Source organism: Pseudomonas sp. NFXW11 (genome assembly GCF_049887815.1).
In the GTDB taxonomy this organism is placed as follows: Bacteria; Pseudomonadota; Gammaproteobacteria; order Pseudomonadales; family Pseudomonadaceae; genus Aquipseudomonas.
Window position 1 is genome coordinate 1 of record NZ_JAGEKI010000008.1, and the last position, 56,236, is coordinate 56,236.

General features: G+C 61.1%; 53 protein-coding genes, 4 tRNA genes, 2 pseudogenes and 1 riboswitch (1 of these 60 cut by a window edge). Of the genes and pseudogenes, 21 read left to right on the forward strand and 38 right to left on the reverse strand.

The window, feature by feature from the left end; all coding sequences use genetic code 11:
- From J4P02_RS13865 to J4P02_RS13890, 6 genes are all read right to left on the reverse strand, one after another.
- Positions 1–184: flagellar basal body protein (locus tag J4P02_RS13865; RefSeq protein WP_426191106.1), on the reverse strand; the 184-nt coding region annotated here is incomplete at its 3' end.
- A gap of 29 nt (positions 185–213) precedes the next feature.
- Positions 214–942 (reverse strand): flagellar hook assembly protein FlgD, encoded by a 729-nt coding sequence (gene flgD, locus J4P02_RS13870; RefSeq protein WP_426191108.1) that lies wholly within the window; start codon positions 940–942, stop codon positions 214–216.
- 15 nt (positions 943–957) lie between these two features.
- On the reverse strand, positions 958–1,401 hold the full coding sequence (gene flgC / locus J4P02_RS13875) for a flagellar basal body rod protein FlgC (protein WP_426191110.1): 444 nt from the start codon (positions 1,399–1,401) through the stop codon (positions 958–960).
- Between the two features lie 3 nt (positions 1,402–1,404).
- Entirely contained in the window at positions 1,405–1,812 is a 408-nt protein-coding gene (flgB, locus tag J4P02_RS13880; protein WP_426191112.1) for a flagellar basal body rod protein FlgB, read from the reverse strand.
- A 252-nt stretch (positions 1,813–2,064) separates the two neighbouring features.
- Positions 2,065–2,892, reverse strand: coding sequence for a protein-glutamate O-methyltransferase CheR (cheR, locus tag J4P02_RS13885; protein WP_426191114.1), 828 nt, complete (start codon positions 2,890–2,892; stop codon positions 2,065–2,067).
- 44 nt (positions 2,893–2,936) lie between these two features.
- A complete protein-coding gene (locus tag J4P02_RS13890) occupies positions 2,937–3,869 on the reverse strand; it encodes a chemotaxis protein CheV (protein WP_426191116.1) in 933 nt (310 codons plus the stop codon).
- A gap of 75 nt (positions 3,870–3,944) precedes the next feature.
- On the opposite strand from J4P02_RS13890, the gene flgA reads away from it, so the two are divergent.
- From flgA to J4P02_RS13910, 4 genes are all read left to right on the forward strand, one after another.
- Positions 3,945–4,706 (forward strand): flagellar basal body P-ring formation chaperone FlgA, encoded by a 762-nt coding sequence (gene flgA, locus J4P02_RS13895; RefSeq protein ID WP_426191118.1) that lies wholly within the window; start codon positions 3,945–3,947, stop codon positions 4,704–4,706.
- A 152-nt stretch (positions 4,707–4,858) separates the two neighbouring features.
- Positions 4,859–5,176 (forward strand): flagellar biosynthesis anti-sigma factor FlgM, encoded by a 318-nt coding sequence (gene flgM / locus J4P02_RS13900; protein WP_426191120.1) that lies wholly within the window; start codon positions 4,859–4,861, stop codon positions 5,174–5,176.
- A gap of 48 nt (positions 5,177–5,224) precedes the next feature.
- Positions 5,225–5,692 carry a flagella synthesis protein FlgN gene (locus J4P02_RS13905; protein WP_426191122.1) on the forward strand — a complete coding sequence of 156 codons (468 nt, stop codon included), beginning with the start codon at positions 5,225–5,227 and terminating at the stop codon, positions 5,690–5,692.
- Positions 5,693–5,788: 96 nt separating this feature from the next.
- On the forward strand, positions 5,789–6,535 hold the full coding sequence (locus tag J4P02_RS13910) for a flagellar brake protein (RefSeq protein WP_426191124.1): 747 nt from the start codon (positions 5,789–5,791) through the stop codon (positions 6,533–6,535).
- A gap of 68 nt (positions 6,536–6,603) precedes the next feature.
- Here J4P02_RS13910 and J4P02_RS13915 read toward each other — a convergent pair whose 3' ends face one another.
- From J4P02_RS13915 to J4P02_RS13930, 4 genes are all read right to left on the reverse strand, one after another.
- A complete protein-coding gene (locus J4P02_RS13915) occupies positions 6,604–7,950 on the reverse strand; it encodes an MFS transporter (protein WP_426191126.1) in 1,347 nt (448 codons plus the stop codon).
- A 72-nt stretch (positions 7,951–8,022) separates the two neighbouring features.
- Entirely contained in the window at positions 8,023–9,264 is a 1,242-nt protein-coding gene (locus J4P02_RS13920) for a glutamine synthetase family protein (RefSeq protein WP_426191638.1), read from the reverse strand.
- 220 nt (positions 9,265–9,484) lie between these two features.
- Positions 9,485–10,174, reverse strand: a complete 690-nt coding sequence (locus J4P02_RS13925; protein WP_426191128.1) for a sensor histidine kinase — start codon at positions 10,172–10,174, stop codon at positions 9,485–9,487.
- Positions 10,171–11,775, reverse strand: a complete 1,605-nt coding sequence (locus J4P02_RS13930) for a tetratricopeptide repeat protein (protein WP_426191130.1) — start codon at positions 11,773–11,775, stop codon at positions 10,171–10,173. The genes J4P02_RS13925 and J4P02_RS13930 overlap by 4 nt, the downstream gene beginning before the upstream one ends.
- Before the next feature lie 512 nt (positions 11,776–12,287).
- On the opposite strand from J4P02_RS13930, the gene J4P02_RS13935 reads away from it, so the two are divergent.
- From J4P02_RS13935 to J4P02_RS13945, 3 genes are read left to right on the forward strand one after another with little or no spacing between them, the layout of a single operon-like run.
- On the forward strand, positions 12,288–14,618 hold the full coding sequence (locus J4P02_RS13935; RefSeq protein ID WP_426191132.1) for a hypothetical protein: 2,331 nt from the start codon (positions 12,288–12,290) through the stop codon (positions 14,616–14,618).
- Complete coding sequence (locus tag J4P02_RS13940) at positions 14,609–15,841, forward strand: hypothetical protein (RefSeq protein ID WP_426191134.1); 1,233 nt, start codon at positions 14,609–14,611, stop codon at positions 15,839–15,841. Before J4P02_RS13935 ends, J4P02_RS13940 begins: the two co-directional genes overlap by 10 nt.
- 1 nt (position 15,842) lies before the next feature.
- A complete protein-coding gene (locus J4P02_RS13945; RefSeq protein WP_426191136.1) occupies positions 15,843–16,508 on the forward strand; it encodes a DUF1266 domain-containing protein in 666 nt (221 codons plus the stop codon).
- Positions 16,509–16,528: 20 nt separating this feature from the next.
- On the opposite strand, the gene J4P02_RS13950 is transcribed toward J4P02_RS13945, so the two are convergent.
- Positions 16,529–16,605: transfer RNA gene (locus tag J4P02_RS13950), tRNA-Arg, on the reverse strand.
- A gap of 294 nt (positions 16,606–16,899) precedes the next feature.
- On the opposite strand from J4P02_RS13950, the gene J4P02_RS13955 reads away from it, so the two are divergent.
- On the forward strand, positions 16,900–17,139 hold the full coding sequence (locus J4P02_RS13955; RefSeq protein ID WP_426191139.1) for a hypothetical protein: 240 nt from the start codon (positions 16,900–16,902) through the stop codon (positions 17,137–17,139).
- 23 nt (positions 17,140–17,162) lie between these two features.
- The gene (locus J4P02_RS13960) at positions 17,163–17,342 is read left to right on the forward strand and encodes a PA3371 family protein (protein ID WP_426191141.1); all 180 of its coding nucleotides are present in this window, start codon (positions 17,163–17,165) and stop codon (positions 17,340–17,342) included.
- On the opposite strand, the gene phnN is transcribed toward J4P02_RS13960, so the two are convergent.
- Positions 17,317–17,898 carry a phosphonate metabolism protein/1,5-bisphosphokinase (PRPP-forming) PhnN gene (gene phnN, locus J4P02_RS13965; protein WP_426191143.1) on the reverse strand — a complete coding sequence of 194 codons (582 nt, stop codon included), beginning with the start codon at positions 17,896–17,898 and terminating at the stop codon, positions 17,317–17,319. The two genes, J4P02_RS13960 and phnN, sit on opposite strands and share 26 nt — an antisense overlap.
- 379 nt (positions 17,899–18,277) lie before the next feature.
- On the opposite strand from phnN, the gene J4P02_RS13970 reads away from it, so the two are divergent.
- The gene (locus tag J4P02_RS13970) at positions 18,278–18,604 is read left to right on the forward strand and encodes an Arc family DNA-binding protein (protein ID WP_003204761.1); all 327 of its coding nucleotides are present in this window, start codon (positions 18,278–18,280) and stop codon (positions 18,602–18,604) included.
- Between the two features lie 109 nt (positions 18,605–18,713).
- Here the strand turns inward: J4P02_RS13970 and mgtE are convergent, their stop codons facing one another.
- From mgtE to ltaE, 8 genes are all read right to left on the reverse strand, one after another.
- Positions 18,714–20,156 (reverse strand): magnesium transporter, encoded by a 1,443-nt coding sequence (gene mgtE, locus J4P02_RS13975; RefSeq protein ID WP_426191146.1) that lies wholly within the window; start codon positions 20,154–20,156, stop codon positions 18,714–18,716.
- A 409-nt stretch (positions 20,157–20,565) separates the two neighbouring features.
- A tRNA-Arg gene (locus tag J4P02_RS13980) sits at positions 20,566–20,642 on the reverse strand.
- 72 nt (positions 20,643–20,714) lie between these two features.
- Positions 20,715–20,791: transfer RNA gene (locus J4P02_RS13985), tRNA-Arg, on the reverse strand.
- Positions 20,792–20,898: 107 nt separating this feature from the next.
- A tRNA-Ser gene (locus tag J4P02_RS13990) sits at positions 20,899–20,989 on the reverse strand.
- Between the two features lie 62 nt (positions 20,990–21,051).
- Positions 21,052–21,240: a carbon storage regulator CsrA gene (gene csrA, locus J4P02_RS13995; protein ID WP_002554426.1), complete on the reverse strand. Its 189-nt coding sequence runs from the start codon at positions 21,238–21,240 to the stop codon at positions 21,052–21,054.
- A 187-nt stretch (positions 21,241–21,427) separates the two neighbouring features.
- Positions 21,428–22,669, reverse strand: a complete 1,242-nt coding sequence (locus J4P02_RS14000; RefSeq protein ID WP_426191148.1) for an aspartate kinase — start codon at positions 22,667–22,669, stop codon at positions 21,428–21,430.
- Between the two features lie 97 nt (positions 22,670–22,766).
- Positions 22,767–25,391 (reverse strand): alanine--tRNA ligase, encoded by a 2,625-nt coding sequence (alaS, locus tag J4P02_RS14005; RefSeq protein WP_426191150.1) that lies wholly within the window; start codon positions 25,389–25,391, stop codon positions 22,767–22,769.
- Positions 25,392–25,537: 146 nt separating this feature from the next.
- Positions 25,538–26,542, reverse strand: coding sequence for a low-specificity L-threonine aldolase (gene ltaE, locus J4P02_RS14010; protein ID WP_426191152.1), 1,005 nt, complete (start codon positions 26,540–26,542; stop codon positions 25,538–25,540).
- 222 nt (positions 26,543–26,764) lie between these two features.
- A riboswitch (FMN riboswitch) is annotated at positions 26,765–26,935 on the forward strand.
- A 121-nt stretch (positions 26,936–27,056) separates the two neighbouring features.
- Between ltaE and J4P02_RS14015 the strand changes: the two genes are divergently transcribed.
- Positions 27,057–27,566 carry a 6,7-dimethyl-8-ribityllumazine synthase gene (locus tag J4P02_RS14015; protein ID WP_426191154.1) on the forward strand — a complete coding sequence of 170 codons (510 nt, stop codon included), beginning with the start codon at positions 27,057–27,059 and terminating at the stop codon, positions 27,564–27,566.
- A gap of 70 nt (positions 27,567–27,636) precedes the next feature.
- On the opposite strand, the gene astE is transcribed toward J4P02_RS14015, so the two are convergent.
- The 14 genes from astE to acs all read right to left on the reverse strand — a co-directional run bounded on the left by astE (position 27,637) and on the right by acs (position 43,582).
- Positions 27,637–28,647 carry a succinylglutamate desuccinylase gene (astE, locus tag J4P02_RS14020; RefSeq protein WP_426191156.1) on the reverse strand — a complete coding sequence of 337 codons (1,011 nt, stop codon included), beginning with the start codon at positions 28,645–28,647 and terminating at the stop codon, positions 27,637–27,639.
- Between the two features lie 12 nt (positions 28,648–28,659).
- Positions 28,660–28,947, reverse strand: coding sequence for a hypothetical protein (locus J4P02_RS14025; RefSeq protein WP_011062766.1), 288 nt, complete (start codon positions 28,945–28,947; stop codon positions 28,660–28,662).
- 57 nt (positions 28,948–29,004) lie between these two features.
- Positions 29,005–30,351: an N-succinylarginine dihydrolase gene (astB, locus tag J4P02_RS14030; RefSeq protein ID WP_426191158.1), complete on the reverse strand. Its 1,347-nt coding sequence runs from the start codon at positions 30,349–30,351 to the stop codon at positions 29,005–29,007.
- Positions 30,352–30,486: 135 nt separating this feature from the next.
- Positions 30,487–31,956, reverse strand: coding sequence for a succinylglutamate-semialdehyde dehydrogenase (gene astD, locus J4P02_RS14035; protein WP_426191640.1), 1,470 nt, complete (start codon positions 31,954–31,956; stop codon positions 30,487–30,489).
- Positions 31,953–32,978, reverse strand: a complete 1,026-nt coding sequence (gene astA, locus J4P02_RS14040; RefSeq protein ID WP_426191160.1) for an arginine N-succinyltransferase — start codon at positions 32,976–32,978, stop codon at positions 31,953–31,955. The genes astD and astA overlap by 4 nt, the downstream gene beginning before the upstream one ends.
- An 85-nt stretch (positions 32,979–33,063) precedes the next feature.
- The gene (aruF, locus tag J4P02_RS14045; protein WP_426191162.1) at positions 33,064–34,083 is read right to left on the reverse strand and encodes an arginine/ornithine succinyltransferase subunit alpha; all 1,020 of its coding nucleotides are present in this window, start codon (positions 34,081–34,083) and stop codon (positions 33,064–33,066) included.
- Positions 34,084–34,216: 133 nt separating this feature from the next.
- On the reverse strand, positions 34,217–35,437 hold the full coding sequence (locus tag J4P02_RS14050; RefSeq protein ID WP_426191164.1) for an aspartate aminotransferase family protein: 1,221 nt from the start codon (positions 35,435–35,437) through the stop codon (positions 34,217–34,219).
- Positions 35,438–35,796: 359 nt separating this feature from the next.
- Positions 35,797–36,777, reverse strand: coding sequence for a transcriptional regulator ArgR (gene argR, locus J4P02_RS14055; RefSeq protein WP_426191166.1), 981 nt, complete (start codon positions 36,775–36,777; stop codon positions 35,797–35,799).
- 112 nt (positions 36,778–36,889) lie between these two features.
- Entirely contained in the window at positions 36,890–37,654 is a 765-nt protein-coding gene (locus tag J4P02_RS14060; RefSeq protein WP_068579404.1) for an ABC transporter ATP-binding protein, read from the reverse strand.
- Positions 37,655–37,677: 23 nt separating this feature from the next.
- Positions 37,678–38,790 (reverse strand): succinylglutamate desuccinylase/aspartoacylase family protein, encoded by a 1,113-nt coding sequence (locus J4P02_RS14065; RefSeq protein ID WP_426191168.1) that lies wholly within the window; start codon positions 38,788–38,790, stop codon positions 37,678–37,680.
- 1 nt (position 38,791) lies between these two features.
- Positions 38,792–39,490 carry an ABC transporter permease gene (locus tag J4P02_RS14070; RefSeq protein ID WP_426191170.1) on the reverse strand — a complete coding sequence of 233 codons (699 nt, stop codon included), beginning with the start codon at positions 39,488–39,490 and terminating at the stop codon, positions 38,792–38,794.
- A complete protein-coding gene (locus tag J4P02_RS14075; RefSeq protein ID WP_426191173.1) occupies positions 39,487–40,176 on the reverse strand; it encodes an ABC transporter permease in 690 nt (229 codons plus the stop codon). The genes J4P02_RS14070 and J4P02_RS14075 overlap by 4 nt, the downstream gene beginning before the upstream one ends.
- A gap of 92 nt (positions 40,177–40,268) precedes the next feature.
- Entirely contained in the window at positions 40,269–41,045 is a 777-nt protein-coding gene (locus tag J4P02_RS14080; protein ID WP_426191175.1) for an ABC transporter substrate-binding protein, read from the reverse strand.
- Between the two features lie 581 nt (positions 41,046–41,626).
- Positions 41,627–43,582 (reverse strand): acetate--CoA ligase, encoded by a 1,956-nt coding sequence (gene acs, locus J4P02_RS14085; RefSeq protein ID WP_426191177.1) that lies wholly within the window; start codon positions 43,580–43,582, stop codon positions 41,627–41,629.
- 411 nt (positions 43,583–43,993) lie between these two features.
- Here acs and J4P02_RS14090 point away from each other — a divergent pair, with 411 nt between their 5' ends.
- From J4P02_RS14090 to J4P02_RS14100, 3 genes are all read left to right on the forward strand, one after another.
- On the forward strand, positions 43,994–44,257 hold the full coding sequence (locus J4P02_RS14090; protein WP_426191179.1) for a DUF2790 domain-containing protein: 264 nt from the start codon (positions 43,994–43,996) through the stop codon (positions 44,255–44,257).
- A gap of 711 nt (positions 44,258–44,968) precedes the next feature.
- Positions 44,969–46,216, forward strand: coding sequence for a ribonucleotide-diphosphate reductase subunit beta (locus J4P02_RS14095; RefSeq protein WP_426191181.1), 1,248 nt, complete (start codon positions 44,969–44,971; stop codon positions 46,214–46,216).
- Between the two features lie 161 nt (positions 46,217–46,377).
- Positions 46,378–47,358 (forward strand): hypothetical protein, encoded by a 981-nt coding sequence (locus J4P02_RS14100; RefSeq protein ID WP_426191183.1) that lies wholly within the window; start codon positions 46,378–46,380, stop codon positions 47,356–47,358.
- 23 nt (positions 47,359–47,381) lie between these two features.
- Here the strand turns inward: J4P02_RS14100 and J4P02_RS14105 are convergent, their stop codons facing one another.
- On the reverse strand, positions 47,382–48,197 hold the full coding sequence (locus J4P02_RS14105; protein ID WP_426191185.1) for a sulfite exporter TauE/SafE family protein: 816 nt from the start codon (positions 48,195–48,197) through the stop codon (positions 47,382–47,384).
- A gap of 114 nt (positions 48,198–48,311) precedes the next feature.
- On the opposite strand from J4P02_RS14105, the gene J4P02_RS14110 reads away from it, so the two are divergent.
- Together J4P02_RS14110 and J4P02_RS14115 are read left to right on the forward strand one after the other, a co-directional pair.
- The gene (locus J4P02_RS14110; RefSeq protein WP_426191187.1) at positions 48,312–49,103 is read left to right on the forward strand and encodes an AraC family transcriptional regulator; all 792 of its coding nucleotides are present in this window, start codon (positions 48,312–48,314) and stop codon (positions 49,101–49,103) included.
- Between the two features lie 105 nt (positions 49,104–49,208).
- On the forward strand, positions 49,209–49,526 hold the full coding sequence (locus J4P02_RS14115; protein WP_426191189.1) for an XRE family transcriptional regulator: 318 nt from the start codon (positions 49,209–49,211) through the stop codon (positions 49,524–49,526).
- Here the strand turns inward: J4P02_RS14115 and J4P02_RS14120 are convergent.
- Both J4P02_RS14120 and J4P02_RS14125 read right to left on the reverse strand, forming a co-directional pair.
- The gene (locus J4P02_RS14120) at positions 49,508–50,065 is read right to left on the reverse strand and encodes an AAA family ATPase (RefSeq protein WP_426191191.1); all 558 of its coding nucleotides are present in this window, start codon (positions 50,063–50,065) and stop codon (positions 49,508–49,510) included. The two genes, J4P02_RS14115 and J4P02_RS14120, sit on opposite strands and share 19 nt — an antisense overlap.
- A 75-nt stretch (positions 50,066–50,140) precedes the next feature.
- Entirely contained in the window at positions 50,141–51,202 is a 1,062-nt protein-coding gene (locus J4P02_RS14125) for an MBL fold metallo-hydrolase (protein WP_426191193.1), read from the reverse strand.
- A gap of 202 nt (positions 51,203–51,404) precedes the next feature.
- On the opposite strand from J4P02_RS14125, the gene J4P02_RS14130 reads away from it, so the two are divergent.
- The 5 genes and pseudogenes from J4P02_RS14130 to J4P02_RS14150 all read left to right on the forward strand — a co-directional run bounded on the left by J4P02_RS14130 (position 51,405) and on the right by J4P02_RS14150 (position 55,545).
- A complete protein-coding gene (locus J4P02_RS14130; protein WP_426191195.1) occupies positions 51,405–52,013 on the forward strand; it encodes a TetR/AcrR family transcriptional regulator in 609 nt (202 codons plus the stop codon).
- 162 nt (positions 52,014–52,175) lie between these two features.
- On the forward strand, positions 52,176–53,246 hold the full coding sequence (locus J4P02_RS14135; protein ID WP_426191197.1) for a diguanylate cyclase: 1,071 nt from the start codon (positions 52,176–52,178) through the stop codon (positions 53,244–53,246).
- A gap of 447 nt (positions 53,247–53,693) precedes the next feature.
- Positions 53,694–54,323 (forward strand): annotated as a pseudogene (locus J4P02_RS14140) (PAS domain-containing protein); the annotation flags it as partial.
- Between the two features lie 159 nt (positions 54,324–54,482).
- Positions 54,483–54,923, forward strand: a pseudogene (locus tag J4P02_RS14145) (methyl-accepting chemotaxis protein); the annotation flags it as partial.
- Positions 54,924–55,011: 88 nt separating this feature from the next.
- Positions 55,012–55,545 carry a DUF1003 domain-containing protein gene (locus J4P02_RS14150; RefSeq protein ID WP_426191199.1) on the forward strand — a complete coding sequence of 178 codons (534 nt, stop codon included), beginning with the start codon at positions 55,012–55,014 and terminating at the stop codon, positions 55,543–55,545.
- Between the two features lie 5 nt (positions 55,546–55,550).
- Here J4P02_RS14150 and J4P02_RS14155 read toward each other — a convergent pair whose 3' ends face one another.
- Positions 55,551–56,236, reverse strand: partial view of a LysR family transcriptional regulator gene (locus tag J4P02_RS14155; RefSeq protein ID WP_426191201.1) — the 3' portion only. Its footprint extends 283 nt past the window's final position; 686 of the gene's 969 nt are visible here — the last part of the coding sequence; its start codon lies off the right edge, out of view — the gene reads right to left on this strand; its stop codon occupies positions 55,551–55,553.

The following is a 56,236-nucleotide window of genomic DNA, read 5'->3' on the forward strand; positions in this document are numbered from 1 at the left end:
ACAAACGCACGCCGTTACCCACTACCTGGGTGCCGCTGCCCAGCTTGGTGGCCGAGTAGACGTCGGAGAACTCTGCGCGGGACGACTTGAAGCCGGTGGTGGCAACGTTGGCGATGTTGTTGCCGGTAACGTCCAGCTGTTTGTTGGCAGCGTAGAGACCGCTAAGGCCGATATTGAAAGACATATTCCACTCCTTGTGCCGGTTAGTCGGCTCTAGATACCAATAGTTTGTACTTTGGACAGGGCGATCGGGCTGCTCAGGCCCGCCAGGTTCAGCATCAACTCACCGCCACTCTGGCTGATGGTGACGCTGTTGACGGTGGCCGGCAGGTAGGTGATCAGGTCAGTGCCCTTGCCATCGATGGTGGTGCTGGCCTTGAAGTTGTAGCTGCCCGGCGCGGCCTTGGTGCCATCGGTCTTGGTGCCATCCCAGACGAAGCTGGCGTTGCCGGCCTTCTGGCTGCCCAGGTCGATGGTCTTGACGGTGTTGCCGTCCTTGTCGGTGATGGTCACGGTGACCGAGCTCACGCTGGATGGCACGGTGACCGAACCGGTCATGCTCTTGCTGGTGTCCACCTGGGCGGAACTGCTCTGGACTATCACCGAGCGACCCACCAAGGACGATGCCTGCAGGGCCTGGGACGACTTGTAGTTGCCCGTGATCGAGTTCACCGAACTGTTGAGGGTGGTGATCCCTTCCAGGGTGGAGAACTGCGCCAACTGGGCAACGAACGCACTGTTGTCCTGAGGATCCAGCGGGTTCTGGTTGTTGAGCTGGGTCACCAGCAGCTTGAGGAACGCATCCTTGCCCAGGGACTGCTTGCCGGTAGCGCTGTTGGTCGCTGCGGCCAGGCCATCGGCGCTGGTGTTGGCGGTCTTTTTCGACGAATTGGCCAGCACATCCTTGAGGGATGGGGCGTTGGTGGTATCAGTAACGCTCATAGGATTCGCCCCTTATCACTGACCCAGGGTCAGGACCTTCTGCATCATGGTTTTGGCGGTATTCATCATTTCAGCGTTGGTCTGGAACGAGCGGCTGGCGGAAATCATGTCGGCCATCTCTTCCACCACATTGACGTTGGGGTAGTAGACATAACCCTTGGCGTCCGCGGCCGGATGGTTTGGCTCGTAACGCGCCTCCAGGTTGCTCTGGTCTTCGACCACACCCAGCACCTGCACGCCCTGGCCTGCCGCATCCTGATTCTGGAACAGCGAATCGCTGCCGCCGGTCTGGGCGCCCTGGAACATGGTGGCAAACACCGGATGACGAGCGCGGTAGGTCTGGTCGATGCTCGACGACACGCTCTCGGCGTTGGCGATGTTACTGGCGACGGTGTTCAGACGGGTGGTCTGAGCGCTCATGCCACTACCGGCAATATTGAAAACACTGGCGAGGGACATGGATTACTCTCCGCGCAGGGCTGCAACCAGCCCTTTGAATTTGCTGTTGAGCAGCGTGAAGCTGGCCTGGAAGTCCACCGAGTTCTGCGCGTAGTTCGATTGCTCGAGCTGGGCATCCACGGTGTTCTGGTCGATCGAGGGTTGCATCGGCGTGCGGTACTGCAGCGACTCGCCGCCACTGCCCAAGCCCTGGGCTTCGATATGCCGGCTGTTGGTCATGTTCAGCGCGAAGGTGCCGTTCTTGACCTTGTCGTTCTGCTCGGCGAGCACGGCAGAGAAGTCCAGATCCCGAGCCTTGTAGTTCGGGGTATCGGCGTTGGCGATGTTGTTGGCCAACACTTCGGCGCGCCTGGCGCGAAAGCCAAGAGCCTGTTCGTGAATACCCAGCGCTTTATCGAAGCTGATGCTCATTGTCGGAAACCTTTGGGTGACCTGATTTTTCGTAACTCGGATTTAGCAAGCTGCGTGCCAACTATTCGAGCCCCGTAAATCAAGGGTTTCCAGACGGTACCCGGGCGGCAATGCCAGAAAAGCGGCAATGGTTTTCCGCGTAGCGCCGGCAAAGCGGCAATCCCCCTGCCGCTATTCGTCACCTGCACGACAAAATCCCGGACATAAAAAAAGAGGCCCGCGGGCCTCCCTTTTCATTGCGGCAACTGCCGGCTATTTCGCCTGGTAGATGATCCCCGGGCTGCACTGCACCATCTGATAATGATCCGGCAGGCCGTTGAGCGCCTCCGACGCCCCCAGGAACAGGTAGCCACCCGGCTTCAGGGTGCTGTGAATGCGCATCAGGATGTCCTTCTTGACCTCGGCCGAGAAGTAGATCAGCACATTGCGGCAGAACACCATGTCGAACTTGCCGAGACTGGCATAGCTGTCCAGCAGGTTGAACGAGCGAAACTCCACCCGGTTCTTGATCGGCGCCTTGACCACCCAGCGCCCCGCCCCCTTGGGGTCGAAATAGCGCTGCAGACGCTCGGCCGACAAGCCACGACCTATGGCCAGGCTGTCATATTCGCCGGTCTTGCAGTTGATCAGCATGGTCCCGGACAGGTCGGTGGCAACGATCTGCACCCCCATCTTCAACTGACCCATGTTGCTGCGCTCGAACTCGTCGATGGCCATCGACAACGAATAGGGTTCCTGCCCGGATGAGCATGCTGCCGACCAGATCCGCAGACGCTGGTTGGGACTGGCCTTGATAGCCTCGGGGAGCACCTTGTTCTTCAACACCTCAAACGGGTAGGTGTCGCGAAACCACAAGGTCTCGTTAGTCGTCATCGCATCTACGACCATCTCGCGCAATCCGCTGCGTGGCTGGCTCTGAATCCGCTGAACCAGTTCTCCCAAGGTTTTTATACCTTGCTGTTCCATCAGTTTGTTGAGACGGCTCGAGACGAGATATTGCTTATTTTCCCCGAGCAAAATACCACAGGCTTTTTCCAGGAAGACCCGGAACTGTTCAAAATCCAAATTACCCGTAGACAATGCTGCCGCCTCTATAAATCTATGTCCGCCAGGGGCCGGTGCCCTCAGCTGTGGTCTGCTGCTTTGATCCGGTCGACTACCCGGGATGCCAGGTCATCAGGACGGAACTTGGCAAGGAAGTCATCGGCACCGACCTTCTTCACCATCGCCTGATTGAACACCCCGGACAACGAAGTATGCAGGATGATATGCAGCTTTTGCATGCGTGGATCACTGCGGATCTCGGCCGTGAGGGTGTAGCCGTCCATTTCGGGCATCTCGATGTCGGAAATCATCATGAGGAATTCCTCTTCCGGCTTCTTGCCCTCGTCGACCAGCTTGCGCAGGTAGTCCAGCGCCTGCCGACCGTCGTTCAACGCCACCACCTCGACCCCAACGGTCTGCAGGCAGCGGGTCACCTGTTTGCGCGCCACCGACGAATCGTCGACGGTCAGCACCCGCAGGGAAACGGCCTTGTGCTGGGTTTCGACATCCACCACGCCGACCGAAATCGACTCTGAAGTCGGCGCCACTTCCGCCAGCACCTTCTCCACGTCGATGATTTCCACCAACTGGTTGTCGACCCGAGTCACCGCCGTCAGGTAATGATCGCGCCCCGTGCCCTTGGGCGGCGGATGGATCTCTTCCCAGTTCATGTTGACGATGCGTTCCACCGAGCGCACCAAAAACCCCTGGGTCTTGGTGTTGTACTCAGTGATGATGACGAACGGATTGCTCTGATCCTGCAACCCGCCAGAACCGGTGGCCATTGCCAGATCCAGGATCGGAATGGTCGCCCCTCGAATATTCGCGACACCGCACACCACAGGACTGGATTTGGGCATCAGGGTCAGCTTGGGGCATTGCAGCACCTCGCGAACCTTGAATACGTTGATCCCATAGAGCTGCCCACCGTCCAGACGGAACAGCAGCAGCTCCAGGCGATTCTGCCCAACCAATTGCGTGCGCTGGTTTACCGAATCCATTACACCAGCCATGCCCAGACTCCCCAAAGCTTTAAGATCCGACGCACGCTCATTGCTAAACGGCACGGCGCTTGCTTTTTAACTGTTATGAACGCCAATACGACATTTTTCCGACGCCTGACATCCCGCACCCGCACACTGCTTTGCGGGCTGTCTGCGCTGTGCCTCTTAAACCCTGGCGGCCCTGCCGTTGCTGATTCGGTTACCCTGCCTGATTTACTTATCGGCGTCACTCAAGGGTTTCTTGAATTCACGGTAGAAGACTACCTGGCTACCAGTCAAACGGAAGGACGCTACGAAATTCAGGTCAACCAGCTGGACCCGCGCATGCACATGCCGGCGTGCGACAAGGAATTGACAGCGAACCTGGAAAGCCCGGCCCAGCCATTGGGGCGGGTCACGGTGAAAGTGCGCTGCGAAGGCGCCTCACCCTGGACCGTGTTCGTGCCGGCCCAGGTCAAGCTGTTCCGCGAAGTGGTCACCAGCGCCCGACCGCTCAAGCGCGCCAATATCATCGAGCCCGAGGATGTCGTACTGCGCGAACGGGACATCAGCCAGAACAATCAGGGCTATCTGACCTCGGTGGACCAAGCCATTGGTCAGAAACTTGTCCGACCAATGGTCGCCGACCAACTCGTCACCCTGGCTCATCTGGAACAGGCCGAAGTGGTTCGCAAGGGCGATCAGGTAGTGATTTCGGCACGCAGCGGCACCTTGAGCGTAAGAATGCCGGGCGAGGCACTGTCCAATGGCGGCATGAGCGAGCAGATCCGGGTCAAGAACCTGAACTCGCAACGGGTGATCAAGGCCCGCGTGACAGCACCGGGACAAGTGGAAGTGGCCATGTAGATCACTGGCGCTCGATCCACTCGCCCCCTAAACTGTGGCCGATAATAGGGTCGCGGATACCAGCGCAGGCTTGTCGACAATCGAGCCTAAAGTTTTTCAGGGTATGGCCGAAAACCAGGCAAGCGTCCAAATACCCAGAGGTTTTTTCAATCATGGTCATCGACTTCAGCCGTTTAAACAGCTCCCCATCACTGACAGGCAGTACGCGTACCAGCACCAGCAAGGAAACCGGCGACGCCGGCAAGTCCGCTGAGCTGAACACCGCGACCCAGACCAGCAAAAGCGGGGAATCGGTACACCTGAGCAATGAGGCTCAACAGTTGCAGAAGATCACTGACAAGCTGCGCGATCAGCCTGCCGTCGACAAAGCCCGCGTGGCCGAGTTGAAGCAAGCCATTGCCGATGGCAGCTACAAGGTCGACAGCAACCGTGTAGCCAGCAAACTGCTTAACTTCGAAGCCCAGCGCTAGCCATAGGCTCGCGCCAGGCTTTTGGACGCTTAATCCCCAAGGCCAGCCATGCACGACACCAATCTACTGCAACTGATCAACGATGATCTTGCTCCAGCTCAACAACTGTTGGAGCTGCTTCGAGCCGAATCCATTGCCCTGCACGGCCGCGACATGCCGCTGCTAGAGGATATCCTGGCGCAGAAGCAGGCCCTGGTCGTCTTGCTGGAACAGCATGGCCGCAAGCGCACGCAGATCCTTGACAGCCTCAACCTGCCAAGCAACCGCGAAGGTCTCGAGCAACTGGCCGGCCACTCGAGCCTGGGCCAGCAACTGCTCGAACAGAGCGCGATCCTGAGTCAACTGTTGGCCGACTGTCAGGCCACCAACGAAACCAACGGTCGCTCGATCCAGATTCAACAAGCCACTACCGCCAACCAGTTGAAAATCCTCAATGGCGGCGAACCTCCAGCTCTCTACGACGCCCGCGGCTCTACTTCGATGCTTGCGAAGCCCCGTGCACTCAGTCAGGCTTAGGCCGCAAAAATGAGTGCGCGCTACCCAGCCGTGAAACATGCTGGCAAAATGCTAGCCTCTGCGTGTAGTTGTATTTTGTCTGGAGATTGATGAACCGTGTTCAACGCCCCAAACGCGGAAGATACTCCGCAGCCACCCAAGGTGCTCACCACTGCGCTGGAGATTTCCTCCAACCTGCGGTTGCTGCAAGAGAGCCACGACCCGCTGATCATCACTTTCCATGAACGCAGCCAGCGCTTCCAAAGTTATGTGACCGAGGTGGACCGCGACAGCAACATGCTCGCCCTCGACGAAATGATTCCTCGCGATGGCGAACGCTTCCTGTTGGCGGGAGAAGCGTTTCGCGTCGAAGGCTTCCATGACGGCGTGCGCATCGCCTGGGACAGCAATGGCCTGCCGACCCTCGACGAATCCGACGGCGGCCGCTGCTACCGCACCACATTGCCGGACGAAGTGGTCTACCACCAACGCCGCAACGCCTTCCGTGCCGCACTGAAACTCTCGCAGCTGGTGGACATCGAACTCGGTGGCGACAAGCTCAAATCGCCACTCACCGGCAAGCTGCTGGATATTTCCGCCACTGGCTGCAAATTGCGTTTTGACGGTGATGTTTCCTCGCGCCTGCAACTGGGCCAGGTCTACGAGCGCTTTATCGCCGCCCTGCCCTTCGGCAGCATGACCGCCCCGGTAGAACTGCGTTACCTGCATTTTGAAGAGCGCATCGACACCACCTTCGCCGGTGTACGCTTCCACAATATGAGCGGCCTGGTCCAGCGCCAGGTCGAGCGTTTTGTCTATCAGTTGCAACGCGAAGCACGGCGTTTCGATAAAGACGACATCTGATCGACACACGCCAATGAAAACGGGCAGTGCCTTGCGGCAACTGCCCGTTTTGCGTTTTCAGGCCCGGGCTATCGCGGCAAGTCGCCACGGTCCATGGAAGACGCTTCTGGCACCTCAGGCTCAGCAGCGGGGGCATCCTGCGCAGGAGCTGCCTGTGTCTGCATCTGGTCATGAACCACCTGCTCGTCCACCCGCGGGTCGAGCGCCGCCACCAGGGGCGAACTGGACATGCTGTCGGGCATCGCCACGTGATGCAGCGGCGCATCGTCCACCTGGTGCAGATTGGTCACGGCCTTAGGCCGGATCCGCCACACCAGCACCAGGGCAAAGAAACTGAAGAAGGCATAGAGCATCTGGCTGCCGAACAGCTTCATCAATACCCCCGCCGCCAATGGGCCGATACTCGCCCCCACGCCATAGGTCACCAGCAGCATCGCCGTCAACGACACCCGCCGATCGCTCTCGACGTGGTCATTGGAAAAGGCCACGGCCAGCGGATACAGGCAGAACTGCACCAGCGAACAGAGGAACCCCAGGCCGAACAACACCTCCAGGGGCACCGTCGGCAAGATCGCCAAGGGCAGGGCCACCACCGCCAGGAACAGAGCGAAACAGCGAATCAGCAACGCCCGGTCATAACGATCAGACAACCAGCCCAGCGGCCACTGCACCACCAGGCCGGCAAAAATGCAGCTCCCCATGAACAGCCCCACCTGCTCGGTGGTCAGCCCCTGCTGCGAGGCGTAGAGCGGTGCCAGGCCATAGAACGAACCGACGATCAGCCCTGAGCCCAGCACGGTACTGAGGGATTGCGGCACCCGCTTGATAAAGAACCGCGGCTCCATCGGTGCCGGCCGCAGGGGCGCCGGGTGAATGCGCCGCGTCATGGCCACCGGCACCAGGCACAGGGCGAAGCACAGCGCCACCAGCATCAGCAATTCCGGCCCCAGGGCCGGGTGCATGACCAGAATCAGCTGCCCCAGCACCAGCCCCAGATACGAAGCAATCATGTAGCCGCTGAACACCAGGCCACGCTGCTTGGCATCCGCCTGCTCATTGAGCCAGCTTTCAATGACCATGTACTGGCACATCATCCCCAGGCCCACGATCATCCGCAGCACCAGCCAGGCTGGCAGCCATTCCACCAGCCCGTGGCCGAGTACTGCAGCGCCGACTATCCCGGCGCAGGTGGCATAGGCGCGGATATGCCCGACCCGGGCGATCAACCGGTGCCCCAGCTTGCCCCCCAGTACCAGGCCGAAGTAGTTGGCAGCCATCAAGGCCCCCACCCACAGGCTGTCGACATGGTCGGCAGCCAGGCGCAGGCCCAGGTAGGTGCTAAGCAGGCCCGAGCCGATCAACATCATCAGCGAGGCGAAATAAAGCGCTCGAAAAGACTTCCAGATTTGGCGCATCGGCGTTCCGGGCGGCTCCTTGAATGAGGTTTCGGGCCCTTGGCAGACAGGGCCCGACCAGCGACGTTGCGGTTATGCCTGGGCCGCCAGCACGCGCCGTTCCCAGGGAGTGATTTCATCAAAGAAGCTGGTCAGCTCCATGGTCTTCGAAGCGATGTAGCCTTCGATGAACTCGTTGCCGAACAGTTCCCTGGCCAACTGACTGCGTTTCAGGCGCTCCAGTGCCGCATGCAGGGTACAGGGCAGTGCCAGGTTGTCCGGCACCTGGAATTCACCCTGGATCGCCGCCGACGGCTCCAGCTCGTTCTCGATACCATGCAAGCCCGCTGCCAGACTCGCAGCCAGCGCCAGATAAGGATTGGCATCGGCTCCCGGCAGGCGGTTCTCCACCCGCCGCGCTACTGGCGAACTGGCGGGAATTCGCAGGCCCGCGGCGCGATTGTCGTGGGACCAGCAGGCATTGTTCGGCGAAGCATAAGGATGGCAGAGGCGCTGGTAGGAGTTCACATTGGGCGCGAACAAGGCGGTGAAGTCCGCCATCCCGGCCTGCAGGCCACCGATGAAATGATGGAACATCGCGCTGGGCTGTCCATTTTCGTCACTGAAAACGTTACGACCGCTACCTATCTCCACCAGGCTCTGGTGAATGTGCATCGAGCTGCCCGGCGTGTGGGCCAGGGGCTTGGCCATGCAGACCACGATCAACCCATGCTTGAGGGCCACTTCCTTGAGCAGGTGCTTGAACAGGAACGTCTGGTCTGCCAGCAGCAGCGGATCACCGTGCAGCAGGTTGATCTCGAACTGGCTCACGCCCATCTCGTGCATGAAGGTGTCGCGGGGCAGCCCCAGGGCCGCCATGCATTCGTAGACCTCCTTGAAGAACGGCCGCAGGCCGTTATTGGAGCTGACACTGAATGCCGAATAGCCCTCCTCCCGTCGCCCGTCCAGGCCGACAGGCGGGCGGAAGGCCTGGGTCGGATCGTCATGGGGAGCGAACACGAAGAATTCCAGCTCGGTGGCCACCACCGGCGCCAGGCCCAGCTGCGCATAACGGGCGATCACCCGCTTGAGCTGACCGCGAGTGGACAGCCGCGAACTCTCGCCACTGAGCTCGTCCGCATCGCAGATGGCCAGTGCCCGCGGAGTCTGGCTCCAGGGCAGGCGATGGATTTGCCTAGGGTCGGCATTGAGCGCCAGGTCGCCGTCGTCGCTGCCGTAGAAACGTGCCGGCGGGTAGCCGCCCATGATGCACTGCAGCAGCACCCCCCGAGCCATCTGCAAGCGCCGCCCCTCGAGGAAGCCCTCGGCGGTCATTACCTTGCCTCGCGGTACGCCATTCAGATCCGCGGTGACGCATTCGATCTCATCAATGCCCGTCAATCGCTCGGCGAGTGAACTCTGGCCATCGGTTGTCATGACTCAATCCTTGTTGTTATACGAGCCGCGAACGGCGACCCGTACAAAATACGCACCACCCGTTCGAGATTTCAAGCAGGCGTGAAGAATTTCGCCGATGGCGTACCAGCGCCCTGACTCAGGGCAGATAGAGCTTGAACAACCCGCCGCCCAGGGGGCCGCCATTGCTGATCCGGGTGTGTCCGCACACGCCGTTGCGCTGATGCAGCCCGGCGATGCGCCCGGCAAAGTACAGCCCGAGCCCGGTGCTGCCGCTGCTCTGATTGATGCCCTGCACATATTCCTCCTGGCGCTCGATCATCGCCTGGGGATAGCCAGCACCGTCATCGTTGATCGACAGCACCATCTGCCCCTCTTCGTCACTGACACTGATCAGCAGCGCATGCCGCGCATAGCGCAGTGCATTGCTGATGCAGTTGGCCAGCACCGAGGCAATCAATTCACGATCGAAGAAACCCAGCGGGCTCAGGGGGTCGACCTCGTAGGTGGCCGAGATGCCACGACTCTTGAACACCTCCTGGTGGCTCACCAGCTGTGCTTCGATAAAGTCATCCAGCTCGTGATAGGCCGGCTGCAGCGGCAACTGGTTGACGCCCAGCTTGTACAGCCCCAGGAGCTGCACCAGCATGCCGTTGAGGTGCATGAAGTGGTAATCGATCACCCCCTGCTCGGGCGCCTGCTGCGCCTCGGGCAGGCGCGCCAGCCATTGTGCCTGGGCCTGCATCAGCATGGCCAGGGAGTTTTTCATGTCATGTACGGTGGAGGCGATCACCGTGGAAAAATCCAGCGCCCGTTGCTCTTCGTTCATTCGCCAAACGCCTTGCTTCGCAGCTTCTGATAACGCGGAAAACGCGCGTCGGTATCGGGCATCATGCCCACCATTTTCAGGCACACCCGGCATTCTTCCAGGAGCGCCGCATCCGGATTGGCATCTGCGCCGTGCAACAGCGACTGCGCCATGTTCAAGGCAATACTGATGTTCTTGGGCTGCATCGCCAGCGCCTTGCGGAACAGCTCCCGAGCCTCGGCCAGGTTGCCCCCCTTATAGCTGCGCACACCCTGGCGGTTGATGTCGGCCGCCGCATTGGAAGAGCTGAGGATAGTCGGGTCGTCGGTGAGCTTGGCAATGTTCTGCATGACCTTGGGGTCATCGCCATAGATCTCCGCGCAGTTCTTCAACATCGAGGCACCGGCACTGGCCTGGCCGAGCATCTGCAGTTGCTTGGCCACCAGCAGTGCCGCCTCGGGACTCATGAACTGCTCCATGTCGTCCAGGCGCAGCAACGCCTGCTCGGTGAGCTTTTCTGCGGTTTCCGCATCATTGAGCAACAGGCTGGTGGCTTTCATCAGTCGTGCGCGAATCTGCAGGCCCGGGTCCGCCGGGTTTTCCTTGGCCACCGCGCTCAGGGTCTGGTTGATTTCCAGGCGGGTACGGGTATCCAGGCCTTTTTCGCTGCCCTTGCTGATCAGCGCATGGGCCAGGCCAAGGTTGCTTTCCGGGTCCTTGAAGCGCGATTGCGCCCCCTGGGACACCGCCTGGCGATAGGCCCTGGAGGCACTGTCGAAGTCTTCGTTGGTCATCGCCAGCTTGCCCAGCAGGGCCTGGCGCCGCGGGGCCAGGGGCGACAGCCGTACCGCTTCTTCCAGCACGCTCTGGGCGCGCTTGGTATCCCCTTCAGCCACCAACACATCGGCCAAGCCATCGTAGAGCCCAGGCATCATCGGGAAAGCCTTCAGGGCTTTTTCGTATACCGCCTTGGCTTCGGTAATTTGCCCGCGCTTGAACAGCAGGCGCCCCAGCCCGACATAGGCCCAGGGCAATGGACGGTCGGCCAGGATGCTGTTGTACAGACGCTCCAGGGGCTCGTTCTGATGCATGTCGCGCAGGGCATCGGCACGGTAGCGCAGGCACAGCGGTGCATAGCGCGGGTCTTGCTTGCACAGAGTGACGCAGGCGTTGAGGACTTCCACCGGCTTGCCCCGGTCCAGGGCCTGGAGGATCGGCTTGAGCAGGGTCTTGCGCTGCTCCAGACGCTCCAGCCGCTGGGCCAGACCGGAACGGTTGAAAGGCTTGGTCAGGTAGGCGTCGGGCTCATGCTCAAGGGCACTGAGCACCATGGCCTGGCTGGTCTCGGCGGTCACCATGAGGAATACGCTCTCATGGCTGATGAGCTTTTCCAGCATCAGGTCTTCCAGCACCTGCTGGCCGTTTTTCTTGCCATCACCCAGGTGATAGTCCTGCAGGATGAAGTCGTAGCGCTTTTGCGCACACATGCGCAGGGCCTGTTCGCCGGTGTCGGCGGTATCCACATCCTTGACGCCCAGCTCACGCAACATCGAACGCACCGAACTGCGGTAGTCCGAGAAATCATCGACGATCAAAAAGCTCTTTTGGTGGTACGCCAGCATCGAAGATTCCAGGCAAGTAAGAAGATCAATCCAGAGACACGAGGAACCGCCCGGCTTCGCAGCCCTTTCGGCGCGCAGATAATAGCTGCTGGCCACGGGCTATCAAGCACTTTGCGGTCGGCCTGTGATGCAGGTCGCCGCTTGGGAACACAATTGTCCACTGGAGTTATCGGCCGGGTTCGGCATTCCCTTATAGGGATCGGGCAGCATTTGCCCCTGACCAGCTTCCGTTGTCAGCCAACGCGAAAAAAAGCCCTGAAAAGCGGCCGGTTCGAGGCGCAAAATCTTGGATTCTGTAATACCAACTGATAGCGTGCGCGCCTCAAGCCCTGATGGTTTCCGGCAATGTTTCCCCCTGTACCGGGTCGGCCAGGAGAACCCATCACACAGGCTTGCCACCCCGAGTGTCGAAGGATCGGCAAGGCGCCCGGGGCTGGTATCGACGATGGCAAGTGCCGGTCAGCCAGACAGCGCACCTCAGGTGCGCAAGTCATTATCGAATGGAGTTAAGGATGGCGCAGGACAGCAGTGCAGTAACCGGCATCGAACTGGAACAGTTCATGGATCGCCTCGACGCACAACAGCAAGAGCAGGAGCACGACAACCTGCTGGTCCAGTTGCAGGCGCAGCCACTACGGGCCGACTCCCTGTCTTCCATCGACCGCCTGCACAGCCTGTGGATGCAAGCCGGTGACTGGCCCGCAGCCCGCGCGGTGATCGACCGCGACGGCGATGCCCTGCTGCAGGCGGCCGCTGAGGCGGATCGCGCCGAACTGGCGATGAACCTGGCAATCATGCGCCTGCGCATCGCCCACTTTATCGACGACGAGGCGACCCTGCTCAGCGTGCTCGACCAGCTCGACCAGATGGCCACGCAGAGCCTGGACTTCGACGTCGAGCATTATCGCCGCTACCGGATCTTCGACGAGATGGAACATGGCAGCGTCGCCGTCGCCCTGAAAACCATCGACGTGCGATACGCCCTGACCCTGATCAACCCGGAGCGCGCCGCAGTACGTGCCTGGGATGCCGCCGACCAGCATCGGCGGCGAGCCATGGTACTGGCCGCCCATCAACAGGACGAAGAAGCCCGCGCCGCGGCCCTGGAGGCAGTCAATGCGATTCGCAGCGCCGGCCCCGACCAGGACATCGACGAAGGCGACTGGCTGTGGCTGGGCAACTCGCTGATCGAGATCCTCCCGCTGCGCCTGGCGCTGTTCGAACAACCCATTGCCCAGCTCACCGCCGGGCTTTCGCTGCCCAAGCGCCGTGAGTGGGAAGTGCGCAGCGCCCGCCTGGCTGCCCGCGCCCTGCATGCCCAGGGCGACCTGGCCGGCGCCTTGAAGGCCTGTCACGCCGCGGCCCTGAGCCTGGACTCCGACGGCAGCAACAACTTCATCGAATTCGAGCTGCCCTGGCTGATAGAGGCCGGGCGCATCGAAGAAGCCGGGCATCGGGCCTTTATCGACCTCTATGACCAGCAGAACGAGATATGGTCGGGTACGGCCCGGCTGATCCTCAAGCGCCTGCAAGACCCTGAGGACGACAATGCCTGGTGGCCGATCTGCGTGATGCGTGCCTGCATCAACCCGGAACTGTTGCAGGCCTTTCTCTGCGAGCTGCCGGCCGCCGATCCCGATGTGCCGGCCGCCACCCCCTTGCTGGCCACCCTTTATGCGGCGATGGACGACCTGCAACTGCTCGATTCGCTGTTTGCCCAAGCGCGCGCCGAAGCCCTGCGTCGATCGCCGCAGCACCCGTGGATCAACCGCCTGGCAGCGGTGCATGATGGCGAGCGCGAGCTGATCGATGCGGCCACTGAAGTCCGCCTGTTGCAGGAGGCGATCCAGGCGGGCCGATTGCAGGACAATCGCAGCGCCTTTTCGCTACTTGCCGCCCAGATCAAGAACCTGGGGGTAGTCGAAGCACTGAAACAACCGAAGCCGCTCCTGGGCAGCGGCAGGTACGCCTACAACTATGCCCTGAGCATCGAGAATCTGGTCGAAGCCGAAGCCAACAAACTCTCGGGCGCGCCTCAGGATGAAGCCTACGCCTTGCTGCGCGAAGCGCAGAAGGATGCCTACGAACAGGGCCAGGCTCATATGGAGCGCTATTTCGCCACGGGCAGCGGCCATCCGTTCGACGCCTCTGCGCACCTGTACTCCATGCTGTGCAACAACCTGGCGATCAACTATCGCTGCTACAACGACCAGGACCGTTTCCAGGATGCCGTCGAGCTGCACCTGCGGGGCATCGCCGCCAGCTCCTTCGCCGAGCACTATCATGGTGTGCTCAGCTCCCGTATAGCCCAGGAAGATCAGCCCGGCATCACCGAAGCGGCAGAGCAGTTGTGGCACTACGCGATGGACCATGGCTACAGCCGCCACAACCCGGATGACTACATAGGGTCGGTGGCTTACGCCCTGTACTCCCTGGATCGCGACAGCGAAATCCTGATCTGGCTCGAACGCCTGCTCAAGTGGCAGACGGACCAAGGGATAAGCGACCCGCAACTGGACAGCTCGGCGCTGTTCGCCCGGATCAAGGTGGCGCGCTACCTGGCCCACGCCCACCCGGACAACGCCGACAGCCTGTGGCAGCGCTATGAACCGCTGGTGCTGGCCATGAATGAAGTTTCGGTGACGTCGGTATCGGTGGATTTCCTCAAGGCTCGTGGCCGTATCGCCGAAGCCATCGACTACTGCACCCGAACCCTGGCGCTGTGTTCCCCTGACGTGGAATACGACGTGCAATGCCGGGCCCGCACCGAGCAGATCCTGGCCGAGCTGCGGGCGCCGCAACAGCCGGCCAGCAAGAAAAGCTGGTGGCAGATATGGAAGTAACCAACGAACAACGCAGCTCCAGCTACGCGCCGCGCAACCTGCTCAATGCCGACCAGCTCAAGGCCGGCATCCAGCAGCGCAGCCAGCAACGCGGCGATGAGGCGCCCGTGCAGGGTTGGCTGCTCAATCACTTCTATCGGCATCTGGTGGGCAATTTCGAGCCCGCCCGGCAGATCCACAGCCTGGAAGACGCCGCTGTGGCCTTGGCCAGCGATGCCCTGCCGGCCTGGGTGAGCGGGTATTTCAAGGCTGCCGCCAAATCCCCGGACGGGGACACCGCGGCCCAGCTGGTGTGGATCGATCCCCAGGAACCGCAGCTGCTGCAGCAGGAAGCCCGGCTGGTGGAATTCCTCACCTCACGCAAGGGCACCGCCCTGGAAGGCAAGCTCGAGCGCATCACCTGCCCCCAAGCCCTGGCGCTATGGGAAAAGGAACATGCGCAGATGGCCGTGCGGGTCGAGCAGGGCTGGCGCCAGAGCTCGAGGGAGGCCTTGACGACAGTCCTGGCCGGCCCTGGCCACAACTGGGTGGAATTGCGCCCGGAGAGCCCACTGCTGCGCGCCGAAATGGCCTTTGAAAGCTATGTGATGCGCCATTGCCTGGGGCAGTTCGCCAACCGCAGGGAATTGCTTGGCGGCTATGGCGAGCGCTATGCCGAGGCCGTTGAGCAACACAATATGCGCGTGTTCAGCCTGCGCGACGCCCAGGGCCAGCCCCATATCACGGTCAGCCTGATCATCCAGGAAGACCGCACGCTGACCGTAGAGCAAGTCAAGGGCAAGCAGAACCGCCCGCCGGTGGAGCGCTACTTCCAGGACGTCCTGCAACTGCTCAATTCCCTGGGAACCGATTCACAGACGCCGGCCGACTGCATCGCCATCGGCCTGGTGCGTACCGAAAGCGGCTGGCTGCGTATCGAGGAGGTCAGCGACGCCCAGGCCCAGACTCGCCTGGTGGCTCGCTACCCGCAGCTGTATCGGCGCCTGGAGAAGCCCTCGGCCATGGTCGAATGGCTGGTGGCGGCGCGACAAGCCGAACTGCTGCAGGAGCTGCCACCACAGGCCCCCACAGTCGGCTACGCCACCCGTCATCTGTACAAGAAAAGCCCCTGGCCGCAGCGCCAGGCCGACGATCCGCTGTACCACACCGAAAACATGCCCTGGAAGGACCTGTCCCCGCACCTGGCGCAAGCAATAACAACCTGGCAGGGCCGAGGCCGCTGATATGCACATCTTCACTCTGTTGCTGATCCTGGTCGGTGCCTGGATCGGCTGGCGCAGCTTCACGCGCCCCAACTCCAGCTCGCTGCTGGTGTTCAAGCCACGCAAGCGCTGGGCACTGACCCTGGCCCAACCCATGGTCGATGCCACGGGCATGACCGGCTTCTTCGACCCCGACACCACGCATTTCATGGATCAGGCGATCACCACCCTGCGGACGCCGTTGCTGCACCAGATCGGCTTGCGCAGCAACGCCACGGACGAGGAAGTGCGCACGCACCTGAACGGCACCCTGGAACGCCAGTGGTTTCGGCTCGACCTGCACAGCCTGAACGCCACCGATGAGCCACAAGCGGCCATGGCCTTCGCCTGCGTGCGCTGCGCCTTTCTGGTCCGCTGCGCGATGCTGATGAACTGGATCGAACCCGAGACTGGATGGCGCATTCTGCTGCTCAATGCCCAGCGGGCCCAAGACTGCTTCGATGGCTGGGAAGCATTCGGCAGGGCCTTTATGCTCGGGCGCCAGCAATGGGTCGGGGCATTTCGCGCCGACTCGCTGGGGAAAGCCTTCAATGAAGCCAGCCTGAGTCGATTGCTTGCGCCTGGCAGCGGGGTTTGGGCGGCAGTGGCCTGGCAGGGGCTGCCGGCGCTCTGTCCACAGCAGGATTGAAGCTGCGAGAGGGGAATGGATGGTGTCCCAGGGCAGGTTCGAACTGCCAACCTTCCCCTTAGGAGGGGGATGCTCTATCCAATTGAGCTACTGGGACAAACAAGCGGCGCCTGATGCTGCACGGCGCAAAGAACGGCGTGCATGTTAACGGCCAGGGGCGCATTTGTCATGTGATCCATAGGGCTTTTTGCACCTGCTGCTACGCCCACTCCCGACGGCTCGAGAGCGCACCGTGCAAATTGCATCACTGCAAAAAGCCATCATTGCAAAATGCAATTGAGCCATTGCTTGATAGCAAAATAAATTGCTGTTTTTAAAGGATTTAATCGAAAATAGAGGCTTGGCACGCGGGCTGCTTTCCCCAGTGGAAACAACACCAAGGAGATACAGCATGAACAGTGCCCTGTTGCTCTTGAATGCGACAGCCGTCGCCGTATTGATGGCCTTGCACTTTCAACCCGCAGGCCAGGCCATCTCTGCCAGTTCGCTCAGCCTCCATTACAGCCCGCGCCAGACCGCGCAACTGGCGGTCATGAACCAGCCGTTCGAGCCCAGCCTGCTGAGCCAGTCCGCGCAACCGTCGCCCCAGCAACAACCAGCCGCCGCATCCGCCGAACGCTGGGTATTTTGAGATCCGGATTCCAGGAGTCACCCATGTCCACCGCAGCCAAAAGCCTGCTTGTCCTGACACTGCTCAGTGGCATCGCCAGCCTATCACTGCCTGAAGACCCCTTCGGCATCGCAGCGCTGATCGTCAGCGGTGCACTGTTCAGCCTGTTTCTGCTGGCACTGATCGCCGGCCGCAAGATCAAGTTCGATCCGGTACTGCGCTGAGCCCGTGCTCACGCAAGATCGATAGCAGGCGCTCCAGGGTCTGTTGCAGCGCTGTAGAGTTGTCCAGACGCACCACCTGCTCCTCATCGAGCCAGGCGGCGCTGACGAACTGCTGGTTGCGCTGCAGGCGGTTGTCGATTTCCGCCAGGCTTTCCCTGGCTCGGCCCAGTAATCGGTGACGCAGCACTTCGGTATCCACCGTCAGGACAATCGGCAGCAAATCGGGATAACGATTCCGTGCCTCGGGCAAATACCCTCTGGAACCATTGACCAGGACATTGCGCCCCGCTGCCAGCCATTGATCGATCGATACAGGAATGCCATAGCCCAGGCCATTGGCAAACCAAGCCAAGGCAAAATCGCCCTGGGCCATCCGTCGCTTGAACTCTTCGGCCCCGACTTCAATTGCATCCTCGCCCACCGACTCCGCGGAACGAGTGATCACCCTGCGTGCAACCTCACAACCCAATGCCCGCAAAGGCTCTCGGGCTACATCGATCAGGCTGTCCTTGCCGGCCCCTGAAGGGCCCATGAGGTAAATCAGCCTACCCGGCATCAATCGAGGTTCCGCACTGTACAATTAGTAATTCGGCCATTTGCCACTATCCTCTATCAGGTAGGGATCAGGTTACTCACCCGCATAGCATGCACCCTCGCCGATGCACTGACACTCCCGCAGGATGGGAGAATGCGGCCAACAACGCGGACCCGGCGATCTTTTCAAACCAGTCCGCATTTCTGATAATTGGTGCTGGCATAACGCCTTTATCCAGTTCAATATTTGTCACAGAATTGACGCCAATCATCTGGCTACCTTGAGGCATGATGCGGGCCTCTTAACAATTCAGGTTGAACATTTGGCATTCAGGCTTGTCCTAAAAAACAGCCCGCGGCCAATTCCGAGAACCGCTCCCCTGAACTAACCGGTTAAATATATGCGCCCATTGAAACAGGCAATTTATTCCAGCCGTACGGCTGACAAGTTCGTCGTACGTCTACCAGACGGGATGCGTGAACGCATTGCCGAGGTGGCTCGCAATCATCACCGCAGCATGAACTCCGAAATCATCGCGCGCCTGGAACAGAGTCTTATTCAGGAAGGCGCCTTGGGTGAAGAGTTGAGCATGCGCCTGGACAGCCCCGAGCTGTCTCTGCATGAACGCGAACTGCTTCAACGTTTCCGCCAACTCTCACATCGCCAGCAGAACGCTTTGGTCTCGCTGATCGCCCATGACGCTGAAATGGCCGCAGACGCCACCTGATACCACCCCGAATACTCGAGCCAGCTTCAATAGCTGGCTTTTTTTTGCCTGCGCCAAATGCAACGAAGCGCCATAAAGGCGCTTCGTGGGTCAACCGATCGGCAATGGCTCAGAGCAGGAAGATGGTTGCCAGGCCAAGGAAGATGAAAAATCCGCCGCTGTCGGTCATGGCCGTAATCATTACGCTGGCCCCCATTGCCGGGTCGCGCCCGAGGCGCGCCAGGGTCATGGGTATCAGCACCCCCATCAGGGCCGCCAGCAGCAGGTTCAAGGTCATGGCAGCCGTCATCACCACCCCCAGCGACCAACTGCCATAGAGCATGTAGGCCACCGCACCGATCACCCCACCCCAGACCAGACCGTTGATCAAGGCCACCGCCAGCTCCTTGCGCATCAAACGCGAAGTGTTACCGGTGCTGACCTGATCCAGCGCCATGGCCCGCACAATCATGGTGATGGTCTGGTTGCCCGAATTACCGCCAATGCCCGCAACGATCGGCATCAGCGCCGCCAATGCCACCAGTTTTTCAATCGAACCTTCAAACAGGCCAATCACCCGAGACGCCACGAATGCGGTGATCAGATTGATCGCCAGCCAGGCCCAACGGTTGCGCAACGATTTCCAGACCGAAGCGAAGATGTCTTCTTCTTCGCGCAGACCAGCCATATTGAGGACTTCGGTCTCACTTTCCTCACGAATCAGGTCGACCATTTCATCGATGGTCAAACGCCCGATCAACTTGTCGTTCTTGTCGACCACCGGGGCCGAAATCAGGTCGTAACGCTCGAATGCCTGGGCCGCATCGTAAGCGTCCTCATCGGGATGAAAGCTCACCGGGTCGCTGGCCATGACTTCCGCGACCTGTTTTTCCGGATCATTGACCAGCAGTCGCTTGATCGGCAGCACGCCCTTGAGCACACCGTCGTAATCCACCACGAAGAGTTTGTCGGTATGCCCAGGTAGCTCCTTGAGACGGCGCAGGTAACGCAATACCACTTCAAGACTGACATCCTCACGGATGGTCACCATCTCGAAGTCCATCAGCGCACCGACCTGCTCCTCGTCGTAGGACAACGCAGAGCGAACCCGCTCACGCTGCTGGCCGTCAAGGGCCTCCATCAGCTCATGGACGACGTCTCGCGGCAGCTCAGGGGCCAAGTCAGCAAGTTCGTCGGCGTCCATCTCCTTGGCGGCAGCCAGGAGCTCGTGATCGTCCATGTCGGCGATCAGGGTTTCTCGAACGGAATCGGATACTTCAAGAAGAATGTCGCCATCGCGCTCGGCCTTGACCAGTTGCCAGACGGTCAGACGCTCTTCCAGAGGCAAGGCTTCGAGGATATAGGCGACGTCGGCAGAGTGCAGGTCATCGAGCTTGCGTTGCAGCTCGACCAGATTCTGCCGGTGGACCAGGTTCTCTACCCGGTCATGGTGATGGCCTTCCTGACGATGAGTCAGGTCTTCGACCACCCGTTGGCGCTGCAGCAGCTCAACGACTTGAGCCAAGCGATCCTGCAGGCTTTCCTGGGTTTTCTTTACTTCTACTTCGGTCATAGGCGAACTCCACTCCCAGCAGCGGAGCACGCCGGAAGGATCAATCAGTCAGTTCTTGATTGTGAAAACGGGATACTGAGTAACTACTGGGTAAGTCCATGGAGATATTCCACAAGCCCCGGCGGGGCTGACGGGCGCAATCATACACCGCTTGACGGTTTAAAACGTTAAAAAATCGCGGCAAGAACAAGCGCTTGCGGCACAAACCTGAGCAGCGTCCGAATCTATAAAACTGCGACGCCTTGGCAGAAAAGGAAAACACAGGCCGCAAGAAAAAAGCTGGCGACAGACAGCACGTTCGACTGCCAACAGCCAGAGCCGTTCCAGTCGGACGCACAAGAAGAGAGACCAGTAGATAAACCGCAGAAAGCAAAAAGCCCGCATCTTTCGATGCGGGCTTCCTGTTGTATGGTGCACTCGACAGGATTCGAACCTGTGACCGCTCGGTTCGTAGCCGAGTACTCTATCCAGCTGAGCTACGAGTGCAAGTTGTGTTTTTAGACCAGACCACAACTGGTTGAAGCCAAGTTAACTACATCGCTGTAACTAACTCTTAAATGGTGCACTCGACAGGATTCGAACCTGTGACCGCTCGGTTCGTAGCCGAGTACTCTATCCAGCTGAGCTACGAGTGCATTTGTTGCCGCGCATTATAGGCCGTTAAATCTTCTTGTCAAGCACTTTTTCTAGTAATTTCAACAACTTACAGAAGAAGCCAGATTACAACGTACTAAGCAAATAATGGCGGAGAACGGGGGATTCGAACCCCCGACACCCTTTTGAGGTGTACTCCCTTAGCAGGGGAGCGCCTTCGGCCACTCGGCCAGCTCTCCGCAACACGGGGCGTATATTAACCACCTTTCTCCCCGTTTGCAAACAAAAAAAACGAGAAAAATTAATGGCTTGGTTCTTCGTCCTTCTCTTTCTTAATCCGCAGGTAAATTTCCTCACGGTGAACCGCCACTTCTTTGGGGGCGTTGACACCAATACGCACTTGATTACCTTTGACGCCGAGCACGGTCACAGTGATCTCGCCATCACCAATGATCAGGCTTTCTGCACACCGACGAGTCAGAATCAGCATACCTATCTCCTCACGCATTACATTTCAGGGACTACAGTCTGCAAAAAAAAGGGTGCGGGACTACAACCGGGTCGGCTGCAGTCCTACACGCCTTAGTATTGACTAGCACGGGCAAAAGAACAGTTTTCTCCCGCGCCGATCAAAAACGCAAAGGGCGCGGTCAGACCGCGCCCCTTTTAGCCACGCATCACTCGCCCTGTCGGGCCGGAGCGTCAAGCTCGAAAGCGGTGTGCAGTGCACGTACCGCCAATTCCAGGTACTTCTCTTCGATCACCACCGAAACCTTGATTTCGGAAGTGGAGATCATCTGGATATTGATGCTTTCCTTGGCCAGGGCTTCGAACATGCGGCTGGCCACGCCCGCGTGGGAGCGCATGCCGACACCCACGATGGACACCTTGGCAATATCGGTATCACCGACCACTTCACGGGCGCCGATTTCACGTGCGGTGTTTTCCAGCACGGTCTGGGCGGAAACATAGTCGTTGCGGTGCACGGTGAAGGTGAAGTCGGTGGTGTTATCGTGCGCAACGTTCTGCACGATCATGTCGACTTCAATGTTCGCCGCGCTGATCGGGCCGAGAATCTTGAAGGCCACGCCAGGGTTGTCTGGCACGCCACGGATAGTCAGCTTGGCTTCATCGCGATTGAAGGCGATGCCGGAAATGATCGGCTGTTCCATGGATTCCTCTTCATCAATAGTAATGAGGGTGCCCGGACCCTCCTGAAAGCTGTGCAATACGCGCAGCGGAACGTTGTACTTGCCCGCAAACTCGACCGCCCGGATCTGCAGCACCTTGGAACCGAGGCTGGCCATTTCCAGCATCTCTTCGAAGGTGATCTTGTCCAGGCGCTGAGCCTTGGGCACCACCCGTGGATCGGTGGTGTAGACGCCATCCACATCGGTATAGATCTGGCACTCATCGGCCTTCAGGGCCGCCGCCAGCGCCACACCGGTGGTGTCGGAACCGCCACGCCCCAGGGTGGTGATGTTGCCGTGCTCGTCAACGCCCTGGAAACCTGCAACCACAACCACACGACCGGCCTTCAGATCGCCACGAATCTTCTGATCATCAATCTGCAGGATTCGCGCTTTATTGTGAGCGCTATCGGTCAGGATTCGCACCTGGTTACCGGTGTAGGAAACCGCCGGAATACCGCGCTTGATCAACGCCATGGCCAGCAGGGCGATGGTCACCTGCTCACCGGTGGAGACAATCACATCCAGCTCACGGGGAACCGGCTTGTCGTCGCCACTGATCTGCTTGGCCAGATCGATCAGGCGGTTGGTTTCGCCACTCATCGCCGACAGCACAATCACCAGGTCATCGCCGGCTTCGCGGAACTTCTTCACCTTGTCGGCAACCTGCTCGATCCGCTCGACAGAGCCGACCGAAGTGCCTCCAAATTTCTGTACGATCAAAGCCATTTTCTAAGCCGCCTCAGCCCGTAAAGGGGCGCCCGTTAATCAATCAAACTGCACAGCGCAAGGCCCCGTCACTAGACGACGGGGCCGGCTCGGCGCCTTAAATGCCCTGCTCGACAAATGGCACGGTCAGGGCCAGCGCGGCATCCAGCGCAGCGGCATCAACACCGCCGCCCTGGGCCATGTCTGGACGACCACCGCCCTTCCCGCCCACCGCCGCAGCGGCTTGCTTCATCAAATCACCGGCTTTGAGTTGGCCAGTCAGGTCCTTGGTCACACCTGCAACCAGTACGACCTTTTCCTCATGGACACTGCCGAGCAGGATCACTGCGCGGCCGAGTTTGTTCTTCAACTGATCCACCAGCGCCAGCAGCGCCTTGCCATCCTGGCCATCGAGACGTGCAGCCAGCACTTTCACGCCCTTGATGTCTGCCGCCTGAGCGGACAGATCGTCGCCGGCCGCGCTGGCCGCCTTGGCCTGCAACTGCTCGAGCTGCTTCTCCAGCAGACGATTGCGTTCCAGCACCGCCGACAGCTTGTCGATCAGGTTGTCACGGCTGCCCTTGACCAGGGTCGCCGCTTCCTTGAGTTGCTCTTCCGCAGCGTTCAGGTACGCCAGGGCCGCAGCACCGGTGACCGCTTCGATACGCCGCACACCGGAAGCCACACCGCCTTCACTGGTGATTTTCAGCAGGCCGATATCACCGGTGCGATTGGCGTGGATACCACCGCACAGCTCCACCGAGAAATCGCCGCCCATGCTCAGCACGCGCACGCTGTCGCCGTACTTCTCGCCGAACAGCGCCATGGCGCCCTTCTTCTTGGCAGTGTCGATGTCGGTTTCTTCGGTTTCCACCGCCGTATTCTTGCGAATCTCGGCGTTGACTATGTCTTCCAGGGCCTTGATCTGCTCAGGCTTGATCGCTTCGAAGTGGCTGAAGTCGAAGCGCAGGCGCTGGCTGTCCACCAACGAGCCCTTCTGCTGTACGTGGTCACCCAGCACCTGGCGCAATGCGGCGTGCAGCAAGTGGGTGGCCGAGTGGTTCAGCGAGGTGGCATGACGCACCTCGGCGGCTACCTGGGCTTGCACCTCGGCGCCCACCATCAGGTTGCCCTGGGCCAGTACGCCGTGATGCAGGAAAGCCCCGCCGGTCTTGGTGGTATCCCGCACATCAAAGCGGCCGTTGGCGGTCTGCAGATAACCGCAGTCGCCGACCTGGCCACCAGATTCGGCATAGAACGGCGTCTGGTCGAGAACCACTACGCCTTCTTCGCCTTCATTCAGAACGTCGACCGACTGCCCTTCTTTATAGAGGGCGACCACTTTCGCCGAACCGCTGGTGGCCTGATAGCCGGTGAACTCAGTGGCCACGTCGACCTTGACCAGGCTGTTGTAGTCCATGCCGAAGGAACTGGCGGAACGGGCACGCACGCGCTGGGCTTCCATCTCGCGCTCGAAACCTTCCTCGTCCAGGGTCAGGCTGCGTTCACGGGCGATATCACCGGTCAGGTCCATCGGGAAACCGTAGGTGTCGTACAGCTTGAACACCACATCACCCGGTACCACCGAGCCCTTGAGCTCGGCCAGGTCCTGCTCGAGGATCTTCAAGCCCTGCTCCAGGGTCTTGGCGAACTGTTCTTCCTCGGCCTTCAACACGCGCTCGATATGCGCCTGCTGGGATTTCAGCTCAGGGAAGGCTTCGCCCATCTCGGCCACCAGGGCCGCGACAATCTGGTAGAAGAAGCTGCCCTTGGCGCCCAGCTTGTTGCCGTGACGGCAAGCGCGGCGAATGATCCGGCGCAGCACGTAGCCACGACCTTCGTTGGACGGCAGCACGCCGTCGGCAATCAGGAAGCCGCAGGAACGGATATGGTCGGCCACCACTTTCAGCGACGCCTGGGCATCGTTGGTGCAACCAATGGCCTTGGCCGCCGCGTCCAGCAGGCTCTGGAACAGGTCGATCTCGTAGTTCGAGTGCACGTGCTGCAGCACCGCGCTGATCCGCTCCAGGCCCATGCCGGTATCCACCGACGGCGCCGGCAGCGGATGCAGCACGCCGTCGGCGGTGCGGTTGAACTGCATGAACACGTTGTTCCAGATCTCGATGTAGCGGTCGCCATCCTCTTCCGGCGAGCCGGGTGGGCCGCCCCAGATATCGGCGCCGTGATCGTAGAAAATCTCGGTGCAAGGACCGCACGGGCCGGTATCGCCCATGGTCCAGAAGTTGTCGGAGGCGTAAGGCGCGCCCTTGTTGTCGCCGATGCGCACCATGCGCTCGGCCGGTACGCCGACTTCCTTGGTCCAGATGTCATAGGCCTCGTCATCGCTGGCGTAGACCGTGACCCAGAGCTTTTCCTTCGGCAGGTTCAGCCACTTGTCGGAGGTCAGGAAGGTCCAGGCGAAGGTGATGGCGTCACGCTTGAAATAGTCGCCGAAACTGAAGTTGCCCAGCATTTCGAAGAAGGTGTGGTGACGAGCGGTGTAACCGACGTTTTCCAGGTCGTTGTGCTTGCCGCCGGCGCGGACGCACTTCTGGCTGCTGACAGCGCGGGTATAGGCGCGCTTTTCCTGGCCCAGGAAGCAGTCCTTGAACTGGTTCATCCCCGCGTTGGTGAACAGCAGGGTGGGGTCGTTGCCTGGGATCAAGGAGCTGGAGGCTACACGGGTGTGGCCCTGCTCTTCGAAGAAGCGGAGGAAGGCTTCACGGATTTCTGCGCTTTTCATTAGGTTCTTCCACGGAGACTGCGGCCAAAGGCCTGTGCGCAACGTCAACAGACGAAACGACGGCAAAGGGCCGCATTATATCGGCGTTAATCACTTGGTACAGCGTGTTTCTACGATACAAACAGTCAATTGGACGGAGAACACTGTCAGTTACGGGAAAACTCGGCAAAAGCTGCCACCACTGGCTCGATTTGCCCCGCATTGACGTCCAGATGGGTCACCAGGCGCAGCCTGGGCGCGGCACTGAGGAGAATCCCCCGCTCGCCGGCAAACGCCTTGAGCGCCGCGGCCCTTTCGCCCACCTGCACATAGAGCATGTTGGTCTGTACCGGCTCGACGCTGTAACCCACCCCGCGCAAGCCCTCTGCCAGCAACTGCGCATGGGCATGGTCCTCTGCCAGGCGCTGTACCTGGTGCTCCAGGGCATACAGCCCCGCCGCCGCCAAACCGCCGGCCTGACGCATGCCACCGCCGAGCATCTTGCGCAGGCGCCGCGCCTTGCCGATCAGCGCCGCAGAACCGCACAGCACCGACCCCACCGGCGCCCCGAGCCCCTTGGACAGGCACACCGACACCGAATCGAAATGCTCGGTGATCACCCGGGCATCCACCCCCAGCTTCACCGCCGCGTTATACAAACGCGCGCCGTCCAGGTGCAGGGCCAAACCGTGCTCACGAGTGAAGGCCCGGGCCTGGGCCAGGTAGGACAGCGGCAAGACCTTGCCCTGCATGGTGTTTTCCAGGGCCAGCAGGCGGGTGCGGGCGAAATGGAAATCATCGGGCTTGATGGCCTGGGCAACCTGCTCCAGGTCCAGCGAACCATCGGCCTGGACCTCCAGCGGCTGCGGCTGGATCGAACCCAGCACCGCCGCGCCGCCGCCCTCATATTTATAGGTGTGGGCCTGCTGCCCGACTATGTATTCATCGCCACGCTCGCAATGGGCCATCAGCGCCAGCAGGTTGCTCATGGTGCCGGAGGGCACGAACAAGGCCGCGGCGAATCCCAGCCGTTGCGCCAGTTCGGCCTCCAAGCGATTGACCGTGGGATCCTCGCCATACACATCATCGCCGGTACGGGCACCGGCCATGGCCACGAGCATGCCCGGGGTCGGCTGGGTCACGGTGTCACTACGAAGATCGATCACGCTCATCACATCTGGCCTCGGCTACGGAGGACGGCTGAAGCCGCCCTGAAACTGGGGAAAATCCCTTTCGGAAGGAGTTTCTAAAGTCGTGCTCCTTTTTTATCAAGCCACAACTGTAGAAAAGCCTGAGCTTGACCGAGAACAATCCGATGAGAATTATCCAAAAGACGCAATGCTTCACTCGCCTATCTGTGATAAAAATCCACCGCCCGCAGCCAATCTGCGGGCAATCGTTCTCAGGGCGGGGTGTAATTCCCCACCGGCGGTAATTGCGCGCAATGCGCATAGCCCGCGAGCGCTTGGCGATATCGGTGGCGTGGCCACGGGTGCCGGCAAGGTCAGCAGACCCGGTGTGATTCCGGGGCCGACGGTCATAGTCCGGATGAAGAGAGAACGGGATTGATACCAAAGGGCCGTTGCCGGGCAGCGCGTGGGTGTTCCACGTCCGCTCTGTGCGCACCCTTGAATCCCATTCGATTCATGCATGCCCTGTTTTTCATACAAACAGGAGTCAGAACAGATGCAACCCACCGCAATCGATAGCAAAGGCAAACACCACCCCAACGAGCGCGTCGCGTTTATCCAGGCCTGCTGGCACAAGGAAATCGTCGATCAGAGCCGTCAGGGTTTCGTCACTGAAATGCTCGCCCAGGGCTACCAGGAAAGCGATATCGACTTCTTCGAAGTCGGCGGCGCCTTCGAAATCCCGCTGCACGCCAAGCTGCTGGCCAAGACGGGTCGCTACAGCGGCATAGTCGCGGCCGGCCTGGTGGTGGACGGCGGCATCTACCGCCATGAGTTCGTCGCCCAGTCGGTGATCAGCGGCCTGATGCAAGTGCAGTTGGAAACCGAAGTGCCGGTGTTCTCCGTGGTGCTTACCCCCCATCACTTCCATGCAGGCCAGGAACACCAGAAGTTCTTCTTCGAGCACTTCGTGCACAAGGGCCAGGAGGCGGCACAGACCTGCGCCGACACCCTGCAAAAGACCCGCGCCCTGCGCCGTAACGAGCAGCGCGCGGTTGCAGTGTAAGCCTTAAGGCATCGCCGGCCAGCCGGCTTCTACACAGGGTTGTAGAAGCCGGCTTGGCAACGAATACCCTTCAGACCAGGCCGTCGGCCGTGGTCGGCACAATCAGGATTCCCGCCCGCAGGCCATTCTTCACCTTGGGATTGGGGAAGATGATGCGCGCGCCCTGCTCCTCGATCACCCAGCGGGTCTGGGCGATATCCTCGGCCAGCAGGTAGCCCACCTCAAGCTCGGAAAAGTTCTCGATATCCGCCGGCAGATGCAGCTGGAAGCTGTCGCTGTGCTTGATGACTTCCCGGGCCACGCTGAACAGCTTCAGACCGTCGAGGCTGTCCTGCTCCGGCGCCGGCTCGGTGCCTTGGATAATGTGCTTGAGACGAGTTTCCAGAGGTTCGACATTAACCCCCTGGTTCTGCCCGAACGGCCGGGCCTTGCCCAGTTCCAGGGTGAAGGATTCGGCCCCCAGCTGATCGTAGGTGTAGGCACTGAAGACGATGGACGACTTGTTCTGCAACAGCACCGCCTCGATGCCGGCCGCCCGCAGGCGCGCCAGTTCGCGCCGCGAATGCTGGCGCCCATCCTGCCAGGGGTAGAGCGCGAACTGCTCGATCTTCGAACCGCGGATCGCCGTATGCAGGTCATAGTGCAGGCGTTCACGCCCCGGCAGGCTGAAAAAGCTCGCCGCCAGACGTTCCAGCTCGCAGGCGCGCAGGGCTTCGGTGCCACTGCTCGATTCATGCCGGCCATTGAACAGCCGGTTGACGTCCTGGTCGACGAAACGCTCGCCGCGGCGCATGGCCTCGGGGTTGCCGAACAGGAACAGAATGCGTGCGCGGGGCTTCAAGTCGCCCCGGGCAATTTCGTGCAACAGGCGGTCGAGCAGCTCGATGGGAGCCGTCTCGTTGCCGTGGATGCCGGCCGACAACAGCAAGTCCAGGCCGTTGTCGCGGCCCTCGGGCGGGCGCACTTCCAGGGCGCCCTCGCTGAGCCAGCGCATGCGCACGCCGTCGACAGTCAGTTGAGTCTTCTCTGCCGGTTCGCGGCCGGCGAGGGTCAGTTCAAGCAGTTTGCCGAGGGCGAGCATAAAGCGGCTTCCTTAATGAGCGTGACCGCAATCCGGGCCATGTACGTGATCATCGTCACCAGCGTCGGCCGGTTCCATTTCCAATTGCAGGCTGACCAGGTTGGTCGCCAGCGGGCGCAGCAGCAGGCTGGCGTATTCCGCATCGCCCTCCTCCACGTCCACGCCGATCAGCAGTTGGCCACGGCCATCCTGTTGAATCCACACTTCCTTGCCCTGCCACAGCACGGCGAATCGGGTGCAGGAGGTTTCCAGTTGAGTGCCATCGGTGTCTTCAAGGATCAGTTGCAGGGTATCGCTCATGGATTCAGCTCTCATCTGGGGGAAAGCGGCGCGCCCGGGTCGACCGGGCGCGGGCCTTCAATTGATCTGGAATGGATAAACCGCGCCCAGTTTAAGGATCTGCGTCAGTTCATCCAGTGCCGTCCGGCATTCCAGCAACAGTTGCGGGTCTGCCAGATCGCTCTCGCTGAGGCGATCGCGGTAGTGCTTGCCCACCCATTGGGTCAGGCTCTCGTACAGCGGCGCGGTCATGATAACCCCAGGGTTGACTGCCGCCAGCTCGGTTTCGTTGAGCGCTACGCGCAGGCGCAGGCAAGCCGGGCCACCGCCGTTCTGCATGCTCTGCTTGAGATCGAAAACCTTGACCTCGCGAATCCGCCCGCCGGAGCTGGTCAGGCCTTGCAGGTACTGCCAGACCCGCGCATTGCTGCGGCACTCTTCCGGCACGATCAGCAGCATCGAGCCGTCATCGCGGGACAGCAGCTGGCTGTTGAACAGATAGGAACGCACCGCGTCGTCCACCGTCACCGCGGAGCGCGGCACGCAGATCGCCTGGAAGTTGCCGCCGCGCTTGGCCAGCTTGGCTTGCAGTTCGGCGAGCATCTTCTCGGTCTCGAGGAAAGCATCCTCGTGATAGAACAGCACCTCGCCGTTGCCCACGGCGATCACGTCGTTATGGAACACGCCCTGGTCGATCACCGCCGGATTCTGCTGGGCATAGACCACTCCCTCCTCGCTCAGGCCATGCAGTCGAGCCACGGCCTGGGAGGCTTCCAGGGTCTGGCGCGCCGGGTATTTCTGCGGTGCCGGGTAGCGGTTGTCGAAGGCACTGCGGCCGAACACGAAGAACTCGACCCCAGCCTCACCGTAATCACGGCAGAAGCGCGTGTGGTTGGCCGCGCCCTCGTCGCCGAACTGCGCCACTGCCGGCAACGCGGCGTGATGGGCGAAGTGCTGTTGATCGGCGAACATCGCCCCCAGCACGCGGCTGGTGGTCGGGTGCTCGATGCTGCGATGGTACTTGCAGTTGAGGTTGGCTGCGGTGAAATGCACGCGACCGTCCGCGGTGTCGGCGCTCGGGCTCACGGTGCCGGCGTTGGCCACCCACATGCTCGATGCCGAGCAGCTGGCCACCAGCAACGGCATGGCCTGCTTGGCGGCTTGCTGGATGACTTGCGCGTCGGTCCCAGCAAAACCCAGGTTACGCAGCGCAGCCACATCCGGGCGCTCCTGCGGGGCCAGCACGCCCTGCTGGAAACCCATCTCCATCAGCGCCTTCATTTTCGCCAGGCCTTGCAGCGCCGCTTCCTTGGGGTTGGAGCCTTGCTGGCTGTTGCTCTGGGAGGCGACGTTGCCGTAGGACAAACCGCCGTAGTTATGGGTCGGCCCCACTAGACCGTCGAAATTGACTTCATAGGATTTCATCAGCGAGGCTCCACGAATCTGTTTGTTATAGGCATCGGTATCTACACAGGGCGAGTGCGCTGCGCTCGTTCGCCGGCAAGCCGGCTCCTACACAGAGCTGTAGGAGCCGGCTTGCCGGCGAAAAGGCCACGCCAATCAGGACAGGCGCACGCCCGGGGTCAGGGCACTGGGCAACACCAGGCTCGGGGTTTCCAGCGAGGCTACCGGATACGCGCAGTAGTCCGCCGCGTAATAGGCACTGGCCCGATGGTTACCCGAGGCGCCCACGCCACCGAATGGCGCGCTGCTGGCAGCACCGGTGAGCTGCTTGTTCCAGTTGACGATACCGGCACGGCTTTCCAGCCAGAACTGCTGGTAGCGCTGTTCGGAATCCGACAGCAAACCGGCCGCCAGGCCGTATTGAGTGTTGTTGGCCTCGGCGATGGCGCCCGCGAAATCAGCGTAGCGGATCACTTGCAGCAGCGGCCCGAACAGCTCCTCGTCCGGGCGCTCGGCCACGGCAGTCACATCCAGGATGCCCGGGGTCAACAAGGCCGCCTGGGCCTGGGGCTGGGTCATTGCCAGCAAGGCCACGGCGCCCTTGGCCAGCAACTGCTGCTGGGCATCCATCAGGGCGCGCGCGGCGCCCAGGGAAATCACCGAGCCCATGAACGGCGCCGGCTGCTGGTCAAAGGCACCGACATCGAGGGTCGCGCTAACCGCCACCAGGCGCGCCAGCAAGGCATCGCCCCAGGCGCCTTGCGGCACCAGCAAGCGACGGGCACAGGTGCAGCGCTGGCCGGCGGAGATAAAGGCCGACTGGATGATGGTGTACACCGCGGCGTCCAGATCGGCCACCTGATCCACCACCAGCGGGTTGTTGCCGCCCATCTCCAGGGCCAGGATCTTGTCCGGGCGCCCGGCGAACTGCTGGTGCAGATGATTGCCGGTGCGGCTCGAACCGGTGAAGAACAGGCCATCGATGCCCGGATTGGCGGCCAGGGCGATACCGGTTTCCCGCGCGCCCTGCAGCAGGTTCAGCACACCGGCCGGTAGGCCAGCCTCGATCCAGCACTGCAGGGTCAGCTCGGCGACTTTCGGGGTCAGCTCGCTGGGCTTGAACAGCACGCTGTTACCCGCCAACAACGCCGGCACAATGTGGCCGTTAGGCAGGTGGCCGGGGAAGTTGTAAGGACCGAACACCGCCACCACACCGTGGGGTTTGTGACGCAGCACGGCGGTGGCGTCGCCCAGTGGGCCGCTCTTCTCGCCGGTGCGTTCGCGATAGCTCTGCACCGAGATGGCGATCTTGTTGACCATGCTGGTGACTTCGGTGGCGGCTTCCCACAGCGGCTTGCCAGTTTCCTCGCCAATGCAGCGGGCCAGTTCGTCGGCACGATTCTTCAGGCTGGCAGCGAAGGCTTCGAGCACGCTGATGCGCTCTTCCAGAGTGCGCTTGGCCCAGGCCGGAAACGCCTGGCGCGCCGCCTGCACCGCGCTGTCCACTTGTGCCGCGGTGGCACCCTTGCCGGACCAGATCACCGCCTGGGTCACCGGATTGACCGAGTTGAAGGCTTCGCCCTGGCCTGCCAGCCACTGGCCGGCAATGTACAGCGTGCTCATTATTTCGACTCCCGAGAAGCAGACAGCGGAACCGCGCGCACCTGGTCGCCGGCGTTGAGTTGCAAGCGCTTGGCGGTCAGTGGATCGACCACCAGGGTGCCCGCGGCCAAGCGCGCGTGAGCCGCGGTGATACGGCAGTCCTCGCGCTTGCGGTTGTGGATCAGGAACGGCGTGGCGTCGTCGCCCGGGGTGCCAATGGCCAGCACCAGCGCCTGGCTGTCGCGCACCGCGCGGATCTTGCTGGTTTCGCACTCCACCGCAGGGCCGGCGTCGAAGATGTCGACATAGCCCTGGTAGCTGAAACCCTCGCTCTTGAGCATGGCCAGGGCCGGCTCGGTGTCGGTGTGCACCTTGGCGATAACCTCGCGCGCGTCCTCGGACAGGAAGCAGGTATAGAGCGGGAACTTGGGCATCAGCTCGGCGATAAAGGCCTTGTTGCCAACCCCGGTCAGGTAGTCGGCCTGGCTGAATTCCATCTTGAAGAAGTGCCGGCCCAGGCTTTCCCAGAACGGCGAGCGGCCGTTCTCATCGGACATGCCGCGCATCTCGGCAATGATCTTGTTACCGAACAATTGCGGGAACTCGGCGATAAACAGCATCCGCGCCTTGGCCAGCATGCGGCCGTTGAGGCCGGTGCGGTAATCGGCATGCAGGAACAGCGAGCACAGCTCGGAGTTGCCGGTCAGGTCGTTGGCCAGGAACAGCGTGGGAATCTCGCGGTAGATATTCAGCTCCTGGGAGGCGCTGACCGTCAGGCCGACCCGGAAGTTGTACCAGGGCTCACGCAGGCCGACAGCACCGGCGATGGCGGAAATCCCCACCACCCGGCCGTTGTCGTCTTCGAGCACGAACAGGTAATCGGCATCGCCGCGCTCGGCTTCACCGCGGAAGGTCTTTTCCGCCCAGCCCACCCTGTGGGTCAGGCGCTCTTCGTTGGCCGGCAAGGTGGTGAGGCCGGTGCCGGTGCTGCGGGCCAGGTCGATCAGCGCGGGTAAATCGCTGCTGCGTACGGGACGAACGATCATGCTATCTCCTCAAACGCAGGCCGCTTGTGGCCTGCGCGAAACTCGCGGCTTTGCAGACAGGCTTTCCAGATCGTGAAAGCCGGGGTTAAACCGCCACCAGGCGCACACTGGCGCCTTCGCCGACGCCCAGGGCCTCGGCGGCTTGCAGATCCAGGGTCACCGGCTTGCCCGGGGCGTAATCCAGCTCCAGCAGCACCGCGCGGTAATCCTGCAGTTGGCCGTTGGACACCAGGTACTGGCGGGCACCGCCTTTCAGCGCTTCGCCGATCTTCACCGGCACCACACGGCTCTGGGCAATCGAGCGAATCCCCGAAACCCGGGCGTGCAGGGTCGGGCCGCCGTCGAAGATATCGATGTAGTGATCGGTCTCGAAGCCTTCGCGCATCAGGATGTCGAAGGTGATCTGCGCCCGTGGGTGCACCTGGCCCATGGCTTCCTGGGCGGCGTCCGGCAACAGCGGCACGTAGATCGGGTAATGGGGCATCAGCTCGGCGAGGAAGGTCCGGCTTTTCAGGCCGCACAGGCGTTCGGCCTCGGCATAGTTGAGGTCGAAGAAATTGCGGCCGATGGCGTCCCAGAACGGCGAGTCGCCGTGCTCGTCGCTGTAGCCGACAATCTCGGTCACCACCGAATCAGCAAAGCGCTCCGGATGGCTGGCCACGAACAGCAAGCGGCCCCGGGAGTTGAGCTCCGACCAGGAACTGCCCACCAGCTCCGGCACCACGTAGAAGCTGGTCAGCAGGCTATTGCCGGTCAGGTCGTGGCACTGGGACAGGACGTGGATCTTGTTGTGGATCTTCAGCTCGCGGGAAGCGTGCACGAAGGTCTCGTTGCGAAAGCTGTAGAACGGCTCGGAATAACCGGCCGAAGCGACGATCGCCGAGCAGCCCACCAGCTTGCCGCTGGTGCTGTCCTCGAGGACGAAGAAATAGCTCTCTTCACCGTTGAAGCTCACTTCGGCGGCAAACGAGGCCTCGCTCGCGGCAATCTTGTCGCGCAGGCGATCCAGGTCATCCGGCAAGGAGGTGACACCAATCGGGCTGTCTGCAGCCAGACGCTGTACCTCGCCCAGATCAGCCATTTGCGCGGGGCGCATCACCAACATGGTGTCACTCCTTACTCTCAAAACAGGTCGGAAAACGTCCGACTCAGGGAAAAAAATGCCGGGATAGCCCGGCACAGGAATTAGCCTCGACACCGACCGCAATGGCCGGTGCCGAGAAGTACCACCGCCTGAATCAGGCTTGAGTCAATTTCGCTACGGCGCGCTCGAAGCGGTCCAGGCCGGCGTCGATATCGGCATCCTCGACCACCAGGCTCGGGGCGAAACGCACCACGTCCGGACCGGCTTGCAGAATCATCAGGCCTTCTTTCTCGGCCGCGTTGAACACGTCCTTGGCCTTGCCCTTCCAGGCTTCGCTGAGCACGCAGCCGAGCAGCAGGCCCAGGCCGCGAATTTCAGTGAACAGGCCGTATTTCTCGCCGATCTGCAGCAGGCGGGTCTTGAAGCGATCGTGCTTGGCCTTGACGCCGTTCAGCAATTCTGGGGTGTTGATCACATCGATCACCGCCCCGGCCACTGCGCAAGCCAGCGGGTTGCCGCCATAGGTGGTGCCGTGAGTGCCGACCACCAGGTGCTTGGCCAGCGCTTCGGTGGTCAGCATCGCAGCGATCGGGAAACCGCCACCCAGGCTCTTGGCGCTGGTGAGGATGTCCGGCGTCACACCGTAGTACTGGTAGGCGAACAGCTCGCCGGTACGGCCCATGCCGGTCTGCACTTCGTCGAACACCAGCAGCGCGTTGTGCTGGTCGCACAGTTCACGGGCGCCTTGCAGGTAGGCCAGCTCGGCCGGCAGTACCCCGCCTTCGCCCTGAATCGGTTCCAGCACCACGGCGCAGGTCTTGTCGGAAATCGCCGCCTTGAGCGCTGCCAGATCGTTGAACGGCACATGGGTGATGCCGGTGATTTTCGGCCCGAAGCCGTCGGAGTACTTCGACTGGCCGCCGACGTTAACGGTGAACAGGGTACGGCCGTGGAAGCTGTTCAGCGCGGCGATGATTTCATACTTCTCGGCACCGAAACGATCGTGAGCCACGCGACGGGCCAGCTTGAAGGCAGCCTCGTTGGCTTCTGCACCGGAGTTACAGAAGAACGCGCGCTCGGCGAAAGTGGCGTCGATCAGCTTGTGGGCCAGGCGCAGGGCCGGCTCGTTGGTGAACACGTTGGACACATGCCACAGCTTGCCCGCCTGCTCGGTCAGCGCACCGACCAGCGCCGGATGAGCATGACCCAGCACATTGACCGCGATGCCGCCGGCGAAGTCGATCAGCTCCCGACCCGACTGATCCCATACTCGGGACCCCGCGCCACGCACAGGAATGAAAGCCGCAGGCGCGTAGTTGGGAACCATCACCTGGTCGAAATCGGCGCGTTGCACCGGAGCTTGCTCAACGGACATCGGAGTCTCCTGAAGAGGAACACCCGCCTGGAACTGGCGAGCGATGGAGGGATTGTAAGGACAGTTTTTCGCCCGGCCTTGTCGCCAAGCGACAACTTCTTATAGCGCCAACCCCGGTTTTACGCGGGTTTATGGCAATGCGACAAATAGCGTCGCAAAGGCGCAGTTTAAACTGCGCAAGGCTCTAGCGGCAGATTTGCCGGGAATTTGCCCAGGCTAATTATCCAGGTCGCCATGTGTCGACCTGGCGCTATTACGCAAGCGCCAAGCGCATGACCACAAGGGGCGCCGAATAGGACTTTGCAGGCAAAACGGGCGGCCAGTGCGATTCGCTGGCAAGCCGGCGCCTACAGGAGGGGTCAGCCGCGTTCGGCGGGCACCGGGGAGAGTTCGAAGGGGCTGCTGCTACGCCGCTGATTGCGGTCTTCGCGAGGGGTGGCGCCAAAGAAATTGCGATAGGCGCTGGAGAAGTGCGGGCCCGAAGAGAAACCACAGGACAGGCCGATCTGGATGATCGACTTGCTGGTCTGCATCAGCATCTGCCGAGCCTTGTTCAGGCGCAGCTCCAGGTAATACTGGCTGGGCACCCGGTTCAGGTACTGCTTGAAGATCCGCTCCAACTGCCGACGCGACACACAGACATGCTGGGCGATCTCGTCGGTGGTCAGCGGCTCCTCGATATTGGCCTCCATCAGCAATACCGCCTGGGTCAGCTTCGGATGGCTGGAGCCCAGACGATTCTGCAACGGAATGCGCTGGCGCTCGCCACCTTCGCGGATGCGCTCCACCACCAGCTCCTCGGACACCGCGCCGGCCAGCTCGGCACCGTGATCCCGCGCCAGCACCGCCAGCAGCAGGTCGAGCACCGACATACCGCCGCACGCGGTCAGCCGATCACGGTCCCAGTCGAACAGATGACTGGTGGCGATCACCTTGGGGAAGCGCTCGGCGAAATCATCCTGCCAGCGCCAGTGCACCGCCGCCCGATAACCGTCGAGCAAACCCAGCTGGGCCAAGGGATAAACCCCGGCCGACAGACCGCCAATCACACAACCGGCACGCACCAGCTGCTTGAGGGCACTGCTGAGCCCCGAGCTCATCGGCGCTGGCGGCTCATCCGCCAGCAGGAACAGCTTCTGACAACCTTCCAACTTGCCGGCCCAGGGCTCCCCCGGCAGTTGCCAGGCACCTTCCGCCGGCGCTTCGGCCTGGAGGAAAGCCAGCTCGTAGACCACTTCCGGATGCACCCGCTGGGCAACACGCAAGGCCTCCTCGGCCAGCGCCAGCGTCAAGGCTTTAGTGCTGGGCCAAATCAGGAAACCAATTCGATGGGCAGTCATGGCGGGCAATCCGAAACGAAAACTAAGGGAGAAGCCAAGGGCGGCAGCACCAAGTTAGACCATCTGGCGCGCGGTGCGCAGCATGACCTAATTTGGTGCATAACGGCAGCTATTACTTGAGGCTGCCCGAGAGGAATTGTTGCAAACGTTCAGATTGCGGGTTCACCAGCACTTCCCGCGGGTTGCCACTCTCTTCCACCAGGCCCTTGTGCAGGAACACCAGCTGGTTGGACACCTCGCGGGCAAAGCCCATCTCGTGAGTCACCACCACCATGGTCCGCCCTTCCTGAGCCAGGGACTGCATGACCTTCAGCACATCGCCCACCAGCTCCGGATCGAGGGCCGAGGTCGGCTCGTCGAACAGCATGACTTCCGGCTCCATGGCCAAGGCCCGGGCAATCGCCACGCGCTGTTGCTCGCCACCGGACATGTGCCCCGGGTAGGCATCCTTGCGATGCGCCACGCCCACCTTGGCCAGGTAGTGCTCGGCCTTCTCCCGGGCCTCGGCCTTGGACACGCCCAGCACATGCACCGGCGCTTCCATGATGTTTTCAATCGCGGTCATGTGCGACCACAGGTTGAAATGCTGGAACACCATCGACAGCCGCGAGCGCATGCGCTGCAACTGCTTGGGGTCGGCGGCCTTGAGCGCGCCGTCCTTGTTGGCCACCAGCTTCAGCTCTTCGTTGTTGAGCAGGATCTTGCCGGCGTGGGGCTGCTCCAGCAGGTTGATGCAACGCAGGAAGGTACTCTTGCCCGAGCCACTGGAGCCGATGATGCTGATCACATCGCCAGCTGCGGCCTTCAGGGACACGCCCTTGAGCACTTCGTGACTGCCATAGCGCTTATGCAGGTCTTGGACTTCAAGTTTGTACATGCGGTCGGTTCTCACAAAAACAGTCAGTCGTTGAGCAAGCGCCCGTGACGCAGCGCTTCGCGCCCCGCCACCTTGGCCAGCCAGAAACCGGGTTGGGCATAACGCAGCCGCTCAACGGCGAACAGCACGCCGCTGGTGCCAGCACACACTGTGCTGACCCGATCGGATAGGGGATCAATCACTTCAAAAACCGGCTCGCCCTCTTCCACCCAGCTACCGGCCGGACGCAGAAAGCTCACCACGCCGGGATGCGGCGCAAACAGCAATTCGGTGCCTTCAAAAGGCATGGCTTCGCAGGCTTCACGCTTAGGCGCAGGCCACTGCCCGGCAATCAGCCCCTGCTCGGCGAGAAACGCCAGAATGCCTTCGGCATGGGCCTCGGCCTCGGGTCGTCCGGTATCAGCCTGACCACCTAACTCAAGGGTGGTCGCCAAGCATGCCAGGGGAATCTGCGCCTCGGGGAACTGCCGCGACAGGCGCAACCAAGGCAAGGAACAGGCTTCGTCGAACGAACTGCCACCAGAATCTTCCGCCAGCAATCCCACCTTCATATCCAGGTGCGCCGCCAGGGAACGCCACTGTGGCCAGTGCTGGGGCAAGGCGTACATATGCAGCGCCGCCTCGGCATCGCAATGCAGGTCCAGCACCACATCGGCATTGCAGGCATGAGCGAGCAGCAAGCGCTGCAGCCCCTGCAACTGACTGGCAGCCGGTGGCAGCTCGGCCAACACCTCGGCCATGGCCTGACGGATCAGGCGCACATTGGCGTGCGGATCATCCCCCAGGCGCCCTTCCAGGCGCTGCGCCACAGGCGCGCTGAGCTCGACGAAATCGCGGTTGAAATTCTTCCCGCTGCCCGCCTCGAAACGCCCCTGGTGATTGCCTTGCAGCAACTGCCCCAGACCCAGCGGATTGGCCACCGGCACCAGCTCGATAACGCCAGTGAGCGCACCCGCCGCTTCCAGCTCGAGCAGGCGCTTCTTCAGCTCCCAGGCGGTGCGCATGCCCGGCAACTCGTCGGCATGCAGGCTGGCCTGGATATAGGCCTTGCGCTCGCCACTGCCGAAACGCAATACCGAGAGGCTGCGCTCGCTGCCCAGGTGATTCCAGGGCAATGGATGATCGATACGCTGCATATCAGTGCTTCCGCGGCGCCAGGTAGCGCAGCCAGCGGCCTTCGGCCAGCTTGAACAGGCGCACCAGGATAAAGGTCAGGCACAGGTAGAACAGGCCGGCGGTGATGTAGGCCTCGAACGGCAGGTAGTACTGCGCATTGACCGTGCGCGCCGCGCCAGTGATGTCGATCAGGGTGACGATGGAGGCCAGGCTGGTGGTCTGCAGCATCATGATCACTTCGTTGCTGTACTGCGGCAGCGCCCGGCGCAGGGCCGACGGCAGGAGAATCCGGCAGTACATCTTATAGCGCGACATGCCCATGGCCTTGGCCGCCTCGATCTCGCCATTGGGCGTGGCTTTGAGGCTGCCGGCGATGATTTCCGCGGTGTAGGCGCTGGTGTTGATGGCAAAGGCCAGGCAGGCGCAGAAGGTTGCGCTGGACAGCCAGGGCCAGAGGAAACTCTCGCGCACTGCTTCGAACTGGGCCAGGCCGTAGTAGATCAGGAACAGCTGCACCAGCATCGGCGTGCCGCGAATCACATAGGTGTAGAGCCAGGCGCTCATATTCACCAGCGGCTGCTTGGAAACCCGCATCAAGCCCAGGGGCAGAGCCACCAGCAAGCCGAAGAACAGCGACAGCGCCAGCAGCTTCAGGGTGGTGAACAGGCCGCTGACATACAGCGGCAAGGCGTCATAGATGACGTTGTAGTCGAAGATCATAGATCAGCCGCCCTTACGCCTACCGAGTAGCGCTTCTCAAGGTGACGCAGTGCCAGCAGCGAGACACTGGTGATCACCAGGTACATGGCCGCCACTGCGAGGAAGAAGGTGAAAGGCTCACGGGTGGCATCCGCCGCCTGCTTGGCCTTGAACATCATGTCTTGCAGGCCCACCACGGAAATCAGCGCAGTGGCCTTGGTCAGCACCAGCCAGTTGTTGGTGAAGCCAGGAATCGCCAGGCGAATCATCTGCGGCACCAGCACCCGGAAGAACACCTGGAAGCTGTTCATGCCATAAGCCATGCCCGCTTCCGCCTGCCCCTTGGGAATGGCCATAAAGGCGCCACGGAAGGTTTCCGACAGATAGGCACCGAAGATGAAACCCAGGGTGCCGATACCGGCAGCCAGCGGATTGAGATCGATGTAGTCGTCGTAGCCCAGCAGCGGCGCCACCCGATTGAGCAGATCCTGGCCGCCGTAGAAAATCAGCAGGATCAGCACCAGGTCGGGAATGCCACGGATCACCGTGGAATACAGGTCGCCCAGCCAGGCCAGCCAGCGCACCGGCGAGAGGCGCAGCGCAACCCCGATCAGACCCAGAACAATGGCCAGGGCCATGGACGACAAGGCGAGCTGAAGCGTCAGCCAAGCGCCATCGAGGATGACAGCCCCGTAGCCTTTCAACATGATTCAGGTCCTCGAAAATTGAGATGAAAAAATGGCGCAAACTTCAGAGATTCTGCTGCTTGCGCCATCTCGGACTGACTGTTTCGACGGTCTTACTTGCCGTAGATGTCGAAGTCGAAGTACTTGTCCTGGATTTGCTTGTACTTGCCGTTCTCACGAATGGCAGCGATGGCGGCGTTGATCTTGTCCAGATCGGCCTTGTCACCCTTGCGCACAGCGATACCTACGCCGTCGCCGAAGTACTTGACGTCGGTGAAGGCAGGACCAACGAAGGCAAAGCCCTTGCCGGCGTCGGTTTTCAGGAAGCCGTCATTCAACAGCGTAGCGTCCGCCACGGTGCCGTCGAGGCGACCGGCAGCCACGTCCAGGTAGATTTCGTTCTGCGAGCCGTAAGGCTTGATCTGTGCGCCCAGGGGAGCCAGCACTTCACGGGCGAAACGCTCGTGGATCGAACCGCGCTGCACGCCGATGTTCTTGCCCTTGAGCTCGGCCAGGCCGTCGCTGATCTGGGTGCCGGCCTTCATCACCAGGCGTGCCGGGGTGTTGTAGTACTTGTTGGTGAAGTCCACGGACTTCTTGCGATCGTCAGTGATCGACATCGAGGACAGGATGGCGTCGATCTTGCGCACTTTCAGCGCTGGGATCAGGCCATCGAACTCCTGCTCGAGCCACACGCACTTGACCTTCATCTCTTCACACAAGGCATTGCCGATGTCGTAGTCGAAACCCACGATGCTGCCATCCGGCGCCTTGGAGGCAAACGGAGGGTAAGCCGCTTCGATACCAATTTTCAGCGGCTTTTCATCGGCGAAAGTCGGCAGAGAGAGCACGGACAGTGCCAGGGCGCCAAGAAGCACGAGTTTCTTCATCTTAGAACTCCATCGGTAAAGGGCGAAAACGGCAGAGTGAGCGACAGCCCAATATGCGAATGGTTGAAACCTCAATAGCGGCGCTGCGTCCTGGACAGCCCGCAAAGGGGCTCATGCACAGGCAACGACGAGCGAGTGACCGGCATTCTAACGACAGGCTGGAAGCCGATATTTCCTCAATGCGACAACAAATTACAGAAGCACCGAGAATGCCGGATCAGCACATTGACAGCTCCGCAAAACTATGCAAGAGCGAAAGACAGGGAACCGATCTATGCTGCAAATTGCGGGCCTATTATTGGCAAAGCCTTCTATTCCGGCAAGCGCAGCGTGATGACTTATTTTTTATAGGGATATAAAAAGCCCAGAAATGGGGCGCTGCGTTTCCCATTGCCCCGAAAATGAGCGCAGGGTTACATCTTCGGCAGCATCGGTAACATTCGGCTATGCCCGATGGAAATATCCGATATTTATTTGCGCCTCTTCGCCCCGCGGCAACCGGCTTGCCGGCGCATCCTGCAGGCACAAAAAAGCCCCGCCCGGCGCAAGGCCGGGCGGGGCTCGATGACTCAGAACTCGCCTCAGGCGACGTTCATGGTCTTGTGGGTATCGATCAGATGCTGCACCACGCCCGGGTCGGCCAGGGTGGAGATATCTCCCAGGCCTTCGTACTCCGCGGTAGCGATCTTGCGCAGAATTCGCCGCATGATCTTCCCGGAGCGGGTTTTCGGCAGGCCCGGCGCCCACTGGATGACATCCGGCGAGGCAATCGGACCAATCTCCTTGCGCACCCAGTTCTTCAACTCCAGGCGCAGGGCTTCGCTCGGCTCCTCGCCACCATTAAGGGTCACATAGACATAGATGCCCTGGCCCTTGATGTCATGCGGCACGCCCACCACCGCCGCTTCGGCGACTTTCGGGTGCGCAACCATGGCGCTCTCGATCTCGGCGGTGCCCATGCGGTGCCCGGAGACGTTGAGCACGTCGTCCACCCGCCCGGTGATCCAGTAGTAGCCATCTTCATCGCGACGGGCACCGTCACCGGTGAAATACATGCCACGGAAGGTCTTGAAGTAGGTGTCGACGAAACGATCATGGTCGCGGTACAGGGTCCGCGCCTGGCCCGGCCAGGAGTCGAGGATCACCAGGTTGCCTTCGGCCGCGCCTTCGATGATGTTGCCCAGGTTGTCCACCAGGGCCGGCACCACGCCGAAGAAGGGGCGCGCCGCCGAACCCGGCTTCAGGGCGTGGGCCCCAGGCAACGGGCTCATCAGAGTGGCGCCGGTCTCGGTCTGCCACCAGGTATCGACGATCGGGCAGCGGGATTGGCCAACGTTCTTGTAGTACCAGTCCCAGGCTTCCGGGTTGATCGGCTCGCCCACCGAACCCAGCAGGCGCAGGCTGCTGCCATCGGCGCCTGCGCAGGCCGCAGTGCCCGAGGCCATCATGGCGCGGATCGCGGTCGGCGCGGTGTAAAGGATATTGACCTTATGCTTGTCGACGATCTTCGCCACCCGGGTCACGTCCGGATAGTTGGGCACGCCTTCGAACAACAAGGTGGTAGCGCCATTGGCCAGCGGGCCATAGACGATATAGGTGTGGCCGGTGACCCAGCCGACGTCGGCGGTGCACCAGTAGATTTCACCCGGGCGGTAGTCGAACACCCGCTCGTGGGTCAGCGAGGCATACAGCAAATAGCCGCCCGTAGTGTGCTGCACGCCCTTGGGCTTGCCGGTGGAACCGGAGGTGTAGAGGATGAACAGCGCTTCCTCGGCGCCCATTTCCTTCGGCGCGCAAACACTGCCGGCCACCTTCATCAGGTCTTCGTACCAGATGTCGCGATGCTGGTTCCACTTGATATCGCCACCGGTGCGCTTGCACACGATGACCTTCTGGATGCTGCTGGTTTCCGGGTTGGTCAGGGCGTCGTCGACATTGGCCTTGAGGGAGATCTTCTTGCCCGCACGAATGCCTTCATCGGCGGTGATCACCACTTTCGAGCGGCAATCGATGATACGACCGGCCAGGGCCTCGGGGGAGAAACCACCGAACACCACGGAATGGATGGCGCCGATGCGGGTACAGGCCAGCATGGCCACCACCGCCTCGGGAATCATCGGCATATAGATAGTCACCACGTCGCCGCGGTGCACGTCCTGGCCACGCAGGGCGTTGGCGAACTTGCAGACTTCCTCATGCAGTTCACGGTAGGTGATGTTGCGGCTTTCGGAAGGATCGTCGCCTTCCCAGATGATCGCGATCTGATCGCCACGCTCGGCGAGATGGCGATCCAGGCAGTTGTAGGAAACGTTGAGGGTGCCGTCGGCGAACCATTTGATATCGACATGGTGATCGTCGAAAGAGGTTTGCTTCACCGTGGTAAAAGGCTTGATCCAGTCGAGACGCTTGGCCTGTTCACGCCAGAAACCGTCCGGGTTCACGACCGACTGCTGGTACATGGCCTTGTAGGTCGCCTCGTCAGTCAGCGTAGTGGCCAAAACCTCGGGACGAACGGGATACAGAGAAGCCGCACTCATCTTTCTTACCTCGGTGACATAGTTGTTTTTGTATGACCCCGTTGTAGCCGGGGGGCGCCTATAGAACCATTCGACGATGGTAGTAACAACCCCCTGCGAAATGCCCCGATATTTTCCGCAAGCCTTCAAGACCGCTACTTACAGCGACAATCCCGGTATAGAAAAATGTTCTGGCTACCCCCTGGAAGGGGCTTTTTCGGGGATTGTTACAAAAACTGTCAAAGGTGTTTATCAAAAGTGCACCTATATGGCAGACCGCCCCGCACCTAAAATCTGCCTCGCCAACCCGGCAATCTGATTAACCAAGTTGCAGCCCCCACGAAGGCAGTTAATCAAACCTCTACTCAAGTTCCACACGCAGCCGCAAAACGGCTGCGTGACCCCACACGACCTTAGAAAGGTAAAACGCAAATGAAAGCTTTATTAGTTCTGGCCCTCAGCAGTCTGTGCGCTACCGCAATGGCTGACGAGATCCCGACTGATGTCGCCAACCAGCAAGTAGCCGTTGAGGAATATAGTTACTCCACTGATCTGGATATCGCCAAAGTTATATCCATGAGCGAAGTTCCAGAAGTATGCGAAGTTGTACCCGCTCGCATGGAATATGAAGACTCAAAAGGTCAGCGGCATATTCTTCAATACCGAGTAATGGGCAACGGTTGCTCTAACGGTTGATCGACCGCTTCATTGCATGACTGCCGGCCGCAAGAAATCCCTCTTGCGGCAAGGATGCTCAAAGTGCCCTCGGCACCGACAACAGCATCGCAGCCCGCGACGTGCGACCACGGCGATCGCACGCCTCCCCTCTTGGTAAACAACGCCCCCGGCAAGCACTTCGATCAGGGTTGCGGCAACAGCCTTTGAGCCCCGGCGAGAACCTGCGACGGAGCCATTGACAGAGACGCATCGACAAGATTCGAGTTGTGTTCAAAAGCGGTAAAAGGCTTGCAAAAACACAACATCTAGTAAAATTGACTGTTTTTTGCCCAGTCGAGCAAAATTTTTCGACCCTCGAAAAAAAAACTTTTTCGAGCAAAGCCTTGTAAACCCTCGCTCTGCCCACGGTCACCACCCATCTCGGGCTCGCCTGCGCCCATCGGTCGCCCCACGACCCGGAAAATATCCTTATAATGCGTCCACAAAACGGGACCGCAACATTCCCTTACCGGATGCACACCACCTGCTGATTTCCCTTGCTGGACCGAGATCCTCGGCGCCACCGGACATCAGCCCCAGGCACCCGGGCATGTATTTTTGTTTATTGCCTGCGTTCGCTGCTGCAACAAACGATTTCCATTGATTTAACGCGGCCAATGGCGCCGTGTGGAAAACCAACCCTATTGTTTTCACACGGGCATCTGGCCCACGAGCAGGAGACGACACGTCATGCTGAGCTGGGACGAATTCGACAAAGAAGAAGGCGAAGTTGTGGCCAAGGGCAACAACGCCGGCCAGGCCGCTGAAGCTAACATGGACCGCCTCGACAGCGCCGGCGGTGCCGCCGCACTCGAAGCCCGCGCCGTGACCGCCAACGACTCCGCTGCCGTTGCAAAGGCCAAGGCCTCGCTGGACCAACTCGACATCGCCGAAGGCCTGGCTGAACTGGAAGGTTCTTCCGCCCGTGTCGCGGTTGACGAAAAGCGCATGATCAACTGCCGCGCCGACCTCAACCAGCTGGTGCCATTCAAATATGACTGGGCCTGGCAGAAGTACCTGGACGGCTGCGCCAACCACTGGATGCCGCAAGAGGTCAACATGACCGCCGACATCGCCCTGTGGAAAGACCCTGAAGGCCTGACCGACGACGAGCGCCGCATCGTCATGCGCAACCTGGGCTTCTTCTCCACCGCCGACTCCCTGGTAGCCAACAACCTGGTCCTGGCCGTGTACCGCCTGATCACCAACCCCGAATGCCGCCAGTACATCCTGCGCCAGGCCTTCGAAGAGGCGATCCACACCCACGCCTACCAGTACTGCATCGAATCCCTGGCCATGGATGAAGGCGAGATCTTCAACATGTACCACGAGATTCCATCGGTCGCGAAGAAAGCCGCCTGGGGCCTGAAGTACACCCGTTCGATCTCCGATCCGAAATTCGAAACCGGCACCGTCGACACCGACAAGGAACTGCTGCGCAACCTGATCGCCTACTACTGCGTTCTGGAAGGCATCTTCTTCTACTGCGGCTTCACCCAGATCCTGTCCATGGGCCGTCGCAACAAGATGACCGGCGTTGCCGAGCAGTTCCAGTACATCCTGCGCGACGAATCCATGCACCTGAACTTCGGCATCGACGTGATCAACCAGATCAAGATCGAAAACCCGCACCTGTGGGATGCCGAGATGAAGGAAGAAGCCACCCAGATGATCCTCCAGGGCACCCAACTGGAAATCGAATACGCTCGCGACACCATGCCGCGCGGCGTACTGGGCATGAACGCGGCGATGATGGAGGACTACCTGAAGTTCATCGCCAACCGTCGCCTGTCGCAGATCGGCCTGAAGGAAGAATACCCGGGCACCACCAACCCATTCCCATGGATGAGCGAGATCATGGACTTGAAGAAAGAGAAGAACTTCTTCGAGACCCGCGTGATCGAGTATCAGACTGGCGGTGCCTTGAGCTGGGACTGATTCCCGCAGCAGCAGCCCACAAGCCCTGACCTGTTCAGGGCTTTTTATTGCCCATGGAAAATGCCAGCAGCTTCACCGGAACACGACAGATTAAAGTGCGTGCAGCCTCCAGGGCCTGCCGTTATAAAGGCTGCTTCCCAGGCTTAAGGACTCAAGCACCCATGAAATTCGCCACCGCCTACTGCATCAGCCTCGACGACAAGCTGTCGATCTATGACGTGCGGGATCTGAATTTCGATGAAACCAACGACTTCGATTCGGCCAGGGAAAGTTTCCAGTGCCCCAACGATGAATGCCGCGCAGCCTTCGATGCCGCCAATCTGCTGGGCACCTTCAATGCCAAGAACCTCAATTACCTGCGCACTCCGCACTTCAAGAACCTGCCCGCCACTGCGCATATAGAAAGCTGCCCTTATGGCGCCGGCAAAGGCGTCGCCAGCGCGGAAGGCGCAGTGGCCGAGGATCAGCGCGAGGAACACTTTCCCTCGGAATGGCTGCTGACCCGCCGCGAATACCTGCGCAAGCCGGCCAGCCCTGCAACCACAGAAGATGGGCAACGGGACAATCCGCCAGTCACTCCCGCCCACCTGCCCAAGCCCCACGCCGAGCGCGACAGCACCCCGGACAAGACCAGCGTCTTCGCCCATCCGGTGGAATGCTTCGTGTCGAATATCGACGACAAGGAACTGCTCAAGCGCATGCCGTTGAAGATCGGCGAACACACGGCCAGCTACGCGGCCTTCTTCAAGAAGATCGAGTACCTGCTGGACAACAAGGGGCTGATCTACTGGGGCAAGATCAAGGCGATCAAGGATTACACCCAAAGCTTTCGCATCGATTTCGAACAGAAGGTGTGGTTCAAGGACGACACCGACGCCCGGAAAAAGCCTTACTCGGTCAACGTCTACCTGAGCAAGAAACTGATCGACAACTATCGCAAGCGCAAAGCCTTCCTCGCCGAAATCAAGGCCGCCGCCGACAGCCAGCGGGAGCTGTACTGCTTCTTCTATGGCGTCACTCCGACCCTCAAGCAGGTGCCGAGCAAGAAAGACCCCGAGGCAACCTTCAAGGTCTTCAGCGCCAATATCGAGAACCTGGACCACTTGGTGATCCGCGAGGCTCCGGGGCTGGAGGCGAAGTAACCGCCACGCCAATCACCACCCGGTCATTTCAGGCACATGCTCACCAGCACCAGCAACAACAGGCCGATATACACCCGGGCATGCAGCGCATCAGGAATCCGGCCAATCCAGGGCGTGGCCAGGCGAATGCCCAGCAATGAGCCGCAGGTCAGCACCGAGAACGCCAGAAGATCGACATAACCGACAAACCAGGGGCCCAGATCGAACCGGCTGAAACCCGCCATGGCCATATAGGTAGCCGTTCCCGCCAGGGCCACCGGCACGCTCAAAGGGTTGGCCATGGAAGTGGCCTGGCTCATGCTCAGGCCGCAACGGCGCAATAAAGGCACCGTCATCACACTGCCACCGACGCCAAGAAAAGTGGCGATAACGCCTATTCCTACACCGCCAAACAAGGTTTCGCCCGCACCAAGCAAACGCGCCCTACGCCCTTGCGCCTGTTGAAGAAAGCCACGGCGCAGCAGGCAGTCGGCAATAGTCACCCCCAGGTAGGCGATAAAGGCATAGCGAATCACCTCGCCACTGACCCACATCGCCGCAGCAGCACCGAAAATCGCCCCCAGGCCTATATAGCCAGCCAACGGCCAGAGGTATTCGCGCACGAGATTGCCGGCCTTCTGATGCCGGCGGCTAGCCACCAGCGCGTTGACAATCATCACGCAGGTCGAAGTGGCCACCGCGATATGCATCGCCGCCTGCCCGGCTGCCGAATCGGCGCCCAGGCTGCCCAGCAGCATCCAATACAGCAGCGGCACCACCACGAAACCGCCGCCAAAACCGAACAGCACGGCGCTAATACCCGTCATGCAGCCAAAGAGCGTCAACACTAGGTAGAACATCGAACTCGATCCGTCTTGGAGATGAACTGCGAACGATAGAGCCCTAGCACTTGGCCGACTTCAGCAAGTCAGCCAATAATATTTGCGTTTACGCCAAATACAGGACGGTTCGGCATGCACAACATCTCCATCCAGCAGCTGGATCAAACACCCCGCCCGGTAGTGGCCATAGGCACCGACTATGCTGACGGCCAACGCCTGCCACGCCACCACCACCGAAGGGCACAGCTGCTCTACGGCGCCACCGGGGTCATGCAGGTGAGCACCGACCAGGGCAATTGGGTGGTGCCCCCGCAACGTGCGGTGTGGATCCCCCCCAGGGTCGAGCATCAGGTGCTGATGCTTGGGGTCAGCACCCGCAGCCTGTACATCGAACCTGCCGCCGCACCGCTGGATAGCAGCGGCTGCCGGGTCATCAGCGTCTCACCCTTGCTGCGCCAACTGCTGCTGGAAGCCGTGGATATCCCCCTGGAGTACGAACAAAACGGACGTGACGGGCTGCTGATCGAACTGTTGCTCCACGAGCTGCGCCGCAGTCTGCCCCTGCCCCTGCACATTCCCTTGCCGGAAGGTGGCGCGCTGCTGCAGCTGTGCCAGGCCTTTCTCGCGCAGCCCGATATTCATCAATCCCCGGAACAATGGGCGCAGCACCTGCATATCAGCCTGCGCACTTTCAACCGCAGCTTTCGTCAGCACACCGGCATGAGCTTCATTGCGTGGCGGCAACGGGCTTGTGTGGTCCTGGCCCTGGCGCGCCTGGCGGCGGCGGAACCGGTAACGCGCATTGCCCTGGACTTCGGCTACGACAGCCCCGGAGCGTTTTCCACCATGTTCCGCCGAGTACTGGGGCAATCGCCCTCTTCCTACCTGCAAGCCGGTGAGCGGAGCCCGGGCAAAACCTTGTGACCAAAGGCCTGTCTGGCGGCAAAAATTGAGTTTGCTCGAAGCCCAAAACAACTGTACAAATAACCAGTACAAATCAACTTGCCGCCCAAGCTTCCGGAGAAAACCATGGCCTCTCTTGCGATGAAAATTACCCTGGAACGTATTGCCCTCTACCAATTCACCCCACAGCACTGCACTCAGGCCCGTGACATGCTGGGCTGGGACATGGAGCAACTGTCCCGCGAGTCCGCCGTCTCGGTGTCAGCCATTCAGCGTTTCGAAGCCGGCTACGAAGTCCGCGACGTAACCCGCCTGGCCCTGGCCTTCTGCTTCGAAGCCCAGGGGCTGGTGTTCTTCCCCGGTTTCGCCCCGGGCCGCGGCATGAACATCAGGGGTGCAACCCCCAACCCGATCGACCGCCCCGACTACGCCATGCTTGAGTGATCCAGCACCTCGAGCAGCCGCTCGCACAGCGCCGGCACTGAAAGCCGGGTCGAGTCCAGGCGCACCAACGGGCATGCCAGGCTCTTGATCCAGGTTTCATGACGGCGCCGGCTGCGGGTCCCGTGATCACCTTCGTCATAGCCCGCGGCCCAGGCCAGAAAGGCCTGGGTCGCGGCATGACGCTCTCCCCCCTCGAAAATCTGCACCCCGTATCGCTGGAACTCTCGTGCCCGCAACCGTCGCAGGCGCACGTCAGGGTCCAGTTGCAGGAACACCGCCAGGGTGAAACTGGGAATCAGCACATCGCCCCAACCACAAAGGGAGCCGGACAGCACCCAGCGCGGCTGGCTCAAGACCTGGGATTGCAGCCTCTGAATCCGTTCGTCACGGGGGCGCCGACAGCTAAAGGGGCTGGCACTGGGTTGCCAGTAGAAATCGTCGGAATCGAAGTGTTTGCACTGCAACCGCTCGGCCAACGCCCGGCCCAGGGTGGTGGTCCCGGAACCGGATGCGCCGAAGAGGTGAATTCGATGGGCCATGACACAGCTTCCCTGGGACAGACATGCCACAGTTTTCTACAGCCTTATTGCCCCATTGCCCAGCCGCACCCGGCCTCAGGCAGGCTCGACCCCCGCCCGCTCCAGGGCCGCATCCACCTCCAGCCACCAGGCCGCGCCCTGCTGAGGTCGCGCCAGTTCGAAGGCCTCGCCCATAAGCGGTGTAGTGATGCTCACGCCGCGTTCCCAGGCCAGGGCCAGGATGCGATCGAAGGGCTCGTGCCAGGCATGCATGGACAGGTCGAAGGTGCCGTTGTGGATCGGTAGCAGCCAACGCCCCCGCAGATCGATATGAGCCTGCAGGGTCTGCTCCGGCTGCATGTGCACATGGGGCCATTCGACGTTGTAGGCACCGGTTTCCATCAGCGTCAGGTCGAAGGGCCCGTACTGCTGGCCAATGCGTTTGAAACCGTCGAAGTAGCCGGTATCGCCGCTGAAGAAGATCCGAGTCGGCCCGTCGATCATTACCCAGGACGCCCATAGGGTCTGGTTGCCATCGAACAGGCCACGGCCGGAGAAGTGCTGCGATGGTGTGGCGATAAAGCAGATGCCCTGCACTTCACACCCCTGCCACCAGTCCAACTGCCGGACCTTGGCCGCCGGCACGCCCCACTTGATCAGGGTGTCGCCCACTCCCAGGGGAGTGAGAAAGTGCCGAGTCTTGTTCGCCAGGGCCAGTACAGTCTTGTGGTCCAGGTGATCGTAATGATCATGGGACAGAATCACCGCCTCGATCTCCGGCAATTCCTCAAGGCTGATGGGTGGCTGGTGGAAGCGCTTGGGCCCGGCCCATTGCACGGGCGATGCACGCTCGGCGAACACCGGGTCGGTGATCCAGAACTTGTCGCGCATTTTCAGCAACACAGTGGAGTGCCCAAGGCGAAACACGCTGTGATTGGGTGCCGCCAGCAGTTGTTCACGACCCAGCGGTTGCACCGGAATGGCCCCGGCCGGCCGGGTATTGCGTGGTTTGTGGAACAGCATGTTCCAGAAGATCTGCAAGGTCTTGCCAAAACCTGCACGTCGCACCGGCGCATGGTTGCGATAAGCCCCCTGCTCGCGGCGCGATGAGGTGACCTGGCGGGAAGAACCGGGGGTACTGGAGGAAATAGTGGTCATGTCGCAAATGACTCCATGGAACGCAATCAGGTTCCGAGGTTGCTCTTGAGGACTCTGCATTGGCCAAGGCACGCAAGGGCGGTGGCCAGTCGTCGTTTTGAACGATGAACTACACTACACAGTGTAGTTTCTGCATTGCAACAGGAATAAGACAAAGTAGACTGCCGGATGCCTTTACCGCCCACCTGATCAAAGCCAACTTATGACAGCTCCAAAGCGCCTCACCGACCGCAAACGCAACGCCATCATCCAGGCGGCGATCAGCGAGTTCCGCGCCAGCGGTTTCGAGATCACCAGCATGGACAAGATCGCCGCCACGGCCGGGGTCTCCAAGCGCACGGTGTACAACCACTTTCCCAGCAAGGAAGAACTGTTCGCAGAGATCCTCCACCAGCTCTGGACCAGCATCAGCACCCAGGCGGAAATCGCCTACCAGCGCGACCAGCCCCTGCGCCAGCAGCTGGAGAAAGTGCTGCGCGCCAAGTTGCAACTGCTGGCCGACGACAACTTCCTCAACCTGGCGCGAGTGGCCATTGCCGCCGCCATCCACTCCCCCGAGCGGGCACAGAACATGGTGGCGCGCCTTGGCGAACGCGAAGAAGGCCTGACCCTGTGGATCCGTGCCGCCCTGGCCGATGGCCGTCTCAAGCCGCTGGACCCGGAGTTCGCCGCGCAGCAGATACATGGCCTGCTCAAGGGCTTTGCCTTCTGGCCACAGATCACCATGGGCCAGGCGGCGTTGACGGCCGACATGCAAAGCCAGGTCGTAGAGTCCGCCATGGACCTGTTCCTCGGCCATTACCAGGCCTGAGAAACCGCAGCCAGGCGCTCCTGGCCACCGTGAAATGGCTTCGAAGGACACTGATTATTCCGACTGGAATAAATGACAATATTCACCAGACTGATCCGATAAACGGCCAAGCCGCATAAAACACCACAAGGTGTTTCAGTACAGAACCTGGTGCAGGAACTTATGGAAAACCAACGCGGCAAGGGGCTGTCATTTGCCCGACGCATCTATCGGCCAAGGATTATCGGCCTGGGCATCGGCGGCATCAGTGTCCTCGCAGCCCTCTATCCACTGCCACAGCCCGACTGGATCTGGGCCCTGCTGCTGTTCAATGGCCTGCTCTGGCCACACCTGGCCTACCAGCTCTCCACCCGCTCGGCCTTTCCCTACCAGGCCGAACGCCGCAACCTGCTGCTCGACTCGCTACTGGGCGGTTTCTGGGCGGCCACCATGCAGTTCAACCCCCTGCCCGCAGTCACCATCCTCTCGATGATGGCCATGAACAACGTGGCCGCCGGCGGCCTGCGCCTGTTCATCCGTGGCAGCCTGGCCCAGGGCGTCGGCATGCTGCTGTCCTGGGGCCTGTTCGGGATGCACTTCAGCAGCCAGATCAGCGCCCTGCAGATCTACGCCTGCCTGCCCATGCTGACGCTCTACCCCCTGGCGGTGGGCATGGTCTGCTATCAGCTGGCGATCAAACTGTCCGAACACAAGCGTGCCCTGAGCGCCCTGAGCCGCACCGACAGCCTGACCGGCCTGCTCAACCACGGCTCCTGGAAGGACCTGCTGCATATCAAGTTCCACAAATGCCGGCAGCAGCAAATGGAGGCCAGCATCGCCCTGATCGATATCGACCACTTCAAATCGATCAACGATACCTACGGCCATATCATCGGCGATGCAGTGCTGCGCCACTTGAGCAATGAACTGCGCCGCAACCTGCGTCACGACGACCTGGCCGGGCGCTACGGCGGCGACGAGTTCTGCGTGATCCTGCCACGCATGAGCCACCAGCAGGCGCTGGACGTCATGGAACGCCTGCGCCAGGTATTCAACCAGTACCAGCACCCGCAGGTGGCGGAGCTCAAGGTCAGCCTGAGCATCGGCCTGGCGGCATTCGACCCGCGCTTCCAGGACCCTTCGGGCTGGCTCAGCGCTGCGGACCAGGCCCTGTACCTGGCGAAAAACTCCGGACGCAACCGCACCGCCAGCAATGATAGCGAAGTGAAATCAACACAAAAGCAAATGGCATAAAAACCGATAAAACCTATACAAAAACGAAGTAAAAAATAGTTTTGTACAAGTTTATTTGGCTTTATCCCGGTAGTTGCCATCATAATGCCGCCACTTCGCGGCACAGGGTGAACCCCCAAGCTGCGTGAAAGTGGTAGCCGATCAACCCAACTAAATCGATTCGCAGCCGCTACGTTTCCCTTTGATGCGGATACCGACGCCCGCCCACTGCGTCGCCCGCTTCATCGCTGCGAATCTGTCTGTCAGTCATGGAACGCTGGCATTGAGCAGATCATGTCGAATGCCGGGAAGCATTCGGCACTCCGGCGCACTCAATAGGGATCGACGCGACGCTTCGCCCACAGAGCACCCGCCAACATGCTATTCAACCGCCACAACAAGACCCTCCACTCCCAGCAGCAGACCATTGCTGAACAAGCACGCCTGCTGGAAGCCATCGACCGCTCCATGGCGGTGATCGAGTTCGACCTGCAAGGCAAGGTCCTGCGTGCCAACGACAACTTCCTCAAGACCCTGGGCTACCGCGCAGACCAGGTGATCGGCCAGTCCCACCGCCTGTTCTGCACCGCGCAATACGCCCGCAGCAACGACTACCAGCAGTTGTGGACACAGCTGAACAATGGCCAGTTCCAGTCCGGCACCTTCGAGCGCGTCGGCAGCGCCGGGCAGAGCCTGTGGCTGGAAGCCAGCTACAACCCGATCCGTGACGAATCCGGCAAGGTCTACAAGGTGGTCAAGTACGCCCTGGACGTCAGCGCCCGGGTGCAGGAAGAAGTCGAGGCCCGCAACAAACTGGAGGCCATCGACCGGGCCATGGCGGTGATCGAGTTCAACCTCGACGGCAGCATCATCGATGCCAATGCCAACTTCCTCAGCCGCATGGGCTACACACTGGCCGAGATCAAGGGCAAGCATCACCGCCTGTTCTGCAAGCCCGAACTGGTCAACAGCAGCGCCTACCAGGATTTCTGGGCCCGCCTGAACCGTGGCGAATTCTTCAACGGCCGCTTCGAACGCATCGACAAGCACGGCCGCACGCTGTGGCTGGAGGCCAACTACAACCCGGTCTATGACGCCAGCGGGCGCCTGTGCAAGGTGGTCAAGTACGCCGCCGATGTTACCCAGCAGGTGGAACAGCACGATCACGACGCGCAGAGCGCCAGCCAGGCCTACCACATCTCGGTGCAGACCCGGAAAGTCGCCGAACAGGGCACCGAAGTGATCCAGCAGGCCGCCAGCGAAGTGCGCCAGATCGCCAGCGATATCGAGAACTCCTCGGCGCTGATCGCCCAGCTCGGCGATCGCTCCGAACAGATCACCGCCATCGTCAACACCATCCGCGCGATTGCCGACCAGACCAACCTGTTGGCGCTGAACGCCGCCATCGAGGCCGCCCGGGCCGGAGAGCAGGGGCGGGGTTTCGCCGTGGTGGCCGACGAGGTCCGCCAGCTGGCCGCCCGCACCAGCGGCTCGACGGCAGAAATCTCCAGCATGATCGGCATGATCCAGAACGAAACCCAGGAAGCCATCAAGAGCATGGACGGCACCCGCGAGCGGGCGGCCAAGGGCGTGCAACTGGCGGACCAGGCCGGCACAGTGATCCTGCAAATCCGCGACGGCGCCAGCGAAGCGGTGCAAGCCGTGAGCATGTTCGCCGGAGAACGCACGGTGCTCTGAAACGATGCTTAGCGAGGCCCCGGGGCCTCGCGCGGCAGGCAGGGACAGCTATAGTGGCGCCACGTCCCACAGCCTGGCGGAGGCCATCATGAGTTCCAGCGACACCCCGGATAACACCCCCACCGACCATCTGCGCTTTCATCGCGCCCATGCCCACCTGGGCCCGACCTTCGGCACCGACAGCTTCGCCTTGAAGGCCGAGGCTTTCGCCCGGTTCTTCGGCACTCCGACCTTTCTCGGCGCCCAGACCCTGGTGGTGCTGGTGTGGGTAGCCCTGAACCTCAGTGGCGTGACCCAGTTCGATGCCTACCCCTTTATCCTCCTGAACCTGGCGTTCAGCCTGCAAGCAGCCTATGCCGCGCCGCTGATTCTTCTCGCCCAGACCCGCCAGGCCGCGCGGGACAAGGCCCAGTCCGATGCCGATGCGCAGCACCGCGAAGCCCTGGCCGTGGCCAACAGCGAGCGCCAGGCGCAAGCCGCGCAAACCACCACCCAGCTTCTGGAACTGCTCGAACAGAACACCCGCCTCACGGAAATGACCAAGCAACTGACCGAGCGCGTCGAAAGCCTAACCAGCGAAATGCACCAGCACTTCGTGCACAAGGATCAGCCGCCAAGCTGAGTGCCTCAGCGCCAGCGCAGGTGCTGCCCCAGCTCGTCGAACAGGGTCACCACCGAGCGCAGCGCCCGGCAATCCGGGCGGGTCAGCAGCCACAGCGCAGTGTCATGGCCCAGGGGTTCGCCCAGGGCCTCCAGGCCGCCGCTGCCGATCAGGAAATCCGGCAGCGCAGCCACGCCAAGACCTGCGCGCACCAGTTCGGTCACTGCCAGCATGCTGTTGCAGCGATAGCTGGGCTGCACCCCGGGCAGATGCTGGCGACGCCAGGCCACCGTGGGGTGATCGGGAAGAAAATCATCCGGGGCGATCCAGGCCACCTGCGCCAGGTCGCTGCAATCGACCCGCTGCCGGTACGCCGGGCTGCTGCACACGCGGTATGACACTGCCCCCAGGCAACGGCCCAGCAGATGCTCGGGTGGCGCCGCCGTCAGGCGCACAGCGATATCCGCATCGCGTCGGTTCAGATTGGCGAAATCATTGGAGGTACAGAGCTCGATCGACAGCGCCGGGTACTGCGGCATGAACTGCGCCAGGGCCGGTAGCAGCAGGCCCTGCAGCACCGAGTCGGTACAGGTCAGGCGCACCGTGCCGCTGATGACCTCGCCGCCCCGGGCCACGCCGATCCTTGCTGCTTCCAGGGCCTGCTCTGCCTGTTCGGCCTGCTGCGCCAGGGCCTGGGCCAGGCTGGTGGGCA

Excerpts from the sequence above, each read along its gene's own strand:
- csrA (WP_002554426.1), bottom strand. The coding sequence starts at position 21,240 with ATGCTGATTCTGACTCGTCGGTGTGCAGAAAGCCTGATCATTGGTGAT.
- flgC (WP_426191110.1), bottom strand. The coding sequence starts at position 1,401 with ATGTCCCTCGCCAGTGTTTTCAATATTGCCGGTAGTGGCATGAGCGCT.
- astE (WP_426191156.1), bottom strand. The coding sequence starts at position 28,647 with ATGCTCGCCCTCGGCAAACTGCTTGAACTGACCCTCGCCGGCCGCGAA.
- J4P02_RS14135 (WP_426191197.1), top strand. The coding sequence starts at position 52,176 with ATGGAAAACCAACGCGGCAAGGGGCTGTCATTTGCCCGACGCATCTAT.
- alaS (WP_426191150.1), bottom strand. The coding sequence starts at position 25,391 with ATGAAAAGCGCAGAAATCCGTGAAGCCTTCCTCCGCTTCTTCGAAGAG.
- J4P02_RS13940 (WP_426191134.1), top strand. The coding sequence starts at position 14,609 with ATGGAAGTAACCAACGAACAACGCAGCTCCAGCTACGCGCCGCGCAAC.
- J4P02_RS13955 (WP_426191139.1), top strand. The coding sequence starts at position 16,900 with ATGAACAGTGCCCTGTTGCTCTTGAATGCGACAGCCGTCGCCGTATTG.
- astB (WP_426191158.1), bottom strand. The coding sequence starts at position 30,351 with ATGAAATCCTATGAAGTCAATTTCGACGGTCTAGTGGGGCCGACCCAT.
- flgM (WP_426191120.1), top strand. The coding sequence starts at position 4,859 with ATGGTCATCGACTTCAGCCGTTTAAACAGCTCCCCATCACTGACAGGC.
- J4P02_RS14120 (WP_426191191.1), bottom strand. The coding sequence starts at position 50,065 with ATGGCCCATCGAATTCACCTCTTCGGCGCATCCGGTTCCGGGACCACC.
- ltaE (WP_426191152.1), bottom strand. The coding sequence starts at position 26,542 with ATGAGCGTGATCGATCTTCGTAGTGACACCGTGACCCAGCCGACCCCG.
- J4P02_RS13920 (WP_426191638.1), bottom strand. The coding sequence starts at position 9,264 with ATGACCGCCGAGGGCTTCCTCGAGGGGCGGCGCTTGCAGATGGCTCGG.
- J4P02_RS14130 (WP_426191195.1), top strand. The coding sequence starts at position 51,405 with ATGACAGCTCCAAAGCGCCTCACCGACCGCAAACGCAACGCCATCATC.
- J4P02_RS14090 (WP_426191179.1), top strand. The coding sequence starts at position 43,994 with ATGAAAGCTTTATTAGTTCTGGCCCTCAGCAGTCTGTGCGCTACCGCA.
- phnN (WP_426191143.1), bottom strand. The coding sequence starts at position 17,898 with ATGCCGGGTAGGCTGATTTACCTCATGGGCCCTTCAGGGGCCGGCAAG.
- J4P02_RS14000 (WP_426191148.1), bottom strand. The coding sequence starts at position 22,669 with ATGGCTTTGATCGTACAGAAATTTGGAGGCACTTCGGTCGGCTCTGTC.
- flgA (WP_426191118.1), top strand. The coding sequence starts at position 3,945 with ATGAACGCCAATACGACATTTTTCCGACGCCTGACATCCCGCACCCGC.
- J4P02_RS14015 (WP_426191154.1), top strand. The coding sequence starts at position 27,057 with ATGCAACCCACCGCAATCGATAGCAAAGGCAAACACCACCCCAACGAG.
- J4P02_RS14125 (WP_426191193.1), bottom strand. The coding sequence starts at position 51,202 with ATGACCACTATTTCCTCCAGTACCCCCGGTTCTTCCCGCCAGGTCACC.
- J4P02_RS13925 (WP_426191128.1), bottom strand. The coding sequence starts at position 10,174 with ATGAACGAAGAGCAACGGGCGCTGGATTTTTCCACGGTGATCGCCTCC.
- J4P02_RS14110 (WP_426191187.1), top strand. The coding sequence starts at position 48,312 with ATGCACAACATCTCCATCCAGCAGCTGGATCAAACACCCCGCCCGGTA.
- J4P02_RS14050 (WP_426191164.1), bottom strand. The coding sequence starts at position 35,437 with ATGTCCGTTGAGCAAGCTCCGGTGCAACGCGCCGATTTCGACCAGGTG.
- flgB (WP_426191112.1), bottom strand. The coding sequence starts at position 1,812 with ATGAGCATCAGCTTCGATAAAGCGCTGGGTATTCACGAACAGGCTCTT.
- aruF (WP_426191162.1), bottom strand. The coding sequence starts at position 34,083 with ATGTTGGTGATGCGCCCCGCGCAAATGGCTGATCTGGGCGAGGTACAG.
- flgD (WP_426191108.1), bottom strand. The coding sequence starts at position 942 with ATGAGCGTTACTGATACCACCAACGCCCCATCCCTCAAGGATGTGCTG.
- J4P02_RS14060 (WP_068579404.1), bottom strand. The coding sequence starts at position 37,654 with ATGTACAAACTTGAAGTCCAAGACCTGCATAAGCGCTATGGCAGTCAC.
- J4P02_RS13945 (WP_426191136.1), top strand. The coding sequence starts at position 15,843 with ATGCACATCTTCACTCTGTTGCTGATCCTGGTCGGTGCCTGGATCGGC.
- J4P02_RS13890 (WP_426191116.1), bottom strand. The coding sequence starts at position 3,869 with ATGGCTGGTGTAATGGATTCGGTAAACCAGCGCACGCAATTGGTTGGG.
- J4P02_RS14075 (WP_426191173.1), bottom strand. The coding sequence starts at position 40,176 with ATGTTGAAAGGCTACGGGGCTGTCATCCTCGATGGCGCTTGGCTGACG.
- J4P02_RS14070 (WP_426191170.1), bottom strand. The coding sequence starts at position 39,490 with ATGATCTTCGACTACAACGTCATCTATGACGCCTTGCCGCTGTATGTC.
- J4P02_RS13905 (WP_426191122.1), top strand. The coding sequence starts at position 5,225 with ATGCACGACACCAATCTACTGCAACTGATCAACGATGATCTTGCTCCA.
- J4P02_RS13935 (WP_426191132.1), top strand. The coding sequence starts at position 12,288 with ATGGCGCAGGACAGCAGTGCAGTAACCGGCATCGAACTGGAACAGTTC.
- J4P02_RS13960 (WP_426191141.1), top strand. The coding sequence starts at position 17,163 with ATGTCCACCGCAGCCAAAAGCCTGCTTGTCCTGACACTGCTCAGTGGC.
- J4P02_RS14025 (WP_011062766.1), bottom strand. The coding sequence starts at position 28,947 with ATGAGCGATACCCTGCAACTGATCCTTGAAGACACCGATGGCACTCAA.
- J4P02_RS14100 (WP_426191183.1), top strand. The coding sequence starts at position 46,378 with ATGAAATTCGCCACCGCCTACTGCATCAGCCTCGACGACAAGCTGTCG.
- mgtE (WP_426191146.1), bottom strand. The coding sequence starts at position 20,156 with ATGACCGAAGTAGAAGTAAAGAAAACCCAGGAAAGCCTGCAGGATCGC.
- J4P02_RS13930 (WP_426191130.1), bottom strand. The coding sequence starts at position 11,775 with ATGCTGGCGTACCACCAAAAGAGCTTTTTGATCGTCGATGATTTCTCG.
- argR (WP_426191166.1), bottom strand. The coding sequence starts at position 36,777 with ATGACTGCCCATCGAATTGGTTTCCTGATTTGGCCCAGCACTAAAGCC.
- astA (WP_426191160.1), bottom strand. The coding sequence starts at position 32,978 with ATGATCGTTCGTCCCGTACGCAGCAGCGATTTACCCGCGCTGATCGAC.
- J4P02_RS14115 (WP_426191189.1), top strand. The coding sequence starts at position 49,209 with ATGGCCTCTCTTGCGATGAAAATTACCCTGGAACGTATTGCCCTCTAC.
- J4P02_RS14080 (WP_426191175.1), bottom strand. The coding sequence starts at position 41,045 with ATGAAGAAACTCGTGCTTCTTGGCGCCCTGGCACTGTCCGTGCTCTCT.
- J4P02_RS14095 (WP_426191181.1), top strand. The coding sequence starts at position 44,969 with ATGCTGAGCTGGGACGAATTCGACAAAGAAGAAGGCGAAGTTGTGGCC.
- J4P02_RS14065 (WP_426191168.1), bottom strand. The coding sequence starts at position 38,790 with ATGCAGCGTATCGATCATCCATTGCCCTGGAATCACCTGGGCAGCGAG.
- J4P02_RS13915 (WP_426191126.1), bottom strand. The coding sequence starts at position 7,950 with ATGCGCCAAATCTGGAAGTCTTTTCGAGCGCTTTATTTCGCCTCGCTG.
- acs (WP_426191177.1), bottom strand. The coding sequence starts at position 43,582 with ATGAGTGCGGCTTCTCTGTATCCCGTTCGTCCCGAGGTTTTGGCCACT.
- J4P02_RS14150 (WP_426191199.1), top strand. The coding sequence starts at position 55,012 with ATGAGTTCCAGCGACACCCCGGATAACACCCCCACCGACCATCTGCGC.
- J4P02_RS13970 (WP_003204761.1), top strand. The coding sequence starts at position 18,278 with ATGCGCCCATTGAAACAGGCAATTTATTCCAGCCGTACGGCTGACAAG.
- J4P02_RS14105 (WP_426191185.1), bottom strand. The coding sequence starts at position 48,197 with ATGTTCTACCTAGTGTTGACGCTCTTTGGCTGCATGACGGGTATTAGC.